Origin of the sequence: Burkholderia semiarida (assembly GCF_029268935.1) — a bacterium.
Taxonomy (GTDB): Bacteria; Pseudomonadota; Gammaproteobacteria; order Burkholderiales; family Burkholderiaceae; genus Burkholderia; species Burkholderia semiarida.
The window spans coordinates 146,748-203,500 of record NZ_JAHLCL010000010.1 but is presented as its reverse complement, the minus strand read 5'-3'; the positions used below and the strand labels follow the sequence as shown (position 1 = coordinate 203,500).

The 56,753-nt window shown below is 67.2% G+C and carries 49 protein-coding genes, 1 tRNA gene and 2 riboswitches (1 of these 52 only partly in view); of the genes, 27 read left to right on the top strand and 23 right to left on the bottom strand.

What is annotated here, in order from left to right:
• The 4 genes from KPB06_RS33840 to KPB06_RS33825 all read right to left on the bottom strand — a co-directional run.
• Positions 1-297: the start of a PAAR domain-containing protein gene (locus KPB06_RS33840; RefSeq protein WP_089464432.1), read on the bottom strand. The gene continues 363 nt to the left of window position 1, outside the view; only the first 297 of its 660 coding nucleotides appear in the window; the start codon lies at positions 295-297; its stop codon lies beyond the left edge, outside the window.
• Positions 298-467: 170 nt separating this feature from the next.
• Entirely contained in the window at positions 468-1,976 is a 1,509-nt protein-coding gene (locus KPB06_RS33835; protein WP_089464433.1) for a class I adenylate-forming enzyme family protein, read from the bottom strand.
• A 50-nt stretch (positions 1,977-2,026) separates the two neighbouring features.
• Positions 2,027-3,679 carry an acyl-CoA dehydrogenase family protein gene (locus KPB06_RS33830; protein ID WP_099315920.1) on the bottom strand — a complete coding sequence of 551 codons (1,653 nt, stop codon included), beginning with the start codon at positions 3,677-3,679 and terminating at the stop codon, positions 2,027-2,029.
• A complete protein-coding gene (locus tag KPB06_RS33825) occupies positions 3,624-4,103 on the bottom strand; it encodes a hypothetical protein (protein WP_275906045.1) in 480 nt (159 codons plus the stop codon). The genes KPB06_RS33830 and KPB06_RS33825 overlap by 56 nt, the downstream gene beginning before the upstream one ends.
• A gap of 118 nt (positions 4,104-4,221) precedes the next feature.
• Between KPB06_RS33825 and KPB06_RS33820 the strand changes: the two genes are divergently transcribed.
• The 4 genes from KPB06_RS33820 to KPB06_RS33805 all read left to right on the top strand — a co-directional run bounded on the left by KPB06_RS33820 (position 4,222) and on the right by KPB06_RS33805 (position 8,535).
• Positions 4,222-4,890 (top strand): TetR/AcrR family transcriptional regulator, encoded by a 669-nt coding sequence (locus KPB06_RS33820; protein ID WP_275906046.1) that lies wholly within the window; start codon positions 4,222-4,224, stop codon positions 4,888-4,890.
• Positions 4,891-5,098: 208 nt separating this feature from the next.
• Positions 5,099-6,253 (top strand): pyridoxal phosphate-dependent aminotransferase, encoded by a 1,155-nt coding sequence (locus KPB06_RS33815; RefSeq protein WP_059580538.1) that lies wholly within the window; start codon positions 5,099-5,101, stop codon positions 6,251-6,253.
• Between the two features lie 48 nt (positions 6,254-6,301).
• Positions 6,302-7,090, top strand: coding sequence for an ABC transporter substrate-binding protein (locus KPB06_RS33810; protein WP_124863079.1), 789 nt, complete (start codon positions 6,302-6,304; stop codon positions 7,088-7,090).
• Between the two features lie 14 nt (positions 7,091-7,104).
• Positions 7,105-8,535, top strand: a complete 1,431-nt coding sequence (locus tag KPB06_RS33805; RefSeq protein ID WP_275906047.1) for an FAD-binding oxidoreductase — start codon at positions 7,105-7,107, stop codon at positions 8,533-8,535.
• Between the two features lie 49 nt (positions 8,536-8,584).
• Here the strand turns inward: KPB06_RS33805 and KPB06_RS33800 are convergent, their stop codons facing one another.
• Complete coding sequence (locus KPB06_RS33800; protein WP_059580544.1) at positions 8,585-9,157, bottom strand: PadR family transcriptional regulator; 573 nt, start codon at positions 9,155-9,157, stop codon at positions 8,585-8,587.
• Positions 9,158-9,225: 68 nt separating this feature from the next.
• Positions 9,226-9,657 carry a Cd(II)/Pb(II)-responsive transcriptional regulator gene (cadR, locus tag KPB06_RS33795; protein ID WP_059580548.1) on the bottom strand — a complete coding sequence of 144 codons (432 nt, stop codon included), beginning with the start codon at positions 9,655-9,657 and terminating at the stop codon, positions 9,226-9,228.
• Positions 9,658-9,738: 81 nt separating this feature from the next.
• On the opposite strand from cadR, the gene KPB06_RS33790 reads away from it, so the two are divergent.
• Together KPB06_RS33790 and KPB06_RS33785 are read left to right on the top strand one after the other, a co-directional pair.
• The gene (locus tag KPB06_RS33790; protein WP_275920599.1) at positions 9,739-12,273 is read left to right on the top strand and encodes a heavy metal translocating P-type ATPase; all 2,535 of its coding nucleotides are present in this window, start codon (positions 9,739-9,741) and stop codon (positions 12,271-12,273) included.
• Between the two features lie 10 nt (positions 12,274-12,283).
• Positions 12,284-12,649 carry a zinc ribbon domain-containing protein gene (locus KPB06_RS33785; RefSeq protein ID WP_275906049.1) on the top strand — a complete coding sequence of 122 codons (366 nt, stop codon included), beginning with the start codon at positions 12,284-12,286 and terminating at the stop codon, positions 12,647-12,649.
• A gap of 157 nt (positions 12,650-12,806) precedes the next feature.
• Here the strand turns inward: KPB06_RS33785 and KPB06_RS33780 are convergent, their stop codons facing one another.
• A complete protein-coding gene (locus tag KPB06_RS33780) occupies positions 12,807-13,688 on the bottom strand; it encodes an AraC family transcriptional regulator (protein ID WP_275906050.1) in 882 nt (293 codons plus the stop codon).
• Between the two features lie 276 nt (positions 13,689-13,964).
• Here KPB06_RS33780 and KPB06_RS33775 point away from each other — a divergent pair, with 276 nt between their 5' ends.
• From KPB06_RS33775 to eutC, 4 genes are all read left to right on the top strand, one after another.
• Positions 13,965-15,428 (top strand): mechanosensitive ion channel, encoded by a 1,464-nt coding sequence (locus KPB06_RS33775; RefSeq protein ID WP_059580558.1) that lies wholly within the window; start codon positions 13,965-13,967, stop codon positions 15,426-15,428.
• 235 nt (positions 15,429-15,663) lie between these two features.
• The gene (eat, locus tag KPB06_RS33770) at positions 15,664-17,076 is read left to right on the top strand and encodes an ethanolamine permease (protein WP_275906051.1); all 1,413 of its coding nucleotides are present in this window, start codon (positions 15,664-15,666) and stop codon (positions 17,074-17,076) included.
• A 100-nt stretch (positions 17,077-17,176) separates the two neighbouring features.
• Positions 17,177-18,574: an ethanolamine ammonia-lyase subunit EutB gene (locus tag KPB06_RS33765; RefSeq protein WP_059638468.1), complete on the top strand. Its 1,398-nt coding sequence runs from the start codon at positions 17,177-17,179 to the stop codon at positions 18,572-18,574.
• Positions 18,571-19,368: an ethanolamine ammonia-lyase subunit EutC gene (eutC, locus tag KPB06_RS33760; protein ID WP_226225067.1), complete on the top strand. Its 798-nt coding sequence runs from the start codon at positions 18,571-18,573 to the stop codon at positions 19,366-19,368. Before KPB06_RS33765 ends, eutC begins: the two co-directional genes overlap by 4 nt.
• Here eutC and KPB06_RS33755 read toward each other — a convergent pair.
• Entirely contained in the window at positions 19,361-20,245 is an 885-nt protein-coding gene (locus tag KPB06_RS33755) for a LysR family transcriptional regulator (RefSeq protein ID WP_059580572.1), read from the bottom strand. The two genes, eutC and KPB06_RS33755, sit on opposite strands and share 8 nt — an antisense overlap.
• A 154-nt stretch (positions 20,246-20,399) precedes the next feature.
• On the opposite strand from KPB06_RS33755, the gene KPB06_RS33750 reads away from it, so the two are divergent.
• Positions 20,400-22,013, top strand: a complete 1,614-nt coding sequence (locus tag KPB06_RS33750; protein WP_275906052.1) for an MFS transporter — start codon at positions 20,400-20,402, stop codon at positions 22,011-22,013.
• Positions 22,014-22,158: 145 nt separating this feature from the next.
• Here the strand turns inward: KPB06_RS33750 and KPB06_RS33745 are convergent, their stop codons facing one another.
• The gene (locus KPB06_RS33745) at positions 22,159-22,587 is read right to left on the bottom strand and encodes a pyridoxamine 5'-phosphate oxidase family protein (RefSeq protein WP_275906053.1); all 429 of its coding nucleotides are present in this window, start codon (positions 22,585-22,587) and stop codon (positions 22,159-22,161) included.
• A gap of 320 nt (positions 22,588-22,907) precedes the next feature.
• Here KPB06_RS33745 and exaC point away from each other — a divergent pair, with 320 nt between their 5' ends.
• The 3 genes from exaC to KPB06_RS33730 all read left to right on the top strand — a co-directional run bounded on the left by exaC (position 22,908) and on the right by KPB06_RS33730 (position 26,395).
• On the top strand, positions 22,908-24,434 hold the full coding sequence (exaC, locus tag KPB06_RS33740) for an acetaldehyde dehydrogenase ExaC (RefSeq protein ID WP_059580582.1): 1,527 nt from the start codon (positions 22,908-22,910) through the stop codon (positions 24,432-24,434).
• Positions 24,435-24,612: 178 nt separating this feature from the next.
• A complete protein-coding gene (locus KPB06_RS33735; protein WP_275906054.1) occupies positions 24,613-25,161 on the top strand; it encodes a hypothetical protein in 549 nt (182 codons plus the stop codon).
• A 217-nt stretch (positions 25,162-25,378) separates the two neighbouring features.
• Positions 25,379-26,395, top strand: a complete 1,017-nt coding sequence (locus KPB06_RS33730; RefSeq protein WP_059580707.1) for a helix-turn-helix domain-containing protein — start codon at positions 25,379-25,381, stop codon at positions 26,393-26,395.
• Between the two features lie 227 nt (positions 26,396-26,622).
• On the opposite strand, the gene KPB06_RS33725 is transcribed toward KPB06_RS33730, so the two are convergent.
• Positions 26,623-27,720 (bottom strand): glycosyltransferase family protein, encoded by a 1,098-nt coding sequence (locus KPB06_RS33725; RefSeq protein ID WP_059580585.1) that lies wholly within the window; start codon positions 27,718-27,720, stop codon positions 26,623-26,625.
• The gene (locus tag KPB06_RS33720; protein WP_059580588.1) at positions 27,717-29,420 is read right to left on the bottom strand and encodes a thiamine pyrophosphate-binding protein; all 1,704 of its coding nucleotides are present in this window, start codon (positions 29,418-29,420) and stop codon (positions 27,717-27,719) included. The genes KPB06_RS33725 and KPB06_RS33720 overlap by 4 nt, the downstream gene beginning before the upstream one ends.
• Positions 29,421-29,714: 294 nt before the next feature.
• Here KPB06_RS33720 and KPB06_RS33715 point away from each other — a divergent pair, with 294 nt between their 5' ends.
• The 4 genes from KPB06_RS33715 to KPB06_RS33700 all read left to right on the top strand — a co-directional run bounded on the left by KPB06_RS33715 (position 29,715) and on the right by KPB06_RS33700 (position 31,214).
• The gene (locus tag KPB06_RS33715) at positions 29,715-30,176 is read left to right on the top strand and encodes an antitoxin PaaA2 family protein (RefSeq protein WP_059580590.1); all 462 of its coding nucleotides are present in this window, start codon (positions 29,715-29,717) and stop codon (positions 30,174-30,176) included.
• The gene (locus KPB06_RS33710) at positions 30,173-30,457 is read left to right on the top strand and encodes a type II toxin-antitoxin system RelE/ParE family toxin (RefSeq protein WP_059580593.1); all 285 of its coding nucleotides are present in this window, start codon (positions 30,173-30,175) and stop codon (positions 30,455-30,457) included. The genes KPB06_RS33715 and KPB06_RS33710 overlap by 4 nt, the downstream gene beginning before the upstream one ends.
• 119 nt (positions 30,458-30,576) lie before the next feature.
• Complete coding sequence (vapB, locus tag KPB06_RS33705; RefSeq protein WP_059580709.1) at positions 30,577-30,813, top strand: type II toxin-antitoxin system VapB family antitoxin; 237 nt, start codon at positions 30,577-30,579, stop codon at positions 30,811-30,813.
• Positions 30,813-31,214, top strand: coding sequence for a type II toxin-antitoxin system VapC family toxin (locus KPB06_RS33700; protein WP_059580596.1), 402 nt, complete (start codon positions 30,813-30,815; stop codon positions 31,212-31,214). The genes vapB and KPB06_RS33700 overlap by 1 nt, the downstream gene beginning before the upstream one ends.
• A 66-nt stretch (positions 31,215-31,280) precedes the next feature.
• Here the strand turns inward: KPB06_RS33700 and KPB06_RS33695 are convergent, their stop codons facing one another.
• From KPB06_RS33695 to KPB06_RS33660, 8 genes are all read right to left on the bottom strand, one after another.
• Entirely contained in the window at positions 31,281-32,669 is a 1,389-nt protein-coding gene (locus KPB06_RS33695; protein ID WP_059580598.1) for an L-serine ammonia-lyase, read from the bottom strand.
• A gap of 30 nt (positions 32,670-32,699) precedes the next feature.
• On the bottom strand, positions 32,700-33,842 hold the full coding sequence (locus KPB06_RS33690; protein WP_059580711.1) for an alginate lyase family protein: 1,143 nt from the start codon (positions 33,840-33,842) through the stop codon (positions 32,700-32,702).
• Between the two features lie 154 nt (positions 33,843-33,996).
• On the bottom strand, positions 33,997-36,924 hold the full coding sequence (gene gcvP / locus KPB06_RS33685) for an aminomethyl-transferring glycine dehydrogenase (RefSeq protein WP_059580603.1): 2,928 nt from the start codon (positions 36,922-36,924) through the stop codon (positions 33,997-33,999).
• Between the two features lie 58 nt (positions 36,925-36,982).
• Positions 36,983-37,363 carry a glycine cleavage system protein GcvH gene (gcvH, locus tag KPB06_RS33680; RefSeq protein ID WP_059580605.1) on the bottom strand — a complete coding sequence of 127 codons (381 nt, stop codon included), beginning with the start codon at positions 37,361-37,363 and terminating at the stop codon, positions 36,983-36,985.
• 127 nt (positions 37,364-37,490) lie between these two features.
• A complete protein-coding gene (gene gcvT / locus KPB06_RS33675) occupies positions 37,491-38,609 on the bottom strand; it encodes a glycine cleavage system aminomethyltransferase GcvT (RefSeq protein ID WP_059580608.1) in 1,119 nt (372 codons plus the stop codon).
• An 83-nt stretch (positions 38,610-38,692) separates the two neighbouring features.
• Positions 38,693-38,826, bottom strand: a riboswitch (glycine riboswitch).
• Positions 38,827-38,860: 34 nt separating this feature from the next.
• A riboswitch (glycine riboswitch) is annotated at positions 38,861-38,962 on the bottom strand.
• A gap of 114 nt (positions 38,963-39,076) precedes the next feature.
• The gene (locus tag KPB06_RS33670) at positions 39,077-39,442 is read right to left on the bottom strand and encodes a hypothetical protein (protein ID WP_027811833.1); all 366 of its coding nucleotides are present in this window, start codon (positions 39,440-39,442) and stop codon (positions 39,077-39,079) included.
• A 209-nt stretch (positions 39,443-39,651) separates the two neighbouring features.
• Entirely contained in the window at positions 39,652-40,704 is a 1,053-nt protein-coding gene (locus KPB06_RS33665; RefSeq protein WP_059580610.1) for an oxidoreductase, read from the bottom strand.
• Between the two features lie 523 nt (positions 40,705-41,227).
• Positions 41,228-41,935, bottom strand: a complete 708-nt coding sequence (locus KPB06_RS33660) for an SGNH/GDSL hydrolase family protein (protein WP_059580613.1) — start codon at positions 41,933-41,935, stop codon at positions 41,228-41,230.
• Positions 41,936-42,247: 312 nt separating this feature from the next.
• On the opposite strand from KPB06_RS33660, the gene KPB06_RS33655 reads away from it, so the two are divergent.
• Entirely contained in the window at positions 42,248-44,335 is a 2,088-nt protein-coding gene (locus tag KPB06_RS33655; protein ID WP_059580615.1) for a UvrD-helicase domain-containing protein, read from the top strand.
• A 111-nt stretch (positions 44,336-44,446) separates the two neighbouring features.
• Here KPB06_RS33655 and KPB06_RS33650 read toward each other — a convergent pair whose 3' ends face one another.
• On the bottom strand, positions 44,447-45,334 hold the full coding sequence (locus KPB06_RS33650; RefSeq protein ID WP_059580617.1) for a c-type cytochrome: 888 nt from the start codon (positions 45,332-45,334) through the stop codon (positions 44,447-44,449).
• 251 nt (positions 45,335-45,585) lie between these two features.
• Between KPB06_RS33650 and KPB06_RS33645 the strand changes: the two genes are divergently transcribed.
• The 8 genes from KPB06_RS33645 (at position 45,586) to KPB06_RS33610 (ending at position 53,620) form a co-directional block, all read left to right on the top strand.
• Positions 45,586-45,661 (top strand) — tRNA-Arg (locus KPB06_RS33645).
• Positions 45,662-45,978: 317 nt separating this feature from the next.
• The gene (locus KPB06_RS33640) at positions 45,979-46,920 is read left to right on the top strand and encodes a hypothetical protein (RefSeq protein WP_275920598.1); all 942 of its coding nucleotides are present in this window, start codon (positions 45,979-45,981) and stop codon (positions 46,918-46,920) included.
• A 128-nt stretch (positions 46,921-47,048) separates the two neighbouring features.
• Positions 47,049-47,339, top strand: a complete 291-nt coding sequence (locus KPB06_RS33635; RefSeq protein WP_275920597.1) for a helix-turn-helix transcriptional regulator — start codon at positions 47,049-47,051, stop codon at positions 47,337-47,339.
• Positions 47,339-48,811 carry a DUF3987 domain-containing protein gene (locus tag KPB06_RS33630; RefSeq protein ID WP_275920596.1) on the top strand — a complete coding sequence of 491 codons (1,473 nt, stop codon included), beginning with the start codon at positions 47,339-47,341 and terminating at the stop codon, positions 48,809-48,811. Before KPB06_RS33635 ends, KPB06_RS33630 begins: the two co-directional genes overlap by 1 nt.
• A 140-nt stretch (positions 48,812-48,951) precedes the next feature.
• Positions 48,952-50,025 (top strand): hypothetical protein, encoded by a 1,074-nt coding sequence (locus KPB06_RS33625; RefSeq protein WP_275920595.1) that lies wholly within the window; start codon positions 48,952-48,954, stop codon positions 50,023-50,025.
• A 137-nt stretch (positions 50,026-50,162) separates the two neighbouring features.
• Positions 50,163-51,287, top strand: a complete 1,125-nt coding sequence (locus KPB06_RS33620; RefSeq protein ID WP_275920594.1) for an inovirus-type Gp2 protein — start codon at positions 50,163-50,165, stop codon at positions 51,285-51,287.
• A gap of 1,249 nt (positions 51,288-52,536) precedes the next feature.
• Complete coding sequence (locus KPB06_RS33615; protein WP_275920593.1) at positions 52,537-52,992, top strand: hypothetical protein; 456 nt, start codon at positions 52,537-52,539, stop codon at positions 52,990-52,992.
• 169 nt (positions 52,993-53,161) lie between these two features.
• Positions 53,162-53,620, top strand: a complete 459-nt coding sequence (locus KPB06_RS33610; protein WP_275920592.1) for a hypothetical protein — start codon at positions 53,162-53,164, stop codon at positions 53,618-53,620.
• 146 nt (positions 53,621-53,766) lie between these two features.
• Here KPB06_RS33610 and KPB06_RS33605 read toward each other — a convergent pair whose 3' ends face one another.
• The 3 genes from KPB06_RS33605 to KPB06_RS33595 all read right to left on the bottom strand — a co-directional run bounded on the left by KPB06_RS33605 (position 53,767) and on the right by KPB06_RS33595 (position 56,468).
• Positions 53,767-54,108, bottom strand: coding sequence for a hypothetical protein (locus tag KPB06_RS33605; protein WP_275920591.1), 342 nt, complete (start codon positions 54,106-54,108; stop codon positions 53,767-53,769).
• Positions 54,109-54,121: 13 nt separating this feature from the next.
• Entirely contained in the window at positions 54,122-54,436 is a 315-nt protein-coding gene (locus KPB06_RS33600; RefSeq protein ID WP_275920590.1) for a hypothetical protein, read from the bottom strand.
• A 202-nt stretch (positions 54,437-54,638) separates the two neighbouring features.
• Entirely contained in the window at positions 54,639-56,468 is a 1,830-nt protein-coding gene (locus KPB06_RS33595; RefSeq protein WP_275920589.1) for a cell wall anchor protein, read from the bottom strand.
• Positions 56,469-56,753: the final 285 nt, after the last annotated feature.

The following is a 56,753-nucleotide window of genomic DNA, read 5'->3' as shown; positions in this document are numbered from 1 at the left end:
TTGCCCATCCCGCACGTGAATGCCCCATGAGGTGCGCAGCGTTTCGGTAATGCGGTCACCGTTGCTCAACCGGCTGCCGACCAGCGCGAACGGCTTGCCTCCGCTATGGTTGTTTCCCGCGCCGTCGATAATCGAGGCTTCGCTGCCGTCGTCATAGGCCACTACGTCGCCGACGCAGGCGACTTCCAATCCAGCCAGGGTCAGGCCACTGGTTGCGGTGGTGATGCGTCCACCGCGTTCCGTGAGTGCGCCAACGGTGGCGAAAAGATGGGTCGGTGCTTTGGGTTCGTTTTTCATCCGGCTTCCCTGTCTCAGTAAATGGAATGGCTGCCTATAGACGCTATTCCAGATAAGAAACGTCGATCAATCGGACGAATATGATTCAGAGCTGTTAACTTCTATTACTTGTTCCGTTCGGCCTGTTGCATTGACCGCGCGCGCGAATGCGCTAGCTCAATCGCGGATGCTCAGTCCCTGCGCCCGCGCAGCAAGAACTTCTGCAACTTGCCCGTCGGCGTGCGCGGCAGCGCCTGCACGAACGCGAACTCGCGCGGAATCTTGTACGCCGCGAGCCGCTCGCCGCAGAACGTGCGCAGCGCATCCGCATCGGGCGCTGCGTTCGCCCGCATCACCACATGCGCGACGACCGTCTCGCCCCAGTCCGGATGCGGAACGCCGACGACGGCCGCTTCAACGATGTCCGGATGCGCGCCGAGCACGTCCTCCACTTCCTTCGAATAGACGTTCTCGCCGCCGGTGACGATCATGTCCTTCAGCCGGTCGACGATGAACAGATAGCGATCCTGATCGATCCGCGCGATGTCGCCGGTGCGATACCAGCCGCCCGGCGCGAATGCGGCGTGCGTGGCGGCCGCGTCGTCGAGATAGCCGAGCATCATGCTGTCGGCCTTCAACCAGATCTCGCCGGTCTCGCCCGGCCGCGCATCGACGCCGTCCATCCGCACCACCCTCAGGTCGACGCCCGGGCCGCCGTGGCGGCCTATCGAGCCGGCCTTCGCGATCTGCTCGTCCGGATACAGCGTCGTGCCGGCGGGCCCCGCTTCCGTCATTCCGTACACCTGAAAGAACGCGTGACTGCGATACGCACGGGCAAGCCGTTCGGCCTGCGCGGCGCCGATCGGACCGCCGCCGTACAGCCACGCGCGCACGCTCGACAGGTCGAACGCCGCGAAGCCGTCGATCGTGTCGAGCGGCAGCGTATACGACACCGGCGCGCCGAAATACAGCGTCACGCGCTCGCGCTCGACGGTCTGCAGGAAGCGCAGCGGATGGTATTCGCGCAGCAGCACGACGGTGCCGCCCGCATACAGCGTGCCGCCGAACCAGTTGTTCAGCGGCGACGAATGCCAGATCGGCATCGCCATCAACGTGCGTTCGTCACGGCCGATGCCGGTCGCGAGCGCCGCCTGCATCGCCGCGAGCGTCACCGTGCGATGACTGTGCACGCAACCCTTCGGGCGGCCAGTCGTGCCGGACGTGTAGAGGATCTGCGCGATGTCGCCGTCGGCCGGCTCGATGCCCGCGAGGCCGTCCATCGTCGCGCACATCGTGTCGAAGTTCGGCACGCCGTCGAGCTCGCCCTCGGTCACGAGCCGCCGCGCCGGATGCACGACGCGCTCGACCACCGGCGCGAGCGCCACGTCGAACAGCAGCGCGGTGCTGCGGCTGTGTTCGAGCACGTAGTCGACTTCCGGCGCCTGCAGCTTGTGGTTGATCGGCACGAACGCCGCGCCGAGCCGCCATGCGCCGAACATCAGGTCGACGAAGGCCGGCGTGTTGAAGCACATCGCGGCGACGCGGTCGCCGGCCGCGACGCCGAGCGCGCTCAGCACGGCCGCCGCGCGGTGCGAACGCTCGCGCGCGGCCGCATACGTGATCGTCGCGGATTCGCTGACGAGGAACGGTTTGTCGGGCGTCGCACGGGCGGCGCGGTCGAGGGCGGCGACGAGATTCATCGAGGCTCCGGGCGGGCGAACGAACGCGAATTCGGGTGAACGGGCCGGCGTCAGGCCGGGTACGCGCGCTGCAGCAGCGCGGCGACGTCGGTCGCATGCGGATCGAAGCCGCCCGCGATGCGGCCCCAGTCGGGCGCGGCGAGCCGCGTCGCGACGAACGCGTCGGCGACGGCCGCCGGCGCATCGCGGCGCAGCAGGCACGCCTGCGCGACGAGCGCGAGCCGTTGCGCGAACACGCGGCCCGACGCTTCGAGCATGTCGGCCGGGGCGGCGAGCATCGCGCGCAGCGCGTCGAGCGCCGCGCGAATGCGCGGTTCGCCCGCACCCAGGTCGGCCAGTTCGTCGAACAGCGCCGCGGCCGCGTCGGGCTCGCGCGACACCGCGCGCAGCACGTCGACGCACATCACGTTGCCCGAGCCTTCCCAGATCGAGTTGACGGGCGCCTCGCGGAAGAGGCGCGCGATCGGGCCGTCGTCGACGTAGCCGTTGCCGCCGAACACTTCCATCACCTCGCCGGTCAGCTCGACCGCGCGCTTGCAGACCCAGAATTTCGCGGCGGGCGTGACGATCCGTTTCCATGCGCGTTCGCGCGGCGAGTCGTCGCGCTCGAACGCGTCGGCGAGCCGCATCGCGAGCGACAGTGCCGCCTCGCTTTCGAGCGCGAGATCGGCGAGCACGGTGCGCATCAGCGGCTGCTCGGCGAGCGCGCGGCCGAATGCATGACGCTGGCGCGTGTACGCGATCGCCTGCACGACGCCCTGGCGCAGCATCGCCGCGCTGCCGAGCACGCAGTTCAGCCGCGTGTACGTCGCCATCTCGATGATGGTCGGAATGCCGCGGCCTTCGTCGCCGAGCATGATTCCCCACGCGTCGTTCAGCTCGATCTCGCTGCTCGAGTTGCTGCGGTTGCCGACCTTGTTCTTCAGCCGCTGGATCTCGACCGCGTTCTTCGTGCCGTCCGGCCGCCAGCGCGGCACGTAGAAGCACGACGGGCCGCCGGCTTCGGTGCGCGCGACGACGAGGTGCGCGTCGCACATCGGCGCGGAGAAGAACCACTTGTGGCCGCGCAGCCGGTATTCGCCGCCGCGCCCACCCGCGCCGACCGGCGTGGCGAGCGTCGTGTTCGCGCGCACGTCGGAGCCGCCCTGCTTCTCGGTCATGCCCATGCCGAACCAGATCGCGCGCTTGGCGGCGATCGGCACGTCGCGCGGATCGTAGTCGTCGCTGTAGAGCTTGTCGCGCAGCAGGTCCCACAGCGCGGGTTCCTTTTGCAGCACGGGGATCGCGGCCTGCGTCATCGTCGCCGGGCACAGCGTGCCGGCCTCGATCTGGCCGTGCAGATAGAAGCCGGCGGCCGTCGCGGCCCAGCGGCCGCGGCGCGACTCGCGGAACGCGAGCGACACGAAGCCTTCGTGGCGGTACTGGCCGAGCAGCGCGTGCCAGGCGGGGTGGAAGTCGACGCGATCGATGCGCCGGCCGCGCCGGTCGAACGCGTTCAACTCCGGTGTGTGCCGGTTCGCTTCGTCGGCGAGTTGCGCGGTGTCGGCGCTGCCGAGCCGCGCGCCGTACGCGTCGAGCTGCGGCACGGCCCAGTCGGCGCCGGCCCGGACGAGCGCGTCGCGCAGCGCGAGATCCGTCGCGAAGAGGTTATAGTCGACGAGTTCGTCGAACTGGTTCGTGACGGCGTGAGTCGGGTCGGTCATCGCGGTTGTCTCCGGTCTCGTGCTTCGCGGTCAGCCGGCGTCGTGCCGCGCAAGGCGCTTCGGCGCGGGTTCCGGCTGCCGGTAAAACGTGTTCCCTGCTGAATTCAGAGTAGCAAATATGCCGCCGCGACATGTTCAGGTTCCGGCCGAGCAGCGCGTGCCAGGCGGGGTGGAAGTCGACGCGATCGATGCGCCGGCCGCGCCGGTCGAACGCGTTCAGCTCCGGTGTGTGCCGGTTCGCTTCGTCGGCGAGTTGCGCGGTGTCGGCGCTGCCGAGCCGCGCGCCGTACGCGTCGAGCTGCGGCACGGCCCACTCGGCGCCGGCCCGGACGAGCGCGTCGCGCAGCGCGAGATCCGTCGCGAAGAGGTTATAGTCGACGAGTTCGTCGAACTGGTTCGTGACGGCGTGAGTCGGGTCGGTCATCGCGATTGTCTCCGGTCTCGTGCTTCGCGGTCAGCCGGCGTCGTGCCGCGCAAGGCGCTTCGGCGCGGGTTCCGGCTGCCGGTAAAACATGTTCCCTGCTGAATTCAGAGTAGCAAATATGCCGCCGCGACATGTTCAGGTTCCGGCGCCGCCCGGCTCGCCGGCGGCGCAACCCGCGCCCGCGTTGCGCCGCCGGCCGCGCCAGTCGCGCGCGCAGGCGAGCTCCGACGCGCTGCAACAGGCGTTCGTTCAGCTTTTGCTCGAACGCGGCTACGCGAAGGCGACGATCCGCGAGATCGCGGCCGTCGCGGGCGTCAGCATCGGCACCTTCTACGAGTATTTCGGCGACAAGCAGAGCCTCGCGGCGCTCTGTATCCACCGCCGCGTGCTGGCGCTGGCCGACCGGCTGCGCGACGCGGCGCAGCGGCTGCGCGGCGCGCCGCGGGCGGCGCTCGCCGCCGCGCTGGTCGACCTCCAGGTCGATGCGGTCGCCGCCGACGCGGCGCTCTGGGGTGCGCTGTTCGCGCTGGAGCGGCAGGTGTCGCCGCTGGCCGCGTATCGCCGGCATTACGACGCCTATGTCGCGCTGTGGCGCGATGCGCTCGCGCACGCGGCCGATCCGCCGCCGGCCGAACGGCTCGACGGGATCGCGCGGATGGCCCAGACGATCTGCTACGGCGGGCTGTCGCAGGCGCTGCTGACGCTCGGGCCCGCGCTCGATTTCGCCGCGCAACGCCGCGAACTGCGGGCCGTGCTGCTCGCGTATTTCGCGGCGGCCGACGCCTAGCCTTTCGTAGAGGAAATGCCGGATTTGCATGTCGGCCCGTCGAGCCGGCCTTGCCGTTGCGTGCTTTTCCCGGCGAGCCATGAGAAAAATGCATGGCCGCCATGACGAACTTTCGATTGTCCGCCGATATTGGCTCGGGCTAAATCATGCGGCAGATGCGGTGCCGCGCATGGCGCCGCCCGCCCGACGGACATCAGGAGGAGGAGTCATGCGAAGCGCCACCGCGCCCCGTTCGAAACTGCCCGACGTCGGGACGACGATCTTCACGGTGATCGGCCAACTGGCTGCTCAACACGACGCGTTGAACCTGTCGCAGGGCGCGCCGAATTTCGCGCCCGATCCGGCGCTCGTCGAAGGCGTCGCGCGCGCGATGCGCGACGGTCACAACCAGTACGCGCCGATGGCCGGCGTGATCGCGCTGCGCGAGCGGCTCGCCGAGAAGACCGAGGCGCTGTACGGCGCGCGCTACGACCCGGCGACCGAGATCACGGTGATCGCGAGCGCGAGCGAAGGGCTCTATGCGGCGATCAGCGCGCTCGTGCATCCGGGCGACGAGGTGATCTATTTCGAGCCGTCGTTCGACAGCTATGCGCCGATCGTGCGGCTGCAGGGCGCGACGCCGGTCGCGATCAAGCTGTCGCCCGAGCATTTCCGCGTGAACTGGGACGAGGTGGCCGCGGCCATCACGCCGCGCACGCGGATGATCATCGTCAACACGCCGCACAACCCGACCGCGACCGTGTTCTCCGCCGACGATCTGGAGCGGCTCGCGCAGCTCACGCGCGACACGGGCATCGTGGTGCTGTCCGACGAAGTCTACGAACACGTCGTGTTCGACGGCGCGCGGCACCAGAGCGTCGCGCGCCACCGCGAGCTGGCCGAGCGCAGCGTGATCGTGTCGTCGTTCGGCAAGTCGTTCCACGTGACCGGCTGGCGGGTCGGCCATTGCCTCGCGCCGGCCGAGCTGATGGACGAGATCCGCAAGGTGCACCAGTTCATGGTGTTCTCGGCCGATACGCCGATGCAGATCGCGTTCGCGGAGATCCTCGCGCGGCCGGACAGCTATCTCGGCCTGTCGGCGTTCTACCAGGCCAAGCGCGACCTGCTCGCGCGCGAGCTGGCCGAGTCGCGTTTCGAGCTGCTGCCGAGCGAAGGCTCGTTCTTCATGCTCGCGCGCTTTCGCCACTTCTCGGACGAAAGCGACAGCGACTTCGTGCTGCGCCTGATCCGCGACGCGCGGGTCGCGACGATTCCGCTGTCGGCGTTCTATACCGACGGCACCGACGCCGGCGTGATCCGGCTCAGTTTTTCGAAGGACGACGCGACGCTGGTCGAAGGCGCGCGGCGGCTGCGTTCGCTGTAGGACAACCGGCGGCGGAGACGTCGCATCGACCCGACTCAGGAGATCACAATGAAGCACACGGCTATCCTCAAACTCGCGTTCGCACTCGCGTGCGCAAGCGGCGCCGGCGCGGCGCTCGCCGATGCGCCGACGCTGCGCTTCGGCCTCGAAGCGCAATACCCGCCGTTCGAATCGAAAGCGCCGAACGGCGACCTGCAGGGCTTCGACATCGACGTCGGCAATGCCGTCTGCCAGACGGCGAAGCTGTCGTGCAAATGGGTCGAGACTTCGTTCGACGGGCTGATTCCGGCGCTCAAGGGCCGCAAGTTCGACGCGATCAACTCGGCGATGAACGCGACCGAGCAGCGGCGCCAGGCGATCGACTTCACGACGATCATCTATCGCGTGCCGACCCAGTTGATCGCGCGCACCGGCAGCGGCCTGCTGCCGACGCCGGAATCGCTGAAGGGCAAGCGCGTGGGCGTGCTGCAGGCGTCGATCCAGGAGACCTTCGCGAAGGCGCACTGGGAGCCGGCCGGCGTCGCGGTCGTCGCGTACCAGGACCAGAACCAGGCGTATGCGGACCTGGTCGCGGGCCGCCTCGACGCGACGCTCGTGCTCGCGCCGTCCGGCCAGCGCGGCTTCCTGTCGCGCCCGGACGGCAAGGGCTTCTCGTTCGTCGGCCAGCCGGTGCACGACGACAAGATCCTCGGCAGCGGCATCGCGTTCGGCCTGCGCAAGGGCGACGACGCGCTGAAGGCGAAGCTCGACGCGGCGATCGACAAGCTGAAGGCTGACGGCACGGTGAAGTCGCTCGGCCTGAAGTATTTCGGCGATATCGACATCTCGACGAAGTGAGCGGGCCGCGCACGATGCCGATCCCGAACCCGGGCGCCACGGGCAGCGAACCGGGCGGCAGGCCGCCGCCGGACGAGGCCGTCGATGCCGTGCTCGCCGCCGAACTGGGCGACGCGCTCGTCACGCGCGCGGCCGATATCGATCCGCGCTACTTCACCGCGTACAACGAGCCGGCCGGCGTGCGGCCGCGTGCGCTGGTGCGCCCGCGCAGCGTCGACGACGTGTCGCGCGCGCTCGCGCTGTGCACGCGGCTCGGCCAGCCGGTCGTGCCGCAAGGCGGACTGACGGGGCTCGCGCGCGGCGCGGTCGCGCTGGGCGGCGAGGTCGTGCTGTCGATGGAGCGCTTCGCGGGCATCGACGCGCTCGACGCGGCGGCCGGCACGATCACCGTGCGCGCGGGCACGCCGCTGCAGACGGTGCAGGAAGCCGCGCACGCGGCGGGTTTCACGTTCGGCGTCGATCTCGGCGCGCGCGGCTCGTGCCAGATCGGCGGCATGCTCGCGACCAATGCGGGCGGCACGCGCGCGATCCGCTACGGGATGATGCGCGAGCAGGTGCTCGGGCTCGAGGCCGTGCTCGCGGACGGCACGGTCGTGTCGTCGATGAACCGGATGCTGAAGAACAACGCGGGCTACGACCTGAAGCAGCTCTTCATAGGCAGCGAAGGGACGCTCGGCGTCGTCACGCGCGCGGTGCTGCGGCTGCATCCGTTGCTCGCGGCGCCGGCCACGGCGCTCTGTCGCGTGCGCGACTACGAGGCGGTGGTCGCGCTGTGGAATCGTGTCCGCACGCTGCCGGAAGTCGTCAGCTTCGAGGCGATGTGGCCGGCGTTCTACGACTACGTCGCACGCCATACGCCCGGTGTGTCGGCGCCGTTCGTCGGCGCTGGCGGCTTCGTGGTGTTGATCGAATGCGCGACGAGCGCGCCGGGCGGCGATGCGCACGAGGCGCTCGAAACCGAGCTGGGTGCGGGGTTCGATGCGGGGCTCGTCGACGATGCGGTGCTCGCGACTTCCGAGCGGCAGGCGCGGGACTTGTGGACGCTGCGCGAAGGCCTCGCGATCGATGCGCTGCCCAATCTCGTCAACTTCGACGTGAGCTTGCCGACGGGCGAACTCGGCGCGTTCGCCGAACGCTGCGAGGCGGCGTTGCGGGCGCGCTGGCCGGCGCTCACGTGCCTGTTCTTCGGCCATGTCGGCGACGGCAACGTGCATATCGGCGTGTCGCTGACCGACATGACCGACGCGGACGCCGACGCGCTCGATCACTGCGTGTATGCGGCGGTGCGCGACATGGGCGGCTCCGTGTCGGCCGAGCACGGGATCGGCGCGCTCAAGCGTCCTTATCTCGCGCACACGCGCAGCGACGCGGAAATCGGGCTGATGCGGCGCCTGAAGGCCGCGCTCGACCCGCGCGGCATCCTGAATCCCGGCAAGGTGCTGTGACGCGGCCAGCGCCCGTCGCCCGCCGGCGGAAAACGGCCGGCGCGACGCGTCAGCCGTCCACCCAGCGCAGCGCGCCGATCTTCAGGTGTTCGACGACGCTGCGCGCCCAGTCGAGCTCCGCATTGAGCAGCACGAGCGCATGTTCGTTCTGCAGCAGGAACAGGCGCGGCACCTGGTCGGCCTGCGCGGTGGCGCGCAGCGCTTCCAGCCGCTCGCGCTCGGCGTCGAGACGCGCGATACGCAGCTCGAGCTGGTGGCGCGCATCCTCGGCATCGAGCAGCGGCAGGAATGCGAGACCGGCGCCGAATGCCGGAAATTCACGGGCGGGCTCCGCGAGCAGCGCATGCAGCCACGCCTGCCCCGCCGTGTGCCCGGCTTCGGTCAGCGCATACACGGTGCGCTCCGGAAACGCGCCGTCGCGCTCGGTGTCGTGCACGGCGATCAGCCCGTCGCGCAGCAGGCGGTCGATCGTCTGGTAGAGGCTCGTGCGCTGCCGCACGTTGACGACTTCGTCGTACCCGCGGGCCTTCAGTTGCTGCAGCATCCCGTACGGATGCATCGGCGCTTCGGTGAGCGTCGCGAGGACGGCCAGCGCGAGTGGGGACGGGCGGCTCGTGGACATGAATAGTTAAAGTATGTCTAGTAATAATATAACTATTCTCGATTAGACTATCTGGTTTGACAAGGGTTTCAGCCGAGGTGCGAGCGCTTTGCGGCTGGCGCGACGGTTTCCATCGTCGCGAGACCGTGCACGATGCCGCAATCCTCGACCGAATGCTCGCCCACGCACTGGCGGCGCAATTCGGTGAGCTGGTTGCGCAGATGCGTGAGTTCGGCGAGGCGCGCATCGACGTGTCCGATGTGATCGTCGAGCAGCGAATTGATCGAATCGCAGCGGTCGGCCGGCGTATCGGTGAGCCGCAGCAATGCGCGGATTTCGTCGTGCGCCATGTCGAGCGCGCGGCAGTTGCGGATGAAGCGCAGCCGCTCGACGTGCACGTCGGTGTAGTTGCGGTAGTTCGAATCGGTGCGCTCCGCGTCCGGCATCAGACCCTCTTTCTCGTAGAAACGGATCGTCTCGGGCGTGCAGCGGGCCGCTTTGGCCAGTTCGCCAATCTTCATGCCTTTCTCCCGTGCAAGGGTTGACCTTGTAGTGGCTTCAGGGTGTTAACTCTACACCGTCAAGCCACAAAGGAGGTTGTCATGACCGACGCCAAGCGCACCCCCGACCCACGACACCGTCATGCCGGCGGCGCCGATGCGTGCTGCGCCGATGCGCGCGACCCGCAGACGGCGGCCGTGGCCGATGCGGTGCCGGCGGCTGGCGAGTGCGCGCACGGCCACGGGCACGATCACGCCGCACACGGCGACGCGGGTCATGACCACGATCACGACGACGCGCGTGACGATACGCATCAGCATGGCGCCACGTGTTCGCACGACCACCCCGCGCATGACCATGTCGGCGACGACCACGACCACGACCACGACCACGACCACGACCACGACCACGACCACGACCACGCGGCCGGCGACTGCTGCGCGCCGGCCGCGCTGACGCTCGCGCCGCTGCCGGTCGCGCAGGCGACCGCGTCGGGCCACGTGCGCTCCGCGTTCCGGATCATGCAGATGGACTGCCCGACCGAGGAAACGCTGATCCGCAAGAAGCTCGGCGGGATGAGCGAAGTGTCGGCGCTCGAATTCAACCTGATGCAGCGGATGCTGACCGTCGAGCACGTGCCCGGCGCGCAGCCGGCGATCGAAGGCGCGATCCGCACGCTCGGGATGACGCCGGAGGCCGCGACGGCCGATGCACCGTCGGCGCCCACCGCGCCGCCGCCCGCGAAGCCGTGGTGGCCGCTGGCGCTCGCCGGCGTCGCCGCGATCGCGTCCGAAGGCGCGACCTGGGCCGGGCTGCCGGTGTGGCTGTCGGCGGCGCTCGCACTCGCCGCGGTGCTCGCGTGCGGGCTCACCACGTACAAGAAGGGCTGGATCGCGATCCGCAACGGCAACCTGAACATCAACGCGCTGATGAGCATCGCGGTGACGGGCGCGATGGCGATCGGCCAGTGGCCGGAAGCCGCGATGGTGATGGTGTTGTTTACGATCGCGGAATTGATCGAGGCGAAGTCGCTCGACCGCGCGCGCAATGCGATCCAGGGGCTGATGCAGCTCGCGCCGGACACCGCGACCGTGCAGCAGGCCGACGGCTCGTGGCGCACGATCGAGGCCGCGCAGGTCGCGCTCGGCGCCGTCGTGCGCGTGAAGCCGGGCGAGCGGATCGGGCTGGACGGCGAAGTCGTTGCCGGCCGTTCGACGGTCAACCAGGCGCCGATCACCGGCGAGAGCCTGCCCGTCGAAAAGGCGAGCGGCGATGCCGTGTACGCGGGCACGATCAACGAATCCGGTTCGTTCGAATACCGCGTGACGGCCGTCGCGGCCCACTCGACGCTCGCGCGGATCATCCACGCGGTCGAGGAAGCGCAGGGCGCGAAGGCGCCGACGCAGCGCTTCGTCGACCAGTTCGCGCGCGTCTACACGCCGATCGTGTTCGCGGTCGCGCTGCTGGTCGCGGTGGCGCCGCCGCTTGTGATGGGCGGCGCGTGGCACGACTGGATCTACCGCGCGCTGGTGCTGCTCGTGATCGCGTGCCCGTGCGCGCTGGTGATCTCGACGCCGGTGACGATCGTGTCGGGGCTCGCGGCCGCGGCGCGGCGCGGAATTCTCGTGAAGGGCGGCGTCTATCTGGAGGAAGGGCGCAAGCTCGCGTGGCTCGCGCTCGACAAGACCGGCACGATCACGCACGGCAAGCCGGTGCAGACCGACTTCGACGTGCATGCGGACGATGCCGATGCGGCGCGCGTGCGGCACCTCGGCGCGAGCCTCGCGGCGCGCTCCGATCACCCGGTGTCGCAGGCGATTGCCGCCGCGGCGCGCGACGCCGGCACGACGGCATTCGCCGACGTGCAGGACTTCGAAGCGATCGTCGGGCGCGGCGTGCGCGGCACGATCGACGGCGCGCGCTACTGGCTCGGCAACCACCGCCTCGTCGAGGAACTCGAGCGCTGCTCGGCGGCGCTCGAGACGAAGCTCGACGCGCTGGAGCGGCAGGGCAAGAGCGTCGTCGTGCTGGTCGACGAAACGCGCGTGCTCGGTATCTTCGCGGTGGCCGACACGATCAAGGACACGAGCCGCGCCGCGATCGCCGATCTGCATGCGCTCGGCATCCGCACCGCGATGCTGACGGGCGACAACCCGCACACCGCGCAGGCGATCGCCAAGCAAGCGGGCATCGACGACGCGCGCGGCAACCAGTTGCCGGAAGACAAGCTCGCGGCGGTCGAGGAACTGTCCGCGGGCGGCGCGGGCGCGGTCGGGATGGTCGGCGACGGGATCAACGATGCGCCGGCGCTCGCGCGCGCCGACATCGGCTTCGCGATGGGCGCGATGGGCACCGACACGGCGATCGAGACGGCCGACGTCGCGCTGATGGACGACGACCTGCGCAAGATTCCCGCGTTCGTGCGGCTGTCGCGCGCGACGCACCGCGTGCTGGTACAGAACATCGGCTTCGCGCTCGGCGTGAAGGTCGTGTTTCTCGGGCTCACCGTCGCGGGGCTCGGCACGATGTGGATGGCGGTCTTCGCCGACGCGGGCGCGAGCCTGATCGTCGTGGCCAACGGCTTGCGGCTGCTGTCGTCCTCCGGGGCGTTCGGCGGCGCACCGGCCAAGCGTTGAGGAGCGGGCGATGAGTTTTCTGAAATGGATCTTCGGCGGCCATGGCGGCGGGCACGGCAATAGCGGAAACGGCGGCCACGGCGGCGGGCATCACGGCGGGTCGCGCCAGGGCGGGCACGGCGGCCACGATGCGCGCGGCCGCGATCGCCACGGCTGGGGCTGGCAGGCGCCGGCCGATGTGGGCAACGGTGGCCAGGGCGGCAATCTGGCGCTGAGCCAGCTCGCGTGCGCGGGCTGCGGCTCACTCAACGCGGCCGATGCACGCTTCTGCGCGCAGTGCGGCGCGGCGCAACGCGGCAAGGCCTGCAGCCGCTGTCACGCGGCGCTGGCGGCCGACGCGCGGTTCTGTCCCGGCTGCGGAACGCAGGCGGCTTGAAGATATCCGCGTGTTCGTGCCGGCTGTGCATGAGCACAGGCCGGCACGCTTCGTTCGACGGCCGGCGCATCGGCATGCCCGATGTCGTCCCGGGCATGCTCGCGCCGGCAATATCGTCGCGGTCCGTCAGGATACGGCTCCACGACGCACCGTTTAGTCAGCGCAACGGCAGATGAATCTCGGTGCGCAGGTCGGCCGGCGCCGTGTCCATCGGCGTATTGAGGTACAGCTCGAACGGCGGCGCGTCGGCGGCTTCGCGGCCCGAGTGACGCAGCCAGTCGCCGTAGAGCCACTGGTAGGCCGTCTTCAGGTCCGCATACGGCCCGGTATGCAGCAGCACCGCGTATTCGCCGCCTGCGATCGTCGCACGCTCGACCGGCGGCGCGGGCGCGACGACCGGCACGCCGTCGGCCGGCATGATGCACGCTTTCGCGCGCAATTGTGCTTCGGGCGTCGTGTCCGGATCGTCGTAGAAAATCCCGATCATCTTCGCGCCCGGGCCGATCAGCCCGTGCTGCCCGGCCCACGCGCCGATCCGGCCGAACGCGTCGCCGACCTTCAGGTACGCGCCGGTATGCGCGACCGCGTAGCCGCGCAGTTCCGGCAGACGCCGGATCTCGACTTCATGCTTGAACATGTCTTCCTCTCCTCGCTGTAGTGGATAAATCGGCCGGTGTGTGCCCGTGCGGCGATGCTCCGCCGGCAACACGCCGTACGCGTCGCGAAACGCCCGCGCGAACGCGTGCGTCGACCCGTAGCCCGCGCGCCGCGCGATCTCGTCGAGCGGCCGCGCCGTGCAGACCAGATCCTCGGACGCCCGCACGATCCGCATCCGCCGCACCGTCAGCACGATCGATTCGCCGTACAGCGCGCGGTAGACGCGCTGCCAGTGATACGGCGACAGGCACGCGACTTCGGCGAGCCGGTTCAGGTCGAGCGGGCCGTCGAGATGCGCGCCGATGTACGCGTGAACACGCGCCACGCTGGCCGCGTAGCGAGCCCACGCGGGCGGATCGGTTTTCGTGTCGGCTGGGGGCATCGGCGTGTCCGGGCTGGAACCGACGCCACGGTAGCACGGGCCGAATGGACAAATCTTGCGGAAATGCGTAGCCGTCCGAATTCCGTCCCCTTTTTATTTCAACGAAATGGGGTCTTGTCCCTCCGCGATCTATGACTAAAGTTAAAGACGGTGAAATCGGATGAACGCGTCATTTTTCTCGGGTAAGTTGCTCGGACGGGGCAGCACGCATTTCGAAGTACGCAGGTAGTTCGTCGATGTTCAATCGCAACGCCACGTTTTTCGGGAGAAGAAGAAATGGATGCTTCCAGCTTCATCACGTCGCTGCAGGCCACGCTAGGCGGATACCTGCCCAAGATCGCCGGCGCGATCGGCATCCTGGTGATCGGCTGGCTGATCGCCGTCGCGGTGCGGGCCGGCGCGCTCCGGCTGCTCAACGCGCTGAAGGTCGATCAGCGGATCACCGACAGCACCGGCCAGGGCGCGTGCGTCGAACGCATCATCGCCGGCGGCCTGTTCTGGCTCGTGCTGCTCGTCACCGCGGTGGGCATCTTCAACGTGCTCAACCTGTACGCGGTGTCCAATCCGTTCTCGCTGCTCGTCACGCACATCGTCAACTACCTGCCGAACCTGATCGGCGGCGCGGCGCTGACGCTGATCGCGTGGCTGATCGCGTCGCTGCTGCGCAGCCTCGCGAACCGCGCGCTGAAGGCGAGCAAGGTCGACGCCACGCTGTCCGAAAGCGCCGGCATGCAGCCGATGAGCGGCTATCTCGGCGACGTGCTGTTCTGGCTCGTGATCCTGATGTTCCTGCCGGCGATCCTCGCGTCGTTCGCGCTGTCGGGCCTGCTGTCGCCGGTGCAGGGGATGGTCGACAAGCTGCTCGCGATCGTGCCGAACCTTTTCGCGGCCGCGGTGATCGGCTTCGTCGGCTGGGTCGTCGCGCGCGTGCTGCGCGGCCTCGTGACGAACCTGCTGGTCGCGGCCGGCGCCGACCGCCTCACCCAAGGAATCGACAGCCCGACGCCCGTGCGCGTGTCGAGCCTGATCGGCACGATCGTCTACGTGTTCGTGTTCGTGCCGACGCTGATCTCCGCGCTCGACGCGCTGAAGATCGACGCGATCTCGATCCCCGCGACCAACATGCTGAACCAGTTCCTCGGCGCGGTGCCGGACATCGTCGCGGCGATCGTGATCGTGCTGGTCACGTTCTACTTCGCGCGCTTCGTCGCGTCGCTCGCGCAGAAGCTGCTGGAAGCGGCCGGCGTCGACGGGCTGCCGGCCGTGCTCGGCGTCGAGCGCGTGTTCTCGGGGATCCTGCAGCCGTCGGTGCTGGTCGCGCGGCTGATCGTGTTCTTCGCGATGCTGTTCGCGTCGGTCGAGGCCGCGAACCGGCTCGGCTTCACGCAGGTGCGCGACGTCGTCACGCTGTTCATCGAATTCGGCGGCCACGTGCTGATGGGCGGCGTGATCCTCGTGATCGGCGTATGGCTCGCCGGCCTCGCGCGCCGCGTGATCGAGCAGGCCGACCGCGAGCACAGCGTGCTGTTCGCGCGCATCGCGCAGTTCGCGATCCTCGGCCTCGTGTTCGCGATGGGGCTGCGCGCGATGGGCATCGCGAACGAAATCGTCCAGCTCGCGTTCGGCCTCGTGCTCGGCGCGATCGCGGTGGCCGTTGCGCTGTCGTTCGGCCTCGGCGGCCGGGAAGCGGCCGGCAAGCTGCTCGATCGGTGGTTCAACCAGCGCGGCGGCGGCCAGTAAGCACGCGCGATCCGGCCCGCATCGGAAGGGCCGGACCGGCGTTCCAGCCCGCGCGGCCGGCGTTTCCGCAAGCCTTCGGCAACCCGCGCGGCTGGCGTTTCAGCGAGCATTTCCGCAAGCGAAATGTCAGCCGCGATCTTTGCCGAATTTCGATAACACGTCGTTTAATGACTCTCTAGCATCGATTCTCAGTCGCGCGGGCCCGCAGGCCCGGCGCCCTTGAGGAGAGAGTCCGATGAAAGCAGAGTCGAATGGCCGGCCCGCCGCCGGCGCCAAGTCCGCCGGCCAGCCCGCGCTGCAGCAGACGCTCGGGACCTGGCAACTGTGGGGCATCGCGGTCGGCCTCGTGATTTCCGGCGAATACTTCGGCTGGAGCTACGGCTGGGCGAGCGCGGGCACGCTGGGTTTCGTGATCACCGCGCTGTTCGTCGCGGCGATGTACACCACCTTCATCTTCAGTTTCACCGAGCTGACGACGTCGATCCCGCACGCGGGCGGCCCGTTCGCGTATGCGCGCCGCGCGTTCGGCCCGACCGGCGGCTATCTGGCCGGCGCCGCGACGCTCGTCGAGTTCGTGTTCGCGCCGCCCGCGATCGCGCTCGCGATCGGCGCGTACCTGCACGTGCAGTTTCCGGGGCTCGAACCGAAACACGCGGCGATGGGCGCGTATCTGGTGTTCATGGCGCTGAACATCGTCGGCGTGCAGATCGCGGCGACCTTCGAGCTCGTCGTCACGCTGCTCGCGATCTTCGAGCTGCTGGTGTTCATGGGCGTCGTGTCGCCGGGCTTCGCGTGGAGCAATTTCACGAAGGGCGGCTGGTCGGGCGCAGACCATTTCAGCCCGGGCGCGTTCCACGGGATGTTCGCGGCGATTCCGTTCGCGATCTGGTTCTTCCTCGCGATCGAGGGCGTCGCGATGGCCGCCGAGGAAGCGAAGAACCCGAAGCGCTCGATTCCGATCGCGTACGTGGCCGGGATCCTGACCCTCGTGGCGCTCGCGATCGGCGTGATGGTGTTCGCCGGCGGCGCGGGCGACTGGACCAAGCTCGCGAACATCAACGACCCGCTGCCGCAGGCGATGAAGTACATCGTCGGCGCGAACAGCGGCTGGATGCACATGCTGGTGTGGCTCGGGCTGTTCGGGCTCGTCGCGTCGTTCCACGGGATCATCCTCGGCTATTCGCGCCAGATCTTCGCGCTGGCCCGCGAAGGCTATCTGCCCGAATGGCTCGGGAAGGTGCATCCGCGCTTCAAGACGCCGCATCGCGCGATCCTCGCCGGCGGCGTGGTCGGGATCGCCGCGATCTACAGCGACGAGCTGATCCAGTTCGGCGGGCAGACGCTCACCGCGAATATCGTGACGATGTCGGTGTTCGGGGCGATCGTGATGTATATCGTCAGCATGGCGGCGCTGTTCAAGCTGCGCCGCTCGCAGCCGAACATGGCGCGGCCGTTCCGCGCGCCGCTGTACCCGATCTTCCCGGCGTTCGCGATCCTGGCGGCGCTCGTCTGCCTCGGTACGATGGTGTATTTCAACGGGCTGGTCGCGCTGGTGTTCGTCGGCTTCCTCGCGGTCGGCTACGCGTACTTCCTCGCGACCCGTTCGCAGCGCGCGAGCGCCCCCGGCGACGCGTTGCTGGAGGAGTGAGCAGGATGACGACGGTGAACGTGAAAGGCCGTTCCTGACGGCATCCGGCGCGCCCCGTCGAACGGGCGCGCCGTCGGCTTTTGGCAAGGAGATTCGAACGATGTCCTATACGGAGACGATCGGTCCGCGCACGTACCGCTTCGCGGACCTGAAGACGCTGCTCGCGAAGGCGAGCCCGCTGCGTTCCGGCGATCAGCTCGCCGGCGTCGCGGCGGCGAGCGAGGAGGAGCGCGTCGCCGCGAAGATCGCGCTCGCGGGCGTGCCGCTGAAGGCGTTCCTGAACGAAGCGGTGATCCCGTATGAAGACGACGAGGTCACGCGCCTGATCATCGACGATCACGACGCACACGCGTTCGCGGAGATCTCGCACCTCACCGTCGGCGATTTCCGCAACTGGCTGCTGTCGCCCGCGGCCGACGGCGCGGCGCTCGAACGGATCGCGCCGGGCCTCACGCCCGAGATGGTCGCGGCCGTGTCGAAGCTGATGCGCAACCAGGACCTGATCGCGGCCGCGAGGAAGCGCCGCGTGGTCACGCGCTTTCGCAACACGGTCGGGCTCGCCGGCCGGATGTCGGTGCGGCTGCAGCCGAACCACCCGACCGACGACGTGAAGGGCATCGCCGCGTCGATGCTCGACGGGCTGATGTACGGCTGCGGCGACGCGATGATCGGCATCAACCCGGCCACCGACAGCCTCGCGGCGATCGTGAAGCTGCTCGCGATGATCGACGGCTTCCGCGAACGCTACGGCGTGCCGACCCAGTCGTGCGTGCTCACGCACGTGACCAACACGATCGCGGCGATCGAGAAGGGCGCGCCGGTCGATCTCGTGTTCCAGTCGATCGCGGGCACCGAGAAGGCGAACGCGAGCTTCGGGATCTCGCTCGCGCTGCTCGGCGAGGCGCGCGAGGCCGCGCTGGCGCTCAAGCGCGGCACGGTCGGCAACAATCTGATGTACTTCGAGACGGGACAGGGCAGCGCGCTGTCGGCGAACGCGCATTTCGGCGTCGACCAGCAGACCTGCGAAGTGCGCGCGTATGCGGTCGCGCGCAAGTTCGAGCCGTTCCTCGTGAACACGGTGGTCGGCTTCATCGGGCCCGAATACCTGTACGACGGCAAGCAGATCATTCGCGCGGGGCTCGAGGATCACTTCTGCGGCAAGCTGCTCGGCGTGCCGATGGGCTGCGACATCTGCTACACGAACCACGCGGAAGCCGACCAGGACGACATGGACACGCTGCTGACGCTGCTGGGCGCGGCCGGCATCAACTTCATCATGGGGATTCCGGGCGCGGACGACGTGATGCTGAACTACCAGAGCACGTCGTTCCACGACCAGCTCTACGTGCGCGAGGTGCTCGGCCTGCGCCGCGCGCCCGAATTCGAGGAATGGCTGGAGACGATGGAGATCGCCGACGCGCACGGCGCGCTGCGTGCGGCGTCGGCACGCGTGCCGCTGCTCGCGGGCGCGAACGACTGGATGGGGATTTCCGCATGAGCGACGCCGTCGAGAAGAACCCGTGGGCGCAACTGAAGTCGTTCACGAACGCGCGGATCGCGCTCGGCCGTGCGGGCAACAGCCTGCCGACCGCGCCGCTGCTGGCCTTCAACCTGTCGCATGCGCAGGCGCGCGACGCGGTGCACCAGCCGCTCGACGCGGATGCGCTGCGGCGCGAGATCGAGGCGGCCGGCCTGCTGCCGACGCTGCGCGTGCAGAGCGCCGCGCCCGATCGCGACCATTACCTGCGCCGGCCCGATCTCGGCCGCAAGCTGTCGGACGACAGCCGCGGGCTGCTGGCCGGCTACGGGGCGGCGCTCGACGAGGCGCCCGACGTCGTGTTCGTGGTCGGCGACGGGCTGTCGGCGTTCGCGGCCGCGAAGCAGGCGCTGCCGCTGTTGCAGGCCGTGCGGCCGCGGCTCGACGCGGACGGCTGGCGGATCGGCCCGGTGGTGGTCGCGACGCAGGCGCGCGTCGCGCTCGGCGACGAGATCGGCGAGCTGCTGCGCGCGAAGGTGGTCGCGGTGCTGATCGGCGAACGGCCGGGGCTCAGCTCGCCGGACAGCCTCGGCGTGTACCTGACGTGGGCGCCGAAGGTCGGCTGTCACGACGCGCTGCGCAACTGCATCTCGAACGTGCGGCCCGAAGGGCTGCCGCACGCGGCCGCCGCGCACAAGCTGCATTACCTGATGACGCATGCGCGCAGGCTCGGGCTGACGGGCGTCGGGCTGAAGGACGACAGCGACGCGCTGTTGCCGCCGGTGCAGGCGGAGCGGATCGGGGCGACTACCTGAACAGCCGTTCGCACAGGAAATCGACGAACACGCGCAGCTTCGGCGACAACTGCCGGCTCGACGGCCACACGATCGAGAACTGCCCCGGTGCGATCCGGTAGGCATCGAGCACGGTGACGAGCGCGCCCTGCTCGAGCGCGTCGCGCGCGAGGAAGTCGGGCATGTAGCCGATGCCGAGCCCCGCGAGCACGGCGCCGCGCAGCGCCTCCATGTTGTTGCAGGTCATCGCGGTGCGCAGTGCGAGCGGCGTGCCGTCGTCGGCCGCGAGCGCCCAGTCCTGCAGCTTGCCGGTGGTCGGGAAGCAGTAGCGCACGCAGTCGTGCGCTTCGAGTTCGCGCGGCGTGCGCGGCGTGCCGGCCTGCGCGAGATACGCGGGCGTCGCGCATAGCACGAACGCGAACGGGCCGAGCCGCCGCGACATCAGGCTCGAATCGGACAGCGGGCCGCTGCGGATCACCGCGTCGAAGCCGCCTTCGACCACGTCGACCATTCGGTCGTTGAAATCGAGATCGAGCTCGACGTCCGGATAGCGCCGCCGGAATTCGGGCAGCACCGGCAGCAGGAAGCGGTAGCCGATCACCGGCAGGCTCACGCGCAGCTTGCCGCGCGGGCGCTGCGCGGACGCCGTCACGGTCGCCTCCGCGTCGCGGAAATCCTCGAGGATGCGCTGGCAGCGCTCGTAGAAATGCCGCCCCTCGTCGGTGAGCGTCACGCGTCGCGTCGTGCGGTTGAACAGGCGCACGCCGAGCGACTGCTCGAGTTTCGCGATCGTCTTGCCGACCGCCGACGCCGAGATACCGAGCGTGCGGCCGGCCGCGACGAAGCTCAGCGCTTCGGCGGTGCGGACGAACGCGACGATGCCGGTGAGGTTTTCCATCGAATGAGGGGCGTGCGGCGACGCACGCCAGCGGGTCAATTGCGGAATTTTAGTCCGTTATATGCGGAGCTTTGCGTGGTTTTTCGTGAATTGAATCCGATTTATCTTCTGTCGCTCTGATGGCGCATCCGCGCCGGCTTTTCGAGGAGCGATGATGGATCACCCTGTTTCCACTGCTGCAGCCCTGGCCGCGCGCCGGCGCGCATGGGTGCTGGCCGCCGTCTGCATGGCCGCCGTCGCGCTGCCGCTGTCGTTTTCCGGCGGTGCGGTCGCGACGCCGGCGATCGGCCGGGACCTGCACGGCAGCCCGGTCGCGATGAACTGGATCACCAACGCGTTCATGCTCGCGTTCGGCAGCTTTCTGATGGCGTCGGGCGCGCTGGCCGACCAGTTCGGCCGCAAGCGCCTGTTCGCGATCGGCGTCGGCGGCTTCACGCTGATGTCGGTCGCGCTCGCGTTCGCGCCGTCGATGCTCGCCGTTGACTTGCTGCGCGCCGCGCAAGGGCTCGCGGCGGCCGCGGCGCTGGCCGGCGGCACGGCCGCGCTCGCGCAGGAATTCGACGGCGCGGCGCGCACGCGTGCGTTCAGCCTGCTCGGCACGACCTTCGGGATCGGGCTCGCGTTCGGGCCCGTGCTCGCCGGCGGGCTGATCGGGCATTACGGCTGGCGCGCGATCTTCGTGACGAGCGCGGTGGCCGGCGTGCTGTCGCTCGCGTTCGGGCTGCCGCGCATGCACGAGTCGCGCGACCCGCACGCAACGGGGCTCGACTGGCCCGGCACGGCCGCGTTCACGGCCGCGCTGACGCTGTTCACGTTCGGCGTGATCGAAGCGCCCGCGCGCGGCTGGTCGAGCCCGCTCGTGATCGCGTTGCTGGCCGGCGCGGCGCTCGGCGCGTGCGCGTTCGTGACGATCGAGACGCGCGTCGCGCGGCCGATGCTCGACCTGTCGCTGTTTCGCATCGCGCGCTTCGTCGGCGTGCAGGTGCTGCCGGTGTCGACCTGCTGCTGCTACATCGTGCTGCTCGTCGTGCTGCCGCTGCGCTTCATCGGCATCGACGGCTTCAGCGAGATCGACGCCGGCTGGCTGATGCTCGCGATCTCCGCGCCGATGCTCTTCGTGCCGCTCGTCGCGGCGACGCTCACGCGCTGGCTGTCGGCCGGCGTGATTTCGGGGCTCGGGCTGCTGGTCGCGGCGGGCGGGCTCGTGTGGCTCGGCATCGCGCTGCGCGGCGGCGCGGGTCCGGCGGCGATCGCGCCGATGCTCGCGATCGGCGTCGGCGCCGGCATGCCGTGGGGGCTGATGGACGGGCTGTCGGTGAGCGTCGTGCCGAAGGAGCGCGCGGGGATGGCGACGGGCATTTTCAGCACGACGCGCGTGGCCGGCGAGGGGATTGCGCTGGCGATCGTCGGCGCGGTGCTGGCCGCGCTCGCGCAAACGGGCCTCGCGCAGGCGGCAGGAGCTGTCGGCGCGCCGGACGCGACGCTGCGCGCCGCCGCGCGGCTCGCGACCGGCGATCTCGCGGGCGCGGCTGCCGCGTTGCCGGGCGTCGGCCGTGCGGCGTTGATCGCGAGCTACGCGCACGCGTTCGACCGGCTGCTGACCGGGCTGGCCGTCGTCACGGTGCTGTGCGCGGTGGTGGTGTTCGGGTTCCTCGGCGGGCGGCCGGTTGCCGACGAAGCGGGCGACGATGCGGACGGCCGCGCGCATGCCGAGGCGTCGGCGCGCGGCCGCGTCGCGCCGGCCGGTGCGGAGACGCATGGGCGTTGAGCGTTGCAGCGCGGTGATTCGGCGGGTCGGCGGGTCGGCCCATCGACTCATCGGCGCATCGGCGTATCAGCACATCAGCACATCGGTCGACGCAGCCGCCGTACCCGCATGGTCCTCCGTCGATGAGCGCGTCACCCGCCGCGCATCACGCCAGCACGAGCGGCGGCAAGTCCGCATCCGTTCGCGCCTGCGCGCATTCCACGTCGATCACCAGACACCGCAGCGCATCCGGCCACAGGTCCGCGTGGCGTCGCGCATCCTCGTCGAGCGTCGCGCGGCCCTGCACGAGCCAGGTCGTCTGGCGCACGAAATCGACGAACAGCAACGCGATGGCCGGATTCACCAGCAGGTTGCCGATCGTGTTGAGCAGGTTGTTGCCCGCGAAGTCGGGCAGCACCAGCGTGCGGCGGTCTGGGATATCGACGAGCGGCGTGAACGAACCGTCGGCGCGCGGCTGGCGGCCGCGATACGAACAGTCGCCGTTGCCGGCCGCGTCGGCGGTCGAGACGATCAGGAAAGCCTGCTCGCGGATGAACGCGATGGCGTCGTCGGTCAGGGGGCCGCGATCGTTCATGGTGTCGGTCGGCGCGTGCGCCGTGGCGTGTGGATCCGCAACAAGCACGCAAGCGACATGCCACGCGTCGCGGCGTTCTCCGCGAGCAGCGCCCAGCCGCGCACTGTGGAAATTCCGAACACCGGCCGCAGCGCTGCGCAACCGCGGTGTTCAGAATCGGTACACCCGTCGTGTTGCTTGCGTGAACACCGCACGGTGCGCACGCGCGCCGGCCGCGATCGACATGCTCCCGTTCCGTTTGGCACGCATGTTGCGTAAACGGGATCAGCGCATTCCAACCGGCGCTGTACTCACACAAGCACGATGAACAGGAGACATGTATGAACCCGTTTGACCTGAAACAACTGGGCCTCGACGTCGAATACCCGTACCGCCAGCAATACGACAACTACATCGGCGGCAAGTGGGTGGCGCCCGTGAAGGGCGAGTATTTCGAGAACGTGTCGCCGATCAACGGCCAGCCGTTCTGCCGCGTGCCGCGCTCCGGCGCCGACGACATCGAGCTGGCGCTCGACGCCGCGCATGCCGCGCGCCGCAAGTGGGGCAAGACGTCGGTTGCCGAACGCGCGAACCTGCTGCTCGCCGCCGCCGACCGGATGGAAAAGAACCTGAAGCTGCTGGCCGTGGCCGAGACGATCGACAACGGCAAGCCGCTGCGCGAGACGATGGCGGCCGACCTGCCGCTCGCGATCGACCACTTCCGCTACTTCGCGGGCTGCATCCGCGCGCAGGAAGGCGGTATCTCCGAAATCGACGACAACACCGTCGCGTACCACTTCCACGAGCCGCTCGGCGTGGTCGGCCAGATCATCCCGTGGAATTTCCCGCTGCTGATGGCCGCGTGGAAGCTCGCGCCCGCGCTCGCGGCCGGCTGCTGCGTGGTGATGAAGCCGGCCGAGCAGACGCCCGCATCGGTGCTCGTGCTGATGGAACTGATCGGCGACCTGTTCCCGGCCGGCGCGATCAACATCGTGAACGGCTTCGGCAAGGAAGCGGGCGAAGCGCTCGCGACCAGCAAGCGGATCGCGAAGATCGCGTTCACGGGCTCGACGCCGGTCGGCAAGCACGTGCTGCGCGCGGCGGCCGAAAGCCTGATCCCGTCGACGGTCGAACTGGGCGGCAAGAGCCCGAACATCTTCTTTGCCGACGTGCTCGACCAGGACGACGCGTTCCTCGACAAGGCGCTCGAAGGGCTCGCGATGTTCGCGCTGAACCAGGGCGAAGTGTGCACGTGCCCGTCGCGGATCCTGATCCAGGAATCGATCTACGACCGCTTCATCGAGAAGGCCGTCGCGCGCGTCGAGCGCATCAAGGCCGGCCACCCGCTCGACATGCAGACGATGATCGGCGCGCAGGCGTCGCAGCAGCAGCTCGACAAGATCCTGTCGTACATCGACATCGGCCGCGGCGAAGGCGCGCAATGCCTGACGGGCGGCGAGCGCACGGCGCCGGCCGCCGAACTCGGCACGGGCTACTACGTGAAGCCGACGATGCTGCTCGGCAACAACAAGATGCGCGTGTTCCAGGAAGAGATCTTCGGGCCGGTCGCGTCGGTGATGACGTTCAAGGACGAGCAGGAAGCGATCGAGCTCGCGAACGACACGTTCTACGGGCTCGGCGCGGGCGTGTGGACCCGCAACGGCACGCGTGCGTACCGCATGGGCCGGGAGATCGAGGCCGGCCGCGTGTGGACCAACTGCTATCACCTGTATCCCGCGCATGCGGCGTTCGGCGGCTACAAGCAGTCGGGCATCGGCCGCGAGACGCACAAGATGGCGCTGTCGAACTATCAGCAGACGAAGTGCCTGCTGGTCAGCTATCAGGCCGAGGCGCTCGGGTTCTTCTGATCGCCGAAGCCGTGGCGACGTGTCGTGGCCGGTCGGGCCCGGCACGTCGCCCGGTTCGATTTCCCTGTTCGACAGTCGGCGCCGGCTGCGTTTCCCTGCACGGCCGGCGCCGGCAACGCCGCCGGCTGCCGCCTGTTCGCGGCGGCACGGTGCGCCGATGCATGCAACCGCTCCCAGCATGGCAGAACCGCCCCGATCCTTTCCGCGTCACCCGGTATTCCATCCGGGCGAACTCGATGCGCAGCACCGCTTCGGCGTCGCCGACGAAGCCGAGCGGATGAGCGACGCCGTGACCACGCGGCTGAGCGTCGGCGTGCGGCAGTTCGTCGAATCGCAGCCGTTCATGTTCGTCGGCATGGCATCGGGCGCCGGTGCGTCGATGACCTGCGACATCGTGCAGAGCCGGCGCGACGCGAACGGCGATCTGCTGCCGGTGGTGCGCGTCATCGACACGAAGACGCTGCGCTTCGCGCTGCCGGCCGCGCATGACGGCGACGGCGCCCGGATCGACGCGGCCGCCTGCGACGGCCGCGGCGTCGGATTGCTGTTCGTCGATTTCGTGCGCGGCCTGCGCTACCGGATCAACGGTCGCGCCACGCTGCGCGCGGATCTGCCGGAAGCGGACGCGGCGCCGTGGGCGGCCGGCAGCGCGATCGTCGAACTGGCGATCGCGCAGGCATACGGCAATTGCGGCACGCGGGTCGTGCGGCTGAAGCCGGCCCCGTAGCCGGCCCGGTACCCGGGCTGCATATGCGGGCGGCGGCGCGCATGCGCGGTGGCCGCGCGGAGCGCACCGGCGGCGTGCGCGGCATGCCGCGTTCGGGTGCGCCCGCATGGCGCCCATCGGCCGGACAGCGTGCAATGGCGGATGGTTCGCCGGGCCGTGCGGTTCGGCACGGGACTTGCGTGATACGCAGGGTTCCGCGCAGGTGAGGGAGGACACGATGAATCGACATGTGGCGTGTACGGAGGAGCCGACCGCCGAAGACACGCGGCGCAGCGCGCAGGGCGACGACGCGTTCGCCGGGCAGGCCGTCGTCAGCGTCGCGCACGATGCGGACGAGCAGGCGCGCAACCTGATCGGCTGGCGGCAGACTTACGACCAGCTCGCGGCCGGCCGCTTCGTCGGCACGCTGACCGAGCTGCCGCTCGACACGATGAAGCTGTTCCGCGAATCGACCAGCCACCTGCTGCGCCAGGCCTGCGAAGTGCGCGGCGATGCGTACTGGTTCGGCATCCCGCTCGTGTGCGACGGCTCGGCGCGCGTCGATGCGTGCCGCATCGGCCCCGGCGCGCTCGCGTTCCGGCCCGGCAACGTCGAATTCGAACTGGTGACGCCCGCGCAGTTCTCGATCTACGGCGTCGTCGTGCGCGGCGACGTGCTGCGCCGCTATGCGGAGGAAGTCGAGCACCGTGCGCTCGACGAGCGGCTGTTCACGCAGCGCGTGATGCAGGTCGGCGACGCGCGGCTCGCGCATCTGTGCGCGCTGCTCGGCCGCCGGCTCGACGGCGCGGTGGCGATGGCCGGCCCGCTGCCCGATGCGCAGCGCGACGATCTGCAGGCCGAAGTGCTGGCCGCGCTGTTCGATGCGTGCGCGCAACCGGCCGACGACGGCAGCGGCGCCGCGCCGTCGACGCGCCGCTGGATCGTCGACCAGGCGCGCGACTACGTGCTCGCGCACCGCACGCGCCCGGTGGGCGTGCCCGAGCTGTGCGAACAGTTGCACGTGAGCCGGCGCACGCTGCAATACTGCTTCCAGGACGTGCTCGGGATGGCGCCCGCGACCTACCTGCGCACGCTGCGGCTGAACGGCGCGCGGCGCGACCTGTGCGGGCGCGCGGCCGGCTCGGTGCAGGACGTCGCGGAGGCGTGGGGCTTCTGGCATCTGAGCCAGTTCGCGACCGATTACCGGCGCCTGTTCGGCAAACGGCCATCCGAGACGCTGCGCGATCGCGCGTGACGCGTTCGGCGCGGTGAGCCGGGCGGCCGGCGCGGCGCTCGCGGCGGTGGTGGTGCCGCGCGCGCTGTTGCCGGTTCGATCGTTCCGCGCGCCGCCGCGCCGGCTTCGCTCAGGCGGCCGGTGCGAGCCTGGCGGGATCAGCCGGGCAGCCGAAGCGGCGCCCGTGCCGGCGCAGTGCGTGTGCCGCTGCCGATTCGATCGCCACGCTCGCCGACGCGCCGACTTGCTCAGGTGGCCGCTGCCGCCGCGTCGCGCGGCGCGGGCCACGCCAGCGCGTCCCAGTCGATTGCACGGTAAGCGGCGTCGACCGCCGCCAGATCGTCCGGCTGTTCGCTGCGATGCAGCCCGTGCAATTCGGCCGGCACGTCGAGCGTGACCGGCACGCAATGCGGATAGTCGCGCACGCGCAGCGCCGGCCCGATCGTCGTGAAGCACGCGAGCGTCGGCACGTCGAAACCGTCGGCGAGATGCAGCGCCGCCGTGTCCGGCGCGAACAGCAGGCTCGCGCCCTTGATCCACGCGATGAAGCGCGCGGTGTCGGTCGCGTGGCGGCTCACGTCCACGTAAGCCGGATGCGCGATCGGGCCGAAGCCGACCACCGGCAACCCGTAACGTTGCGCGAGCCGTTCCACGAACGCGACGCGCAACGCGGGCGGCACGCTGCGCACCGCGGTGCTCGCATTCGGGCAGAACAGCACGTAAGGCCGCCGCCATTCGGCCGGCAGCGCGGGCAGCGGCAGCCGCGCGAGCCAGCGGTTGCGTTTCCCGGCGGCCGGCACGGCGGCCGGATCGACGCCGAGCGCGTCGAGGAAGAAGTCGATCATCGGCAGCCGCGCGAATGCGGGCCAGTACAGGTGATTGCCGACGTCGATGCGGTGCGCATCGGCAGGCAGCGCTTCGGCAGGGCACGGCAGCGCGCGCGACGGCGCGACGACGTCGGCCGCGAGCGCATACAGCGCCTCGACATAGCGCGGTGCGCGCGCGGGCCGGTACAGCGTGAAGCGCAGGCCCGGATGGGCCGCACGCAGCGCGGCGACGGCCGTCAGCCCGATCACCGAATCGCCGAGCGCGACGCCCATCCCGTTGATCACGTGCACGTGCCGCGCGTCGCCGTAATCGAGCCGGAACGGCCGGTGCGCGGCGTGCAGCAGGCCGAGTGCGGATGCGGCAGGCACGTAGCCGTCGGCGCGCTCGTCGCCATGCTCGAGATCGTACGGCGCGACGAGCGTGCCGTCGGGCGAGAGCAGCGTGCCGGGGCAGGCCAGTGCGTCGTGGTGCGACAGCACGGCGGCGGGCGGTGCGGCGTGCATGTCCATCGCCGTCATGCGCCGCGCGCGCGGCGGCCTTGCTCGCGGATTTGCTCAAGTGTCGCGGCCGGCGTGCTCGCGTCCTGCGGGATGCGGATCTCGATCACCGCGGGCAGCCCGCACGTCAATGCGCGTTCGAGCGCGGGCGCGAAATCGGCGGTGCGCTCGACCGTCTCGCCATGCGCGCCGAACGCACGCGCATAGGCCGCGAAATCCGGGTTCGTGAGCCCGGTGCCGTGCACGCGGCCCGGGTAGTTGCGCTCCTGATGCATGCGGATCGTGCCGAAATGGCCGTTGTTGACGACGATCGCGACGATGTTCAGCCCGTATTGCATCGCGGTCGCGAGCTCGTTGCCGGCCATCATGAAGCAGCCGTCGCCGGCGAGCGCGACGACGGCGCGCTGCGGATACAGCGACTTCGCGGCGAGCGCGGCCGGCAGCCCGTAGCCCATCGCGCCGCTCGTCGGCGCGAGCTGCGAACGGAAGTGCCGGTACGCGAAGTGGCGATGCAGCCAGATCGCATAGTTGCCCGCGCCGTTGGTCAGGATCGCGTCGTGCGGCAGGCGCTCGCGCAACTGCACCATCACGTCGCCGAGCTGCACGTCGCCGGGCATCGGCAGCGGCGCATGCCATTCGCGGTATGCGCGGTGCGCGTCGGCGGCCGTACCGGCCCACGCGGGCCGCTCGGGCGGTTCGAGCGCGGCCAGCGGCGCGGCGATCTCCGGCATGCCCGACACGATCGGCAGGTCGGCGGCGTACACGCGGCCGAGTTCGTCCGCGCCCTGGTGCACGTGGACCAGCGTCTGGCGCGTCTTCGGGATGTCGAGCAGCGTGTAGCCGCCGGTCGTCGCTTCGCCGAGGCGCGGCCCGATCACGAGCAGCAGGTCGGCGTCGCGGATGCGTTTCGCGAGCGCCGGGTTGATTCCGAGCCCGACGTCGCCCGCGTAGTTCGGGTGCGCGTTGTCGATCGTGTCCTGAAAGCGGAACGCGCACGCGACCGGCAGTTGCCAGCGTTCGACGAAGGTGCGCAGGTTCGCGCAGGCGTCCGGCGTCCAGCCGCTGCCGCCGACGATCGCGAACGGCCGTTCCGCGCGCGCGAGCCGCTCGCGCAACTCGTCGATCTGCGCGGCCGACGGCGCGGCCGCGATGCGTTTCGCGGCTGGCGCGACGGGCTGCGGCGCGCACGCGTCGGACAGCACGTCCTCCGGCAGCGCGAGCACGACCGGGCCGGGCCGGCCGGACGTCGCGACGTGGAACGCGTGGCTCAGGTATTCGGGAATGCGGCGCGGATCGTCGATCTGCGCGACCCATTTGGCCATCTGGCCGAACATCCGGCGGTAGTCGATTTCCTGGAAGGCTTCGCGGTCGAGGTGCTCGCGTGCGCACTGGCCGACGAACAGGATCATCGGCGTCGAATCCTGGAACGCGGTGTGCACGCCGATCGACGCATGGGTCGCGCCGGGCCCGCGCGTGACGAATGCGACGCCGGGGCGGCCGGTCAGCTTGCCGACCGCCTCGGCCATGTTCGCGGCGGCCGCCTCGTGGCGGCAGACGACCGTCTGGATGCGGGCGGTGTCGTCCGCCAGCGCATCGAGCACGGCGAGGAAGCTCTCGCCCGGCACGCAGAACACGCGTTCGACGTGATTGGCGAGCAACGCATCGACGAGCAAGCGCGCACCGGTGGTGGCGCGCGGCTCGAGATCCTTGGAATGCGACATGGGCTGCCGTCTCCCTGGGTAGCGGGACGTACAGCTTACGCCGGTTGGCGGCGCGCCGGTACGGCGGACGATGAAAAGTGTCGGAACGCTGGGCGGTTCGGCGAGCGCGCACCGGCTTCGGTTGGCCGACCGGCCAGCTTGTGCAGACTGGCGCGACGGCGGAAAGTGAGTGCTATGGATGGCGGGCTGACGCTTGTCTCGATCTGGAGCGGGGCATCCCAACTAACAATAAATTGGGATGCCACTCAATAGTAAAATTTCAGCGAATGCGTGGAGAAAGGGGCGAGAATCGCCATGACGACCGAAACGATTGATCAAAAGACGCTGACGGAGCTGGTCGCAGCCGGCGCGGTGCGTGCGGCCCGCGTGGTCGGTTGCGGCAACGGTTGGGCGTTCTCGGCCCGGTGCGGCGCACACGAACGTTTCCTGTCGGCCAAGCGCGGCGACGTGCGGGTGTTTCGCCGTTTTGAAACGCTGGTCGGCTTTCTGCGCGATATCGGTATCAGCCGATTCGATGTGGACGCGTCGGCATTCGACCCGGATGCGGCCGGCCGGGCGACCCGGCCCGATCGCGCGGCGGCGCTGAAGGCGGCACACGAGGCGGCGGCCCACGATCGCTGGTTTCGCGAGCAGGTGCAGCAGGCGCTGGACGACCCGCGTGCGTCGATTCCGGATGCCGAAGTCAGCGCCGACTTCGCGTCGCGACGTGCGGCGCTGCGTGACCGGCTTGCCGGCAAGCGCGGGGATGCTTCTTGACCCTTGCGTTGCACTGGAATCCGAAGGCGTACGAGGATCGCGCCGCGATCATGGACGCCATCGCCGAGGACGACCCGCTGGCCGCCCTCGAACTCGACGAACTGCTGGAAGAAAGGGCGGCGGCGTTACCGGCCCATGCCGAGTTGTATCGGCGAGGGCGGGTGGCCGGCACGCGTGAGCTGGTGGTCGCGCCGAACGATGTGCTCGTGTATCGCATCCGGCCGGCCGAGGGCATCGTGGAGATCCTCCGCGTGCTGCATGCGCGACGGCAATGGCCGTGACGCGCGTATTCACTGCCGGCTCGTCAGCCGAAGGAACACCTGTTATGTACACACATGGATTTACATCTCGGCCCGCATCGGATAATGTACATACAATGTACATCCGGGCGGAGATCGACATGCATACCACGAGGGTATTCAGAAACGGCAACTCGCAGGCCGTGCGTATTCCTGCGGACCTTGCCTATGAACGCAGCGATATCGAACTGGAAATCGAGCGGGTCGGTGACGAAATCCGCATTCGGCCGATGCGGCGGCCTCTGACCAACGTACTCGAGAAATTCGCGAAATTCGGGCCGGACTTCATGACCGAAGGGCGTGGCGACCATGAACAGGCCGAACGCGAGGGCTTGTGATGCCGCGCTTCATGCTCGACACCAACATGTGCATCTATCTGATGAAAAATCAGCCGGAGCAGGTCGCGAGACGATTTGCGCAGTGCTACACGGGCGACGTCGTCATGTCGGCGGTCACTTATGCGGAGCTCGAGTACGGCGTGACCGCATGCACGAGCCCTGCCCGCGAGCGCCGCAATCTCGCGGCGTTGATCGAGGATATTCCCGTCGCGCCTTTCGACGCCCCGGCCGCGCAAGCGTATGGTCCGATCCGCGAGGCCACCCGCGAACGGAAGAAGGATCACCTCGACAAATTGATCGCCGCGCATGCGGTGTCGCTCGATGTCGTCCTGGTGACCAACAACGAGCGGGATTTCGTCAGCTATCCGGGATTGCGCGTGGAGAACTGGCTGAACGATTAGTGCCGGGTGTCGAGCCCGGCGGCAATACGTCGGCCGACGGGCCTCGCATTGCCGCCGGGTCCCGCATCAGCACTCGACGATATTCACCGCCAGCCCGCCGCGCGACGTTTCCTTGTACTTGGTCTTCATGTCGGCGCCCGTCTCGCGCATCGTCTTGATCACCGAGTCGAGCGACACGTAGTGCGAGCCGTCGCCGCGCAGCGCCATGCGCGCCGCGTTGACGGCCTTGACCGACGCCATCGCGTTGCGCTCGATGCACGGGATCTGCACCATCCCGCCGACCGGGTCGCAGGTCAGGCCGAGGTTGTGCTCCATCCCGATCTCGGCCGCGTTCTCGACCTGCTGGGGCGTGCCGCCGAGCACGGCCGCGAGCGCGCCGGCCGCCATCGAGCACGCAACGCCCACTTCACCCTGGCAGCCGACTTCCGCGCCCGAGATCGATGCGTTGAGCTTGTACAGGATGCCGATCGCGGCGGCCGTCAGCAGGAAGTCGATCACGCCCTGTTCGTTCGCGCCGGGCGTGAAGCGCGTGTAGTAGTGGAGCACGGCCGGGATGATGCCGGCCGCGCCGTTGGTCGGCGCGGTGACGACGCGGCCGCCGGCCGCGTTTTCCTCGTTGACCGCGATCGCGTACAGGTTGATCCAGTCGATCATCGACAGCGGATCCTGCAGCGCGCGCTCGGGGCTGCCGGTCAGCGTGCGGTACAACTGCGGCGCGCGGCGCTTGACCTGGAACGGGCCGGGCAGGTTGCCGTCGGCGTCCGGGTTGCCGATCCCGCACCCGCGCGACACGCACGACTGCATCACGGCCCAGATCTTCAGCAGCCCGTCGCGCGTTTCTTCCTCGGTGTGCCACGCGCGCTCGTTTTCCCACATCAGTTGCGCGATCGACTTGCCGGTCGACGCGGTCAGCGCGAGCAGCTCCGCGCCGGTGCGGAACGGGTGCGTCATCTGCTCGGCCGCGCTCAGCACCTTCGTGTTCGGCGCGCCGGCCGTCACGACGAAGCCGCCGCCGACCGACAGGTACGTGCGCTCGACCAGTACCGCGCCGTTCGCATCGCTCGCGCGCAGCTTCATCCCGTTCGGATGTTCGGGCAGCGCCTGGCGGTAGAACGCGATGTGCTCCTTCAGCACGAACGGCACCGGGTGCGTGCCGAGCAGCGCGAGTTGCTTCGTCTTGCGGACTTCTTCGAGCCGCGCGTCGATCGTGTCGGGATCGACGGTGTCGGGCGCGTCGCCGAGCAAGCCGAGCATCACGCCGCGGTCGGTGCCGTGGCCCTTGCCGGTGGCGCCGAGCGAGCCGTACAGCTCGACCTTCACGTGAGCCGTCGCGTCGAGCAGCCCGTCGCGCTCGAGGCCCTGGACGAACATCAGCGCGGCGCGCATCGGCCCGACCGTATGCGAACTGGACGGACCGATGCCGATCTTGAAGAGGTCAAACACGCTGACTGCCATTTCGATACCTGCCTTGCTGTGAGAATGGTGCTAGCGCGCCTGCAATGGCAGGCACGCGGCGAGCCATGCGGGCGGCGTTGGGGAAAGCTGCTGCGCGACGCGGGCATAGCGCCCGTCGAGCCGCACGGCCAGATGAAAGAGTTCGGTGGCGTTTTTCGGGTCCCACTGCCCCGTATAACCCGGCAAGCCGGCCTCGCGGCGCTTCGCGTCGAACGGCACCGGCGAATTCACGAATTCCTCGTGGGTTTTCTCGCCGAGCGCGTACGGCACGAGCCAGTCGAGCGCGGCCGCGAGCGTCGCGCCGTTCGCGCCGCGCTCGCGCAGCCAGTTGCGGTTGAAGCGGCGCGCGGCGAGCGCGGCCGTCACCAGCGGCTGCAGATCGTAGACCGCGTAATGCAGCGCATCGCGTTCCTCGAAATCCCAGGTCTTGCCGTCCGGGCCGATGTTGTCGGCGAGATGCTCGACGAACAGCCGCTGTGCGGCGTTCATCATCTTGCGGTCGCCGAGCGTGAACGCGGACAACGCGATCAGCTTGATCCGGTGGCTCTGCCAGTTGTTGCGCCAGATGCCGGTGAGCGGGCGTTTCTGCGCGTCGACCTGCGCGACGTAGCCGGCGCCGAGCTTCGCGATGAACGCGGCCGTCGCGTTGCGCGTTTTCACCGGCAGCGCGCTCGCGGTCATGTCGTACGCGACGATCAGGCTGTCGAAGCGCGTCTCGTCGATCGGGTTGAAGCTCGGCTGGTAGGTCGAGACCCACGCGGACAGGAAGCGGTCGACGAGCTGCAGATAGCGCGGCGCGTTCGTCACGCGCCACGCGAGCGCCGCATCGCGCATCAGGTCCATGTCCTTGAGCGCGGCTTCACTCTGGTCGTGGATGCCTTCATGCGGCAGCGTGCCCTCGGTATGCACGCGCGCCATCGCCTTCGGCTGCTCGCCGATGCGTGCGTCGACGCTGCGGATCAGCGCCTGCACGCCCGGCTCGGCCTGCGTCGTCTCGCTTGCCTGCAGTGCGGGCGCCGCGCAGAAATTCATTGCCGCGCGCGCACTGCCGGACACGCCGAGGCCGGCGGCGGCCAGCGACAACGATGCGACGAGCATCGGCACGTAGCGGCCTGCGCGCACGCGCGGCCGCCGCGCGGTTGCGCCATGGCCCGGAAACATCGGACGCACCATGCGGAACTCCTTCATTGGCTGGATCGCGTGTGATGTTAGCCGGATTGGCGCGCAAGCGTGAAACGGTTGGCCGGGCGGCGAACGTAAAAACCGCACGCAACCGGTGGCTGCGTGCGGGGTGGTCACGGTCGGACGCTCCGGTGCGAGACGTGCGTTATGCGTAGTCCGACATCGGCACGCACGAGCAGAACAGGTTGCGGTCGCCATAGGCGTTGTCCGCGCGGCCGACCGGCGGCCAGTACTTGTTCGTGCCGAGCGACGCGACCGGGTACGCGGCCTGCTCGCGCGAGTACGCGTGCGGCCATTCGTTCGCGGTGACGACGGCCGCCGTGTGCGGCGCGTGACGCAGCGGGTTGTCCTCGCGATCGGCGCGGCCTTCCTCGACCGCGCGGATTTCCTCGCGGATCGCGATCATCGCGGCGATGAAGCGGTCGAGTTCTTCCTGCGATTCGGATTCGGTCGGCTCGACCATCAGCGTGCCCGGCACCGGGAAGCTCATCGTCGGCGCGTGGAAGCCGTAGTCCATCAGGCGCTTCGCGACGTCGTCGACGGTGATGCCGCTCGTTTCCTTGATCGGACGCAGGTCGAGAATGCACTCGTGCGCGACCAGCCCGCCCGGGCCCGAATACAGCACCGGGTAATGCGGCGCGAGGCGCTTCGCGATGTAGTTCGCGTTGAGGATCGCGGTTTCGGTCGCGGCGGTCAGGTTCTTCGCGCCCATCATCGCGATGTACATCCACGAGATCGGCAGGATCGACGCCGAGCCGTACGGCGCGGCCGACACCGCGCCGATGCCGTCTTCCGCGCGGGCGTAGCCGGTCGAGCGCTGGTTCGGCAGGAACTTCGCGAGGTGCGTGCCGACCGCCACCGGGCCGACGCCCGGGCCGCCGCCGCCGTGCGGGATGCAGAAGGTCTTGTGCAGGTTCAGGTGCGACACGTCGCCGCCGAACTGGCCGGGCGCGGTCAGGCCGACCATCGCGTTCATGTTCGCGCCGTCGACGTACACCTGGCCGCCGTGCGCGTGGACGATCTCGCAGATCTCGCGCACGTTCTGCTCGAACACGCCGTGCGTCGACGGATACGTGATCATGATCGCCGCGAGGTTCGCCGAATGCTGCTCGGCCTTCGCCTTCAGGTCGTCGATGTCGACGTTGCCCTGCGCGTCGCACGCGACGACCACGACCTTCATGCCGGCCATGTGCGCGGACGCCGGGTTCGTGCCGTGCGCGGACGCCGGGATCAGGCACACGTCGCGATGGCCTTCGCCGCGCGACGCGTGGTACGCGTGGATGATCAGCAGGCCCGCGTACTCGCCCTGCGAGCCCGCGTTCGGTTGCAGCGACACGGCCGCGTAGCCGGTGGCCGCGACGAGCATCTGTTCGAGCTGGTCGATCATCTCGCGGTAGCCGACGGTCTGCTCGGCCGGCGCGAACGGATGGATGCCGCCGAACTCGGGCCACGTGACGGGCAGCATTTCCGACGTCGCGTTCAGCTTCATCGTGCACGAGCCGAGCGGGATCATCGAGCGGTCGAGCGCGAGATCCTTGTCCGACAGGCTGCGCAGGTAGCGCAGCATTTCGGTTTCGGAATGGTGGCGGTTGAACACCGGGTGCGTCAGGTACGCGCTCGTGCGCTCGAGGCCGGCCGGCAGCGCGGCGACGCCGGCGAGGCCCGCGTCCAGCGCATCGACGGCCGGTGCCGTGCCGCCCGCGGCCTGCGCGAACACGTCGAGAAGATCGGCGAGGTCGTCGCGCGTCGTCGTTTCGTCGACCGACACGCCGACTTGCGTGTCGCTCACGCGGCGCAGGTTGATGCGCTTGGCTTTCGCGAATTCGTGGATCTGCGCGGTGCGCGTGCCGGTGTCGATCGTCAGCGTGTCGAAGAACGTGTCGTTGACGGTCGCGAAGCCGAGCTGCTTCACGCCGGCGGCGAGCAGCGCCGCGATGCGGTTCACGCGCAGCGCGATCGTCTTCAGGCCGTGCGGGCCGTGGTAGACCGCGTACATGCTCGCCATGATCGCGAGCAGCGCCTGCGCGGTACACACGTTCGACGTCGCCTTCTCGCGGCGGATGTGCTGTTCGCGCGTCTGCAGCGCGAGGCGCAGCGCGGGCTTGCCCTGCGCGTCGACCGTCACGCCGACGAGGCGGCCCGGCATCTGCCGCTTGAATTCGTCGCGTACGGCCATGTAAGCGGCGTGCGGGCCGCCGAAGCCCATCGGCACGCCGAAGCGCTGCGTGTTGCCGATCGCGACGTCCGCGCCCCATTCGCCGGGCGGCGTCAGCACGGTCAGCGCGAGCAGGTCGGCCGCGACGACCACGTGGCCGCCGGCCGCGTGGATCGCTTCGGTGAGCGCGCGGTAGTCGCGCACGTCGCCGTTCACGCCCGGGTACTGCAGCAGCACGCCGAACGCGTTCGCGTTCGCGGCGTCGGCGGCCGGGCCCGTCTTGACCTCGATGCCGATCGGCAGCGCGCGCGTGCGGATCACTTCGAGCGTTTGCGGCAGCACGTCGTCGGCGACGTAGAACACGTTCGACTTCGGCTTGCCGGTGCGCTGCAGCAGCGTCATCGCTTCGGCCGCGGCGGTGGCTTCGTCGAGCAGCGATGCGTTCGAGATCGCGAGGCCGGTGAGATCGGCCACCATCTGCTGGAAGTTCAGGAGCGCCTCGAGGCGGCCCTGGGAAATTTCGGGCTGGTACGGCGTGTAGGCCGTGTACCACGCCGGGTTTTCGAGCACGTTGCGCAGGATCACGGCCGGCGTGTGCGTGTCGTGGTAGCCCTGGCCGATATACGAGCGGAACACCTGGTTCTTGTCCGCGAGCGCACGCAGCGCGGCGAGCGCTTCGGCCTCGCTCTTGGGCTGCGCGAACGGGCCGAGCGGCAGCGTGTCGGCGCGGCGGATCGATGCCGGGATCACGGCGTCGATCAGCGCGGCGCGCGACGCGAAGCCGAGCGTGTCGAGCATGGCCTGCTGGCTGGCGGCATCGGGGCCGATGTGGCGTTCGGCGAACGCGTCATGCGTTTCGAGCGCGGCGAGCGAGAGGGGCGTGCGGTTCATCAGACGGTCCGGGTGTTCGAGCTTCATGGCGTGACTCTGGTCCCGCGCGCGCCGAGGCCGGCGCCGCGCGGTTCGGGTAGGGAAATTAGTCGATCAGCTTGCTGTAGGCGTCGGCGTCGATCAGCTTGTCGGTCGATGCGCCGGCCGCGAGCTTGATCTTGAAGAGCCACACGCCGTACGCGTCGCCGTTCACTTCTTCGGGCGCATCGGTGGCGGCTTCGTTGATGGCGACGATCTCGCCGGACACCGGCGAGTAGATGTCGGATGCCGCCTTCACCGATTCGACGACGCCGACGGCGTCGCCCGCGCTCACCGACTTGCCGACTTCGGGCAGCTCGAGGAAGACGATGTCGCCGAGCGTGCTCTGCGCGTGATCGGTGATGCCGACCGTCAGCGTGCCGTCCGCCTCGGTGCGGATCCACTCGTGTTCGTCGGTGTACTTCAGATCGGCCGGGACGTTGCTCATCGGATGCTCCTGGATAAAAGGGTTTGTTCGTTCTGCTGGCGCGCCGCCATGGTGCGCCGGATGGGGTTGCGCCGGGCGCCATCTCCCGGCTTGCCGGGAGGCGGCCTGCCGGGCCGCTTCTCGGTCGTTACGCAGCGAGGACCTTGCCGTTGCGCACGAACGGCAGTTTTACCACGCGTGCGGGAAGATGCTTGTCTCGAATTTGCACCTGGACGGTGTCGCCGATCTGGACGGCTGCCGGCACGCGCGCGAACGCGATCGATTCCTGCATCGAAGGCGAGAACGTGCCGCTCGTGATCTCGCCTTCGCCATGCGACGTGACGACCTTCTGGTGCGCGCGCAGCACGCCGCCCGCCTTGCCGTTTTCCTTCTGCAGGATCAGGCCGACGAACGCGGCGCGCGTGCCGTTGGCTTCGAGTGCGGCGCGGCCGACGAAGTCGCGCGGCGCGGTGAGGTCGACCGTCCACGCGAGGCCCGCGTCGAGCGGGGACACGGTGTCGTCCATGTCCTGGCCGTACAGGTTCATGCCGGCCTCGAGGCGCAGCGTGTCGCGCGCGCCGAGCCCGCACGGGCGCACGCCGTTTTGCTGCAGCGCATGCCACAGCGCTTCGACGTGCACGGCCGGGACGATCACCTCGAAGCCGTCCTCGCCGGTGTAGCCGGTGCGCGCGACGGTGAGATCGCCGAACGGCGTGCCGGCAACCTGCGCGGCGTTGAACGGCTTGAGCTCGCTGGTGGCCGCGCGGGCGGCGGGCACCGTCGCCCAGACCTTTTCACGGGCGTTCGGACCCTGGACGGCGATGATCGCGAAATCGCGGCGCGGCGCGATCGTCAGGCCGTAGCCGCCTTGCTCGTTCAGCTGGTTGAACCACGCGATGTCCTTCTCGGCGGTGCCGGCGTTGACGACCACGCGGAAGAATTCTTCGGTGAAATAATAGACGATCAGATCGTCGATGACGCCGCCCTGCGGGTTGAGCAGGCACGAGTAGAGCGCCTTGCCGGGCGTCTTGAGCTTGCCGACGTTGTTCGCGATCGCATGCTCGAAGAACGCGCGCACGCGGCTGCCGGTGAAATCGACGACGCACATGTGCGACACGTCGAACATGCCGGCGTCGGTGCGCACGGCCGCGTGTTCTTCGATCTGCGAGCCGTAGTTGACGGGCATGTCCCAGCCGCCGAAGTCGACCATGCGGGCGTTGAGCGCGCGGTGCGCGGCGTTGAGCGGGGTGTGATTCAGTGCAGTCATCGAGGCCTCAGGCAAGGCGCTTGCGCGCGGATCAGAACGGCCATGTGCCGACCGCCGCGGCCGATGGCCTCGAGCGATCCGGTACATGCCCCTCTGTCCTCGATACCTGAGAGATTGCGCTGCGGGCCAAGCCCGGCGAACGCGCGCCCCTTCGGTGGGCAGCTTGCCCGCGCAGCCGATGCGCTGCGGGCTACTGCCGCTCTCCAGAGTGCGGGGAGCGTATGGCCCGCGCAGTGCGCGGACGCGATTCCCCGACGCGGTCGGTCCTTTTGCCTGAGAGTTTGCGGGTGTGCCCCTTCGGCGGCGCAACCGGTGTCGGAACACCCGGTCACACGCTCTCCCGACGCGTGCGGGCGACTGTACGCGAGCGGGTGGGCGTTGTCAATTTGAGCAAAAGAATGTCGCTTCGCGACAAGCGGCGGCAACGGGCGCCGCCGCTTTTCTTTGCTCCGGCAGGCGCCGGCGCGTTATTCGCCGATCGCGCGCGCGGCCGTGTCGAGTTCCTGGTTCAGCACGCGCTGCTCGTCGCCGGACAGGCCGCCGTTGTGCTGGGCCGACATGTCGTTGGCTTCCTGGCGGATCACGTCGAGGCGGTGGTGAAGCTGCGCGCCGTAAGGCGGCGGGTAGTAGCCGCCGTTCACGCGCGCGTCGATGCGGCGATGCAGGTTATCGATCCGGCCCTGGACCTCCTGCATGCGGTCGTTCGCGACGACCTGCGGATTCGGTCGCGGCGGCGGCGGCGCCTGCCGGGCCGGCCGCTGCGGCTGCACGATACACGCCGCGAGCGAGGAAACCAGGACGCAGCATGCCGCTGCGCGAATCAACCGTTGCATCACATTCTCCTGACGGATAGGTGTCGAATCGACTTTTTGAGAAACGCGTCAGACCGGACGACCGCTGACTTTCGTTCCCGCACCATTTGTAACGGAATGTTCCGGCCGTGCCGACGGGGCGGGGCGGCGGCAGACGGCAGCGCCGCCGCCGGCGCGTGGCGGCGTGGCGCGATGGGCGGCCGGGCCGGTGCCGCCCCGGCCGGCGCCCGTCAGACGATGCGGCGCACGAACGGCAGCCGGCGGCCGTCGTGTTCGCTCTGCGCGGCGAGCTCGATGATCGTCATCACGTCGACCGCGTCCTGCGCGGTGACGGGGAAGGGTGCGCCGTCGCGGATCGACGCGGCGAGCGCGCGGTAGAACTCCGCGTACTGGCCGTCGAGCGTCGGCACCGGACGCTCGACCTCGACCTCGCCGTCGAGCACGCGCAGCAGGCCGGGCGGATTGCCGCCGCCGAATTCGACGTCGTCCGCGGTGAGGCCGGCCTTGAGCTGGTCTTCCTGCGTGTCGAGCCCGAATTTCTGGTAGCTGCCGCGCGTGCCGTGCAGCGTGAAGCGCGCGGGCTCGATCGCCGACAGCGCGCTCGCATGCAGCGCGACGTCCTTGTCCGGATAGCCGAGCAGCAGGTGCACGAAATCGGGCGCCGTGCCGTTGTCGCGGCGCGTCTTGACGGTGGCGCTCACCGTTTCCGGCGTGCCGAACAGCGCGAGCGCCTGGTCGATCAGGTGCGGGCCGAGGTCGAGCAGCAGGCCGCCGCCGCGGGCCGGTTCCTCGCGCCAGCGCGTGCGTGGCGTCGGCCGGAAGCGGTCGAAGTGCGATGCAAAGTAGGTGAGGCGGCCGAGTTCGCCCGATTCGACGATGCGGCGCACGGTGAGGAAATCGCCGTCCCAGCGGCGGTTGTGGAACGGCGCGAACAGCCGGCTGCGCGCGTTAGCGAGCCGCGCGAGCGCGAGCGCCTCGTCGGCGGTGAGCGTCACGGGCTTGTCGACGACCACGTGGCGGCCGGCTTCTAGCACCTGGCGCGCGAGCGTGAAGTGGGTGTCGTTCGGCGTGGCGATCACCACGCATTCGATGTCGTCGAGGCCGAGCAGCGCGTCGAGGTCGGGGACGATGCGCGCGCCCGGATACGCGGCGTGCGCGCGATCGGGCTGACCCGTCGCGATCGCCGCGACTTCAGTGCGGCCGCTCGTGGCGATCACGGGCGCGTGAAACGTCGCGCCGGCGAAACCGAAACCCATCAAACCAATCCTGAGCAATGACGACATGGCAATTCCTGGCTGCGAAGGAAACTAAAGGATGGCGCGCCGGAGCGGCGCGAAGACGACCGGCTATTTTGGCATGGCGGCGTCGCTTGCACAGACGTGTCGGGCGAAACGCGCGAGGCGGAGCGGCGCTTGCGCAAGGAATGCCGGCATTTTGCGCGGGACGGGGCGCAGTGCGGTACGGTTGACCGGGTCCGGCTCTCGACTGCCCGCCTCCAGCTCCCAGCTTCCAGCTTCCAGCTCCGGGCTCCGGGCTCCAGGCTCCAGGCTCCAGGCTCCAGGCTCCAGGCTCCAGGCTCCAGGCTCCGGGCTCCGGGCTCCGGGCTCCGGGCTCCGGGCTCCGGGCTCCGGGCTCCGGGCTCGGCTCGGCTCGGACGCGACGCGGACCCGGACGCGGACCCGGACCCGGACCCGGACCCGGACCCGGACCCGGACCCGGGCTCGGGCTCGGGCTCGGGCTCGGGCTCGGGCTCGGCGCGGCGCTGCTCGGCGCTCCGAGCCGCCAGCGGCCTCATCGCGTGCCACATCATCCGCCCACCCGTTGGCGCATGGCGGCCGCGACCTGCGCGGCCCACACCGCGCACGCGGATGCGCCGGGATGGAAGCCGTCGGCGGCCATCAGATGGCGTTCGAGCGGCAGGTCGACCCGCAGGAACGTGCAGTGCGGCTGCGCGCCGGCCCAAGCCGCGAGCGCCGCGTTGAGCCGCCGCGCGCGCCGCCCGAGATACCACGCGAGCGGCTGCGGCAGCGCCGGGAAGCGCTCCATCGGCGGCACCGCCGACAGGATCGCGTGCCCGACCTGGAAGCGCGTGCCGAGCAGCTGGACCAGCTCGGCCTGCTGCGCGACCCAGCGTGCGGGCGGCACGCCGCCCGTCACGTCGTTGACGCCGAGCGACGTGACCGCCACGTGGAACGGCTCGGCCGGTTCGGTGGCGAGCCAGTCGACCAGCTCCCGCGTGGTCAGGCCGGTGCGCGCGAGCAGTTTCCAGCTCACGCGGTGCGTGGCCGCCAGCGCGTTCGCCAGTTGCCCGGCGAGCGCATCGTGCTGCGTCGCGACGCCGACGCCCGCAGCGGCCGAATCGCCGACCACCAGCACGCGCAGCGGCGGGCCGTCGCCCGCCACGCCGCTGCGCGGGCCGGCCGCCTCGGGCAGCCGCGGCGTGACGCGGCGCACGTAGCGCCCCTGTGCGAACAGCAGCGGGCCGAGGGCGGCGGTGGCGAACGGGTATCCCATGAGGTCGATCCGGTGAGGGTTCAAGTGAGTCGAAGCGGCGCGGCGCGAGGTGGCGCGGGAGAAGGGCCTATTGTGTCCGATCACGGCGCCGACAGGGCCCGATTGGCCGAGCGGCCAGCCACGACCACGCCGAACGGACAGGGGGCGCCCGCCCGGCGAGCCCGCGCGCCCCCGTCCGGCGGTGCGCCCGAAATACGCGCCGCCGACGTGTTAACATGCGCGTCCTGCCTGCGTGTCCGCCTGCTTCGCCAGCCTGCCGCGCACGGCATCCTCCCGGCGTTCCGCCGTCAACCCGCAACACCATCCGCCATCATGTCAGCAGGCCTCAATCCCGCTCAGAACGAAGCGGTGCGCTATCTCGACGGTCCCTGTCTCGTGCTCGCCGGCGCGGGCAGCGGCAAGACCCGCGTGATCACGCAGAAGATCGCGCACCTGATCGAGGCGAAAGGCTTCGAGCCGCGCCACATCGCCGCCGTCACGTTCACGAACAAGGCGGCCGCCGAAATGCGCGAGCGCGTGTCGAAGCTGCTGGAAGGCAAGACGCTCACCACGCCGGGCAAGGAAGGCCGCAAGGTGCCCGTCAACCAGCTCACCGTCTGCACGTTCCACTCGCTCGGCGTGCAGATCCTGCGCCAGGAGGCCGAGCACGTCGGCCTGAAGCCGCAGTTCTCGATCATGGATTCGGACGACTGCTTCGGGATGATCCAGGAGCAACTGGGCACGACCGACAAGGGGCTGATCCGCAAGATCCAGAGCATCATCTCGCTGTGGAAGAACGGCCTGATCATGCCCGACGAGGCGATGGCGATCGCGGCCAACGAGGACGAGCATCAGGCCGCGCTGGTCTACCGCAACTACGTGGCGACGCTGCACGCGTACCAGGCGGTCGACTTCGACGACCTGATCCGCCTGCCGGCCGAATTGTTCGCGAAGAACGAGCAGGTGCGCGACCGCTGGCAGAACAAGCTGCGCTACCTGCTGATCGACGAATACCAGGACACCAACGCGTGCCAGTACGAGCTGCTGAAGCTGCTCGCGGGCCCGCGCGCCGCGTTCACGGCGGTCGGCGACGACGATCAGGCGATCTACGGCTGGCGCGGCGCGACGCTGGAGAACCTCGCGCAGCTCGGCAAGGATTTCCCGAAGCTGCACGTGATCAAGCTCGAGCAGAACTACCGGTCGACGGTGCGGATCCTGACCGCCGCGAACAACGTGATCGCGAACAACCCGAAGCTGTTCGAGAAGAAGCTGTGGTCCGAGCACGGAATGGGCGATTCGATCACCGTCACGGCGTGCAACGACGAGGAACACGAGGCCGAATCGGTCGTGTTCCGGCTGTCCGCGCACAAGTTCGAGCGGCGCGCGCAGTTCCGCGACTACGCGATCCTGTACCGCGGCAACTTCCAGGCGCGCATCTTCGAACAGGTGCTGCGGCGCGAGCGCATCCCGTACGTGCTGTCGGGCGGGCAGTCGTTCTTCGACAAGGCCGAGATCAAGGATCTGTGCGCGTACCTGCGCCTGATCGCGAACGCCGACGACGATCCCGCGTTCATCCGTGCCGTCACGACGCCGCGCCGCGGCATCGGCAACACGACGCTCGAGGCGCTCGGCTCGTTCGCGGGGCAGGCGAAGGTGTCGCTGTTCGAGGCCGTGTACATGGGCGGGATCGAGGCGCGGCTGTCGGCGCGCCAGGTCGAGCCGCTGCGGATGTTCTGCGACTTCATCCAGCGCCTGACCGAACGCGCGGACAAGGAGCCGGCGACCGTCGTGCTCGACGACATGATGGAGGCGATCCACTACGAGGCGTACCTGTACGACGCGTTCGACGAGCGGCAGGCGCAGTCGAAGTGGCAGAACGTGCTCGAATTCCTCGAATGGCTGAAGCGCAAGGGCACCAAGCCGGAGACGGAGGCCGTCGACGGCGAGGCCGAAGGTTTCCACAACGCGGACGGGCTCGCCGATACGGGCAAGAACCTGCTCGGCCTGATCCAGACCGTCGCGCTGATGTCGATGCTCGAGGGCAAGGACGAGGACCCGGACGCCGTGCGGCTGTCGACCGTCCATGCGTCGAAGGGGCTCGAGTATCCGCACGTGTTCCTGGTCGGCGTCGAGGAAGGCATCATGCCGCACCGCGGCGGCAGCGACGACGACGGCCCGATCGACAACGAGCGGATCGAGGAGGAGCGCCGGCTGATGTATGTCGCGATCACCCGCGCGCAGCGCAGCCTGCACCTGAACTGGTGCAAGAAGCGCAAGCGGGCGCGCGAGACGGTCGTGTGCGAACCGTCGCGCTTCATTCCCGAGATGGGGCTCGACGAAGCGCCGCCGCCGACGCCGGAAGAGGCGCCGATGTCGCCGAAGGATCGGCTCGCCAGCCTGAAGGCGTTGTTGCAGAAGTGACGTGGCGGCGCTGCCGCGCGCACGAGGGCGCGGCGAACCGGCAACCCGAAAACGAAACCCCCGCGATGCGCAGGCGCCGCGGGGGTCTTTTACGGATGGCCGGGTGAGGCGTTACTTCGACGCGTTGACCATGTAGTCGACGGCCGCCTTCACGTCGGCATCCGACGCGTTCGACCCGCCCTTCGGCGGCATCGCGCCCTTGCCGTGCAGCGCGTAGTTGTAGACCGTATCCATCGATTCCTTCAGGCGCGGCGCCCAGTCTTCCTTGCTGCCGAACTTCGGCGCGCCGAGCACGCCGGCCGCGTGGCAAGCCTGGCACACCTGCGTATACAGCGCTTTGCCGGCCGATGCGGCGTCGGCGCTGGTCGGCGCGGCCGCGGGCTTTTCGCCGGCCTTCGGGATCGCGGCGATCGCGGCCATGGCCGCGGCGGCCTGCGCGTTCGATGCGTCGGCGCCCGACGCGGGTGCGCCGCTGGCGGGTTGCGCCGCGTTGGCGGCCGGCGCGGCCGGTTCGGGGAAGTTCGCGCCGTCGTTGTTCGCCATGTAGACGATCGCGCGGGCGATTTCATAGTCGCTGACGTCGTCGGGGCTCGTGCCGCCGCGCGGCGGCATCGCGCCCTTGCCCGCGAGGGCCGTCTTCAGCAGCGTGTCGAAGCCTTGCGAGATGCGCGGCGCCCAGTCGTCCTTGTTGCCGAATTTCGGCGCGCCGGCGGCGCCGGTGCCGTGACAGGTCACGCAGACGGCCTTGTAGACTTCCTCGCCGGTCTTGTACGTGCGGGGTGCGTTGGCGTCCTTCACGTCGACCTTCGCGATCGGCGCGATACGGGCGGCGACCTGCTCGTCGGATAGCGCGTCCGTGCCGGCGCCGGAACGGAATGCATGGTTCGCGTAATTGGCGAACAGGACGATCAGGACGATCGGAATCGCGAACGACGCGATGATGACGGCAATCAACTGCCCGGGGGTTTTGACGGGAGATTCGTGGGGTGCTTCGCTCATGCTTGCCTCGTCTCCGTGAATAGGAATTGTGAGCGCGGTGCAACGGCAAAATGGCAGTCCAATGAAGCACGGACGATTATAGACGGAACGTTTACATCACGGCGAGCGGCGCGATGGCGCGTGTTTACCCGCACGGATCGCGCTCTGACGCCGATTCGTCGGGCAAGGTGGACGCGTCATGGGAAACCGGGTATCCTTGCCATCTTGCCAATCGTGGACGGCCTGTATATGGGGTCGTTTCACTGTCTCACGCGCCCGTAGCTCAATGGATAGAGTACTGCCCTCCGAAGGCAGGGGTTGCTGGTTCGATCCCAGCCGGGCGCGCCAAAAATATCAAGCAAATCAACGAGATGGTGTGTGGCTTTTTCTGCTGCTAATTTCTGTACGGAAACGGTACGGAAATTCTTGACTGAGGAAGGGCGTTCTAGACACCCTCGCTAGTTCTGGTTGCAGCTTGTTCGTATATTCTCAACGATTCCTAGCGGCGCTATTTGAGCAGACCTTGCCCAAGCGACGGCGCCCAGGAAATCGATACGCTGTTGCCGTTGGCCCACTTCAAACCGAGGTCGTTCGCCTCACCGCCGCCCTTATCTCTTGGTTTCCAGCGTTACCATTCCGGAATTATTTTCAAACGGAGTGGGAAGATGTCAGCAGTCGTCGAGTTCGGGGACGAGGCGCTCATCAGCTTGTGGGACCTCGCACGTGCCATCGCGCGCGTCAAGCAGCCGGTTGCTGCTGAGGGGACGATAGGCATCGATTGCGTGGTAATGAAACATTGGGACACCGGAATCCCGCACTATTCTACCGAAAGCACCGACAGTTTCCCCGTCGATGTGCGCACCTCTGTGTCGGGCAAGAAGACCCTTTGGAACTCGTCTGAACTGAGCGATGAAGAACGTCATCGTTTGGCAGAGCTCTTGCCGCAGCTTCCGGAGGTGCGCTATCCAATGGACGAAGTTCAGCGTGAGCAGTTCTTGACGGCGTATCGTGAACTTGTCGATGGGCGTTGGAATTGGGAGCCCTTTTTGCCGACCGAAGCCGATGTGGCTCGGCAGCAAGCCGCGCGGCAAAAGCTTCAGTTTGACCAAATCAACGCATTGCGAGACGGGTTCGAAAGCGGAAAACTCGTTGTCTGTGACGCGCGACATGTCCCTATTAAAAGAATCACATTTACCTCCGAATGTTTCGTCTCTAAGCGGACCGCCATCGAATACCTGGAAGGAATAGGCGTTCCCTACCAAATAGCGTCGCAGGCACACGAAGGCCGGCAGACGTCAACTAAGAATGAGGCGGCGACTCTGCTCAAAGTGGCGCAGCGTGGCGACGTTTCAAAAGCAGAGATGGGTAGGCAATACGCCCGGCGGCCTATGTGGACGATCGAGCGGTATCAAGAGTTTGTCGAGTATCGTCGCACACACAGTGCGAAAGCCACTGCAGCTAGGTTCGACATCTGCGAGCGCAACGTGCGTGAGAGGATGAAGCTCTGGAATACTCACCCACAGAATCCAGCCTACATGTCCCAGGTAATGACGGGCGGGCCGAAGCGGGAGGGGGCCGCCCGGCCCCCTTCCGAAGCCTTATCCTGAAAGACGTTCGCAGACAATATTGATCGGCCCCTGGGGGCCGCTTGCATTCTCTATCGCGCCGGCGCTGGCCGGACCTTGCAGACGAGGAGTGTCCATCCCCGTCTGCCTAAACCGTGATGGAGATGTCAATGAACAAACCTGCACATGATGTCGCTCAGCCATATCTCTCGCCGAGCCGCCAAAACACGCCTGTTGATCCGGCGCTGGTCGCCCACCAGCCAGACAAGGCGCTCCGCGTTCTTCGAATCAAACAGCTAATCGAGCGGACCAACCTGTCGCGCGCAACCCTGTACGCGCTCATGTCGAACGACCTAACTTTCCCTCGCAAAATCAAGCTTACCGCGCGCTCGGTGGGATTCTTGGAGTCCGAGGTCGACGCGTGGATCGCAGCTCGCGCTGATTCGCGGAATGCAGCGTAATGGGGGCCGTTGAAATGTATTGTGTTCCTCACGCGTTGATGGTCGTTCGCGCGGGCGCGATCTCTCAGGCGCTCGGTGGCACCCTACTTGGCCGCATTTGCGACGAGTTGCAGCAGGCCTATCGAACTGCTTCAGACCTGACGCTCTTTCTCGTACTCGGAATGGTGACTCTGGCCTGTCAAGACGGTTGCTTCCTCCGTTTGCGGGACGGGCGGCTAATTCCATTGACTGGCTATTACGTCGCGGCTGCACCGCCTGTTAGCGGCAAGTCCGTGCTGCTCACGCGTTTGCGCGAGGCCTTCTCGAAGGCCGAGGCGGAGGCTGCCGCAGAAACGGAGCAGCATCGTCGTCACTACGACGCGGACCGCCATGTGTGGAAGGCCCGCGTTCGGCGCCTGACTCGCGAAATTGACGATGCGATCGCGGCCGGCAAGGACGTCTCGAATTTGAGTGTTAAGCTCAGTGTGCTGCTCGTCGACGAACCGCGTCCGCCACGAAAAGCATCTTGGCTAGTCGAGGATGCGACTGTGCCGGCGCTACGCCGCCGGCTGCATAAGACGTGGCCGTCCGCCGGCATTGTGCAAGACGAAGGGATTCGCTTCCTTAAAAGCAAGCTCTCGAGCACTTTCGCAGACTTGTGCACGCTGCACGATGGACGCCTTGCGAGGAACGAACGCATCACGACGGGCACCGACTCGGTCGGACATGCGTTCATGTCGATTGTGATCGCGACTCAACCGGCTCCGCTATATGAGTACCTGAACAAGCACGGCGGGGACGCGTTCAACACGGGATTCCTCGCGCGCATGCAGCTTCTCGACGCGCGGGAAACGGCCCATGCGCGAATTCTGATCGAACGCACGCTGCGATACAAAACGCTTGAGCAATATGACGAACGTGTTCTCGCTCTGTTACGGGACGCACGTAAGCGCATGCGGAAGAGCGGCGACTTCGAGCCGGTGGTCCTCGAGCTATCCAAAAGCGCTGGCGAGATGCTCCGCCAGGTACCACCGCTGGTCGGGATGCGGCTGAGGGGCCCCGAAAGGGCCCCGCAGATGGACCCATACTTGGGCCGGCTGCCCGTGTTGATCGCTCGGCTCGCAGGTGTCCTTCACCGGTTCGAAGGCCTGGAAGGCGCGATCGGCGAGCGCACGATGAGCGCCGCCATCGAAATCGGACTGTGGCTTGCGGAGGAGACCAACAAGGTCCTCATGCGTTCGCTAGAGCCTTCGCCTGCCGACAAGGCCGACATCGATATCCTCGTGCATGTCCTCAACATGCACGCCTTGCATCGCCGCCGCCAGTTCATCACCCGCACCGAGCTAAGGGACATGGCCCCAACATTCGGCCTTGACGAGGCGCGTTGCAAGCGTGCGCTGGATGCTTTATGTCGCGCAGGCTGGGTATGGATCGAAAGCCGGGGTAACGCGTCGCTTATCCGAATGTCGCCAGCCTTCTTCCCTGCCAACTGAAACCTGATACTGGATCGCCCGTACGGACGCCACGCGCGCCGTGCGGCGGCTTATGCCCGGTGCGGTGGCGGCGGTCCGCCTGCACATTGCCGCGTCGCAATATGAATGACGAATGCACCGGGTGACGAAAAGGATTTGAAATGAATCAATTTCTAGACTCCACCATCGACCGCAAGGAGAACGTTGTCGACAGAGCAGCCCCGTCGACAGGCTTTCCGAATGGCCCGTCCCACTTCCTAGCTATTGCGCTCGCGATTGTCACCACGCTGACCTCTACCGGCATTGCCGTCATGTCTGGTTTGCAACGGGCTGCAACGGTTCCGGCGCAGGCTGCCTGCGTTGCGCTTGCTGTGGCGGCCGTTGTCGGCGCGCATCTGTTGCCGGCAGTGAGTCGCGGAAAGTCGATCTTCGCCCGCTACTGGGGGATGGCGTTATCCGCAGCGAGCCTTTTGGTGGCGTTGTACGGACAGGTATCTTTTTTTGTTGTGACACAGCAAAAAGCTGGGGAGCAACGGGCTGAGACAGTGACGGCCCAGCTTTCAGCACCAGAGTGGGACGGCGCAGTTCCTCGTACTCTAATGGCGATTGCGGCCGAAGAGCAACAGATTCGAACGATGCTGGCGATCAACGATTCCCGACGTTGTTACGCCGACTGCCCGGAGAGGCTCAAGCGTCACGACGTCCTTGATGCGCGTCTTCGGGCGCTCGCGATTGAAGAGCATGAGGCGAGGCGTCGTGAAAACGAGATCGACCGCCGGGCCGACTCGTTCGCGCGACTGCGCGACTCGGCGCGCGAGGATCCGGCGACTGCTCGACTCTCGCGCGCGACTGGCATCGACGAAGACACGCTGAATCTGGCGGTCGCGCTTGTGTGCGCATGTGTCCTCGACTTTACCGGTGGCTTTTGCTGGTTTTTGGCGCTTGGTCGTAGTCGTGTGGAGGGCGAGGCGAACGAGGCGCCGGTAGTCGTGACGACTAGCGCCAGTCGCAGCGGACTCGCCATCAGTGAAGATGGGCCGGCTACCGCTCCTGAGCCGGACGTTACTTATAGTCGGCTGCTGCAACTCGTGCACGATGTCGCAGCAGGCAAGGTCCGTCCCACGATCGACGGCATTCGCGAGCACTTCAACTGCGCGCAGAAAACTGCGACGGACCTCCGGCGTCGGTATTACGCGCTGTATCAGGCCGTCCATTCCGCTGCGCCGCAGATATGAAGGGGATCCCCATGCCGATGCATAGACTTACTCGCCGCGAAACTCCGTGGATCGCAAGCGACGCCCGATATGTGTACCGCGATAGCGGACAGCAGACGTGTCAGGCAGCATTGACGTACAGTCTCGTACGCCGACGGATGCTGGATCGGATCGAAGACGACATGATGCGCGCGGTCGTAGAGCAAGGTGGACGGCGCGTTGAGATCCTCGGAAATTCGGTGGGCGCGTTGGCGAGCACCGTTCGCCGCATGGACGCTCTCGCGCAGGCGATCGTCAACACCGACGGCCGGGCGTTCGATTTTGAGCGACGCGAAGACGGCAAGCTGATTCGGGTAGAGGAACGCGCATTGGCGCGGTATTACCCGCATCTGCGAAGCCTCGTGCTGGCGGTAGTCGATCCTGAATTGAACCTCAGCCGTTTCAAGCTCCCCGCTTATGCGCAGCTGTTCCACGATGTGGCCGCCTACTACATGGATCGGTTTCCGATCCTCCACGAGTGTTTGGCCAAGCTACCGACATATTTCGACACGACCGCACATCAGTTTTCGGGCGAGATTGCGGATGGACTGTTCGATCTGCTTCGCCGCGAGGCTCGGGTACGAGGAGCGGCCACCGAAGATGTGCAACGCACTTTCGATGCGAATCGTCGACTGCGGCGTATGCAACGATTCACAGACGACTGCTTCTCGCGATCCCGAACACTATTTGTGATGCGGATAGAGTGTGCTTACCGTCCGCCAGAGCGGCCCGAGCAGACTGTCACGGTGCAGCTTGAGCAGACGAAGGACCACCATGCCACGTTTGTCAACCGGCTGCGGGCCAGTGCGAAGTTTGCTGCCGTTGCGGTTGGCGGCATCTGGTCGCTCGGGTGGGGAGAATACAAGGGGCATCACTATCGCTGGACGTTCCTTCTCGACGGCGATTTGGTCTTCGATGCGGCGGAATGGGCAAAGCTCGTCGCCGAGGCTTGGACTGGTGTTGTTCGCGACAACGACGCGTATGTACGCATTCCGGGCGTAAACGATGCGCCCTCCGCTGTTACCGGGCTCCTTCGAGTCGACGATGTGGAAAAGATGAAGTTGCTCAGAGATGAACTCGAGTATCTCGCGTTCAGCAACAACCTTATCCAGTTGAAAGAAGCCGATGGGGTCCGCTCTTGGGGTACGTGGGTTCCCGCGAACACGCGCGGAGACCGCCGTCGTAAGGCGCTGAAAGAAGTATCGGGAGAGAGCGGCGCTGAACGGCGCGACAAGGCATCGTAGGTCAGTGCAAGGGGGCTAAGCGCAGTTTGTGGATAGCGCTTGCTTCCTTGACGATGATGGACTCAAGCGGCGATCAATAGTGCTGGCGCCCCTACGAAATGTGCGATTCTTGAAAATCGCACATTTCGTAGGCCACTCGCTGACCCAGCGGCGGTTAGTGTTAGGCTAAGGAGGCGCACGCGTCCAGACGGGCACCGGAAGCGCTGGTCCAGCGATACCGCAGCGCCTGCTGGCTTATCGGTCCATCGAGCGGCATATTTCACAAGTAGTACTGAACCGTGGGAAAGAGGCGCTCAGGATGCGTCGCGTCGACGTGCTGCATGGATACCGGCCGCGCTTGGCGCTGACTTCGCCGCGCGCCTGATACAAACAGGGAAACACGTTCCCCCTCGGAGAGGTCACGCAGCACACAACAAGCTACTCCCGTTCGAACGATAGGGCGCTTGCGCCCGATAGTTTGCACGGGAGTTGCTTGTGAATAAAAGTTTTGTTTTGGTATAAAAAATTATCGTGCTGTACATGGTTTGAACCACCCCCCACTCCGAGTGAGACTTACCAGCGAAGCTAGGTAAGGCGAACGAGGCTGGATAGCGGAGCTATGCCCTTGGCATAGCGTAGCGTTACCACATTATCGGTGACCATCAAAGGTCACCGAGTAACTCTATTAGCGGAACGAGGACTACTCGTGGAGCGTCAACCGATCGAGTTCCCTTGAAGGGACGAGATCTGACTTTACACTAGCGAAGTGCTCGACGCGCCTTGTGGGCGCTGAGGGCACGCAGCGTAGTCTTCTGCTCGAAGTGGTCGCGACGACCACGAGACTGATCTTCAAAAATTGAGCAGTGTATCGAGCCCGTCCGATAGGGCAATCGAACGTCATCCTTTACTGCGCGCATCATGGCGATCTTCGGACCTAAAGCAGCCGAACGTTGCGGATCTTTCCGGTCTGATTTCATCGACATCTTTATTCAATCCGATTGGCGGTACCGATGACCGAGAATTCCGCACGCATAGCGTCAGTGGGCCTTACGTGGCAGGGGCTTGCGAGGGCCTTCAGAACCGTTGCCCACGGGTTCGTAGCAATCGAGACAGCGGATGGTGTGAATTACGTTGAGTACGACCGGTAACACCTTGACGAACCGCCTCCGCGATTGCGGTGTGCAAGACGTCTCGACAAGCGCGTCCATGTTAAATTTGCGGATGCGTTTCGAATTCGAACCGCACATTACTTTAAAGATCGGGGGGCGGTATGGTGACAGTGATAGCAAACGGGGAAGTCGATCTGACGGCAGCATTTCTAGCATCCGATGTGCGAACCTGGTTCCACCGTGTGGTACCGGGACTTGTGCGCGATGCGGAGTACGTTTGTTCGATCAACATAGACGGTATTTCCTTTGACTTTTCTGTACTCGTCGTTAAGAAGGTGCTTGGCTCGGACGACAATCGTCGCCTAATTGCGCTGGAAGCAGGGCGCTCTGACGCGGCCATGTCCTACCATTCCGAAATTCACTCCTGCGAGGTCGAGCTGTTAGGCCTCAGCAGCGACATTTCGACGCTAGATTGGCCGGAGACCGAGAATCCTGTGCTTGCAAAAGTGGCAGCTATCGCCAAGTCTCGTCCGCGCATGATTACGCCGAATTTCGCTGGAAAGGGTGAGTTCGCGGCCGATGGCACGCCTGTCATTGTCATGAAACCGACGAACTAGTCCATTGCTGGCAGGAGCGCGAGGTGGCCGCACATTTGACACGCTGTGTTCGATAAACCTCGCGCAGGCGTACTGCACGCGCATTCGAGTCTTAGCTGTCCTCGGTCGGCAACCTGATCGGGTTTCAAGCGGTTTGTTACGAGGTCGACGTCCGGCGGATAATGGGCGCATGGCACTCGGGTTCAGGGAGGTCGAGGGGCTACACCTTGGCGTCCGCCCTGGCGCTCCGTCTGCAATGACCCGAAAACGGAACGTTTTGGATATGACTGCACTTGCTTTCGAGGGAGAGCTGGAGTTCCCCGACTACCCGACCGACCTATTGTTCGTGAAGCGCTTCATCTTGCGACCGGACGGGACGCTCGCGTTCCACATGGTTGCGCAACACTTCAGTGGCAACCTGGAAGTTTCGGGTACTACAAAGCCTGCTGACGAGGTTTACGGATGGAAGACCGCGACAACCGCGAACTTTGTCGGCTCGAAACGATCGCTTGAGGTAGAAATCTCCGTTTCCCGTGCGATAGTCTCACCCGACGGAAGCTACTGTGATGTAGCCGGCGTCTGGCATGACAAAGGGAGCGGCGAAAAGTGGAAGTTCGAGGGCATACTGGAACCATACCAGAGCCAATGATTCCAGCTGTGGTCTCACGGCTGTAGGGCTTGCCAACTGTACCGGTTCAAAGAGTATGTGGTTCGCTTTTGCATCAGATGGACAAAAAAATCAGCGACGAGGCGAGCCGCAGGGAATTTCCCTGCGCCCGTTGTGCGCGTCTGAGATTACTGAGATGTCGAGGCTGCGACGCAGTTGCGATATGCAACGATATCGAAATCGTCCTTCTTCGCCCATCCAGCGAACGCATACGCCGGATTCTTCGCGTAATAGCGTGCGTCGGCGAGCTTGATGAAACTGCTCTTTCGGGCAATCACGTAGTATGCGCCGACTTCCATGATCTGCTTCGATTCGGACGTCACATTGGGTTCCTTATAGACCGTGACCGGATGTACGAGGGCGAGGCTGTAGTTCGGCAACGTCTTTGTCTTTGTATAGACGCACGTGGTACCAGCATGGACGGTTGTGAACGCACAGGCAGCAGCGAGCAGCGCAAGGATCTGTTTCATAGTCGATTTCCTTTCAAAAAGAGAAGTTGAAGGTGCCGTCGTCGGTCTGGATGGCAACGCTCTTTACGGTGTCGCATGACGACAGAATGTCGACCGTATCGCTCAAACCTTTCGGAATCGTTCGAGGGAATCGTTCGAGCATGTTCAGCGGGCACTCGCCGTCGTTGACTTTTACGCCGCTGATGGTCACGTCTTGATCGATTGCGGTGAGGCGCAGGCGGGGTATCTCGGGGAAGGCGGGATTGTTGGTTAGCCGGACCTTCAGGTGACTGTCCGAGCAACCGCCGAGCGCGAGCACGGCGCAAAGTGATGCAATGAGCGTTTTCATGGGTTTGCTTGTCGATTGAGATCGAGGTGGGAAAGCCGATGTGGCGCCCCGTAGAAAAAAGCGCCGACCGGTGAGCCGGTCGGCAAAATGGTTCTGGCGATCCGAGGGTGATGTGTGCCAGAACCCAGGTACCGAACCCCACGTGAGGTTGCTCACGGTGAGCGCAGGGTGACATGCATGACAATTGGCCGCGCGGGCGTAATCAGTTGCTGTATTGCCACGTATTTGTGTAATACAGGCCGTCGGCGTTCCAGCCAAGCTGGACGTTGCGTGAGACTTCCGCGTTCAGTCCTTCAAGCGTCGCGCCAGACTGGGTTGTGAGCGTCTCTGAATACGAGCTGCCGTTCGCTATCTGCGTTCCCCAGTCGAAGACGCTATACGCCTCCTGTGGCGCGATTTGGACGCCGTTATTCACGACTGCGGCCTGCACCGCGCCGATCGACGTCCAGAAGTTCGGGTAGGCCGCGCTGCTCGCCGGAACCGTCCAGTCGAGCTTCAGCGACGAGAGCGCGCTCGTCGTCGCCGAACCGCCGGCTGTCAGGAAGTTGGCAATCACGTCGCTGCCGAGCGTTTGCCACGGCACAAGTGGGCCTGCCGCTGCCGTTACCTTCGGACCGACGTTGATCACGTTCTGGGGCTGACCGATCGGGGCGCCGCTCATGTCGAACAGCGTGACTGTGTACTTCGAGAACTGCGGCACTGATGTCAGATCGACTTGCTGCGCGGCATAGTCAGCAGTGGCCGGGGACGGAAAGGTTCCCCCGCTCAACGAAGTCCACGACCACTTGTATTGCGTGGTCGTGCCATTCGACTGTGAACACGTGGAGCATCCTGTCCAGGGTGCGGTCAAGGGCGTCGAAGGAATCGTTAGATAGGGATTGAATGCTCCATCGCCAGCATTGCTCGCAGCGTTCAGCAGGTACATTCCGTTCGCGGGTAGTCCTGGGCCCTGCACGCGCGCTGACCCCACCGGGGTCGAGACGCCGTTGGCCGTCACCCTGCTCGGGACGTGGATGTTGAGCCCCGCTTCGTAACGCCCGTTGCCCGCATCGGCACTGTCGGTGAACTGAACTCGGCCGAGGAACGACGCGATGTAGATGTTGTATTGCTCCTGGTTACCGATGATGTCCCACCTTCCGCTTGGCAACTGCTGGACGATGTCGCTTGCGAAGTTCGGCCTGCCATCGGCACCCGTGAACAGGAAGTACACGAGCGCTGCCTGGCTACTGATGGCGGGCAGCGTATTGGCAGGAAGGAACGCGACAGTTTTCACCCCGGTCAATGTTGAGCCGGTCGCGAAGAGGCCGGAATGGCGGTTCTGCATCGAACCGTAGCCGTCGTTCAGGTAGCTCGCGTCGATCGCGCTCGTGCAGGCCGATGACGTTCCCGCCATGCACTGCCCGAGTGCGGTCAGCAGCCCGGCCAGATAGTTGGCCGGTTGCGACGGCGCCTTGAGCTGCGTCGAGACCGTGGTGTTGCGGTTCAACGGAATCGCCGCATCCGGGTCAGCGAGGCTGGCGAGTTGCAGTCCGGTACCAGTCGCAGAGGGCGATACCCTGACCGAGTCGATGACAGCGTCCGCCCCCGTCTGGTTCGTCGCGAAGGTCCCGCCGATCGGATCGAACGATGTGGCCGACAAACCGTTCGCCGAGAGGATCTTAGCCAGTGCCGAGTCGAGCTTGGCGACGGACGCGCTCACGACGGAGGGCTGTATAACAGACGAGTTACCCGCCAGCGTGCCCGGATTGCCATCGGTGGTGAGGAACGCCGCGACGGCCGTTGTCAGCGGTGTGACGTTAGCGATCACGGGAGCGCCGTTAGTCGTGGCCTTGCTCGCAACGATTGAATAGAGCGTGCTCGTGACGCCTGTTGGGTCTGTCGCCGTAATGACGAAGGGCGCGGTGAGCCCCGACAGCGGGATGCTATAGCTGCCATCGGCGCCCGAGGTGGTGGCCACGGTCTTGCCGCTCGCGTCGGTGACGGTCACGGCGGCACTAGCAAGGGCATTACCGAAGGCGACCGTACCAGACATGACGCTAGCGGTTGTCGCAGGCGAACTGTCGGCGGAGTTGACCGAATTCGAGCCGCCCCCTCCGCCGCATGCGGTTAGCAAAGCGAGCGAACTCACAGACGCGCACAGTGCATGCCGAATTCCCGAGGTACTGAATCTGTTCTTCATTCTTCTGTCCTTTCAAATGACGTGAATGTAGTGTTTACTCGACAAAGCAGGGCGCGAGCCGATCTAGGCTGTACGCCCCGGAGCTGCTATATCGGCTTGATGCAGAAAAACTGAAGAGTAAACACTACACTAAGTGAA

Coding starts and splice junctions, on each gene's coding strand:
- KPB06_RS33835 (WP_089464433.1), bottom strand. CDS start 1,976: ATGAATCTCGTCGCCGCCCTCGACCGCGCCGCCCGTGCGACGCCCGAC.
- KPB06_RS33830 (WP_099315920.1), bottom strand. CDS start 3,679: ATGACCGACCCGACTCACGCCGTCACGAACCAGTTCGACGAACTCGTC.
- KPB06_RS33825 (WP_275906045.1), bottom strand. CDS start 4,103: ATGACCGACCCGACTCACGCCGTCACGAACCAGTTCGACGAACTCGTC.
- KPB06_RS33820 (WP_275906046.1), top strand. CDS start 4,222: ATGCCGCCGCGACATGTTCAGGTTCCGGCGCCGCCCGGCTCGCCGGCG.
- KPB06_RS33815 (WP_059580538.1), top strand. CDS start 5,099: ATGCGAAGCGCCACCGCGCCCCGTTCGAAACTGCCCGACGTCGGGACG.
- KPB06_RS33810 (WP_124863079.1), top strand. CDS start 6,302: ATGAAGCACACGGCTATCCTCAAACTCGCGTTCGCACTCGCGTGCGCA.
- KPB06_RS33805 (WP_275906047.1), top strand. CDS start 7,105: ATGCCGATCCCGAACCCGGGCGCCACGGGCAGCGAACCGGGCGGCAGG.
- KPB06_RS33800 (WP_059580544.1), bottom strand. CDS start 9,157: ATGTCCACGAGCCGCCCGTCCCCACTCGCGCTGGCCGTCCTCGCGACG.
- cadR (WP_059580548.1), bottom strand. CDS start 9,657: ATGAAGATTGGCGAACTGGCCAAAGCGGCCCGCTGCACGCCCGAGACG.
- KPB06_RS33790 (WP_275920599.1), top strand. CDS start 9,739: ATGACCGACGCCAAGCGCACCCCCGACCCACGACACCGTCATGCCGGC.
- KPB06_RS33785 (WP_275906049.1), top strand. CDS start 12,284: ATGAGTTTTCTGAAATGGATCTTCGGCGGCCATGGCGGCGGGCACGGC.
- KPB06_RS33780 (WP_275906050.1), bottom strand. CDS start 13,688: ATGCCCCCAGCCGACACGAAAACCGATCCGCCCGCGTGGGCTCGCTAC.
- KPB06_RS33775 (WP_059580558.1), top strand. CDS start 13,965: ATGGATGCTTCCAGCTTCATCACGTCGCTGCAGGCCACGCTAGGCGGA.
- eat (WP_275906051.1), top strand. CDS start 15,664: ATGAAAGCAGAGTCGAATGGCCGGCCCGCCGCCGGCGCCAAGTCCGCC.
- KPB06_RS33765 (WP_059638468.1), top strand. CDS start 17,177: ATGTCCTATACGGAGACGATCGGTCCGCGCACGTACCGCTTCGCGGAC.
- eutC (WP_226225067.1), top strand. CDS start 18,571: ATGAGCGACGCCGTCGAGAAGAACCCGTGGGCGCAACTGAAGTCGTTC.
- KPB06_RS33755 (WP_059580572.1), bottom strand. CDS start 20,245: ATGGAAAACCTCACCGGCATCGTCGCGTTCGTCCGCACCGCCGAAGCG.
- KPB06_RS33750 (WP_275906052.1), top strand. CDS start 20,400: ATGGATCACCCTGTTTCCACTGCTGCAGCCCTGGCCGCGCGCCGGCGC.
- KPB06_RS33745 (WP_275906053.1), bottom strand. CDS start 22,587: ATGAACGATCGCGGCCCCCTGACCGACGACGCCATCGCGTTCATCCGC.
- exaC (WP_059580582.1), top strand. CDS start 22,908: ATGAACCCGTTTGACCTGAAACAACTGGGCCTCGACGTCGAATACCCG.
- KPB06_RS33735 (WP_275906054.1), top strand. CDS start 24,613: ATGGCAGAACCGCCCCGATCCTTTCCGCGTCACCCGGTATTCCATCCG.
- KPB06_RS33730 (WP_059580707.1), top strand. CDS start 25,379: ATGAATCGACATGTGGCGTGTACGGAGGAGCCGACCGCCGAAGACACG.
- KPB06_RS33725 (WP_059580585.1), bottom strand. CDS start 27,720: ATGACGGCGATGGACATGCACGCCGCACCGCCCGCCGCCGTGCTGTCG.
- KPB06_RS33720 (WP_059580588.1), bottom strand. CDS start 29,420: ATGTCGCATTCCAAGGATCTCGAGCCGCGCGCCACCACCGGTGCGCGC.
- KPB06_RS33715 (WP_059580590.1), top strand. CDS start 29,715: ATGACGACCGAAACGATTGATCAAAAGACGCTGACGGAGCTGGTCGCA.
- vapB (WP_059580709.1), top strand. CDS start 30,577: ATGCATACCACGAGGGTATTCAGAAACGGCAACTCGCAGGCCGTGCGT.
- KPB06_RS33700 (WP_059580596.1), top strand. CDS start 30,813: ATGCCGCGCTTCATGCTCGACACCAACATGTGCATCTATCTGATGAAA.
- KPB06_RS33695 (WP_059580598.1), bottom strand. CDS start 32,669: ATGGCAGTCAGCGTGTTTGACCTCTTCAAGATCGGCATCGGTCCGTCC.
- KPB06_RS33690 (WP_059580711.1), bottom strand. CDS start 33,842: ATGGTGCGTCCGATGTTTCCGGGCCATGGCGCAACCGCGCGGCGGCCG.
- gcvP (WP_059580603.1), bottom strand. CDS start 36,924: ATGAAGCTCGAACACCCGGACCGTCTGATGAACCGCACGCCCCTCTCG.
- gcvH (WP_059580605.1), bottom strand. CDS start 37,363: ATGAGCAACGTCCCGGCCGATCTGAAGTACACCGACGAACACGAGTGG.
- gcvT (WP_059580608.1), bottom strand. CDS start 38,609: ATGACTGCACTGAATCACACCCCGCTCAACGCCGCGCACCGCGCGCTC.
- KPB06_RS33670 (WP_027811833.1), bottom strand. CDS start 39,442: ATGCAACGGTTGATTCGCGCAGCGGCATGCTGCGTCCTGGTTTCCTCG.
- KPB06_RS33665 (WP_059580610.1), bottom strand. CDS start 40,704: ATGTCGTCATTGCTCAGGATTGGTTTGATGGGTTTCGGTTTCGCCGGC.
- KPB06_RS33660 (WP_059580613.1), bottom strand. CDS start 41,935: ATGGGATACCCGTTCGCCACCGCCGCCCTCGGCCCGCTGCTGTTCGCA.
- KPB06_RS33655 (WP_059580615.1), top strand. CDS start 42,248: ATGTCAGCAGGCCTCAATCCCGCTCAGAACGAAGCGGTGCGCTATCTC.
- KPB06_RS33650 (WP_059580617.1), bottom strand. CDS start 45,334: ATGAGCGAAGCACCCCACGAATCTCCCGTCAAAACCCCCGGGCAGTTG.
- KPB06_RS33640 (WP_275920598.1), top strand. CDS start 45,979: ATGTCAGCAGTCGTCGAGTTCGGGGACGAGGCGCTCATCAGCTTGTGG.
- KPB06_RS33635 (WP_275920597.1), top strand. CDS start 47,049: ATGAACAAACCTGCACATGATGTCGCTCAGCCATATCTCTCGCCGAGC.
- KPB06_RS33630 (WP_275920596.1), top strand. CDS start 47,339: ATGGGGGCCGTTGAAATGTATTGTGTTCCTCACGCGTTGATGGTCGTT.
- KPB06_RS33625 (WP_275920595.1), top strand. CDS start 48,952: ATGAATCAATTTCTAGACTCCACCATCGACCGCAAGGAGAACGTTGTC.
- KPB06_RS33620 (WP_275920594.1), top strand. CDS start 50,163: ATGCTGGATCGGATCGAAGACGACATGATGCGCGCGGTCGTAGAGCAA.
- KPB06_RS33615 (WP_275920593.1), top strand. CDS start 52,537: ATGGTGACAGTGATAGCAAACGGGGAAGTCGATCTGACGGCAGCATTT.
- KPB06_RS33610 (WP_275920592.1), top strand. CDS start 53,162: ATGGCACTCGGGTTCAGGGAGGTCGAGGGGCTACACCTTGGCGTCCGC.
- KPB06_RS33605 (WP_275920591.1), bottom strand. CDS start 54,108: ATGAAACAGATCCTTGCGCTGCTCGCTGCTGCCTGTGCGTTCACAACC.
- KPB06_RS33600 (WP_275920590.1), bottom strand. CDS start 54,436: ATGAAAACGCTCATTGCATCACTTTGCGCCGTGCTCGCGCTCGGCGGT.
- KPB06_RS33595 (WP_275920589.1), bottom strand. CDS start 56,468: ATGTCTGGTACGGTCGCCTTCGGTAATGCCCTTGCTAGTGCCGCCGTG.